This window comes from Flammeovirgaceae bacterium, assembly GCA_015180985.1.
Lineage (GTDB): Bacteria > Bacteroidota > Bacteroidia > Cytophagales > Cyclobacteriaceae > UBA2336.
On record CP054185.1, the window covers coordinates 1,410,344 to 1,468,014 of the forward strand.

Here is a 57,671-nt window from a genome sequence, read left to right on the forward strand (position 1 = left end):
CAACAAATTAATACGGCTACACTTTGGTGCCAGCCTTAACAATACACCCGTAATAACTGATTTGGGAAACCCCGGTAATTTGTTGAACGGGGTTTTTGACTTGCGCATGATACAGGAGGCGGGTCAATGGTATGCATTGGTGGTTAATACAGGAAGCAACAATCTGCTACGATTAAACTTTGGTTCCAACATTGAATCAACACCAACGGTACAAAACCTGGGTTCATTCGGAGTTCTGAATACACCCAACGGAATTTTTACACTTACTGAAAATAATTTACTTCGGGTATTTATCAGCAATGGCGGTTCGGCTGAGATTATCCGGATGGACTTTGGCAGTTCGGTGCTTAATACCCCGGCAGTCACCTCATTTCCAGTTCCCGGAGGTTCGGGCCTACGGGGCCTGGCGATTACGCGGGAGTGCGACCGATGGTTTGGGTTAGTTACCTCGTACAACAACAACAAAGTATTCTGGCTTGATTTCATGAATGGTCTTGACCAGCCCCCGACAACCGGAGAAATAACATTTTTCACTTCCTATAATTTTCCGGCCACTATTGCGATTGCTTCCGATGGCGGTAATTATTATGCCTTTATTCAGTCGGCCATTGGTTTTCAATACCGGCTTTCATTTGGCAGCAGCATTATCGATAAACTTGGTGCAGGCCAGAATTTTGGAAACTTCGGTATATCGAATGAGAACTTTGCCATTGAACTGGTAAAAGTTAATTCTGACTGGACTGGATTTACAGTTGATTTAACAAACAGGCGGCTTATCCGCCAGACCTTCCCGCTGGAATGTGATGCGACCCAGGCAACTTCTAACGCAGAAATACCTATTGTAAGCTACCAGCATAGTGGAACAAAGAAAATTACCTTATCAGCCTTTGGTGCGGAGAACGCTGTAAGCTCAGTAAGTAAAACAATGGTGGTATCGGGTAATGTTGCTCCTGACATTAGTTTTCTAAATCAAAATCAGTGTGCCGGCAATGATGTGCTGTTTACTTCAATTAATTCTTCGGGAAACATTATCGCATATGATTGGAATTTCGGTGACGGCAACACGTCAACCGATTCGAATCCGGTTCACATCTTTGCCATAGCCGGTGTGTATACTACGAAGTTGCAGGTTGCGGCATCCAACGGCTGCCAAAATGTAACCCGCAACGAGGTAACGGTATTTAATCCTCCGGTTGCTGACTTTCAGCTTCCTTCTGCATCACCTTTCTGTACCCATCAGGCTTATACATTTACAAATACTTCTTCTTATGATGCCGGAAGCGATATTTCCTGGAACTGGATGGTTAATTCAGTTGGCGTTTCAACAGACGAGGATTTGCAGTTGTCGTTCAGTAATTCTGTTCCGCACGAAGTAAAACTTATTGCCTCCATACCGGGGTGTTCAAGTGAGATGATAAAAAATATCTCAACAGTCGTTGGTGGCCCTTCTGTCAATTTCAACATAACGGGGCATTGCCAGCAGGCGCCTGTATCTTTCACCAATGCCACTTCCGGTAGTGTAACGGCATATACGTGGGACTTTGATGATGGCAATATATCTAATGAGGAGAACCCTGTTCATGTCTTTTCGGCTTCAGGAACCTTTAATGTTCAGCTAACCGCCACCAATGCAGCCGGCTGCATGAACTCCGTAACCCAGCCTATCATAATTTATTCTAAACCCCAAACCGATTTTTCGGTGGCCTTGCCGCCCTTTTCGTGCAGCGGCTCAGCCACCCAGTTTAATGATGCCACACCCAACCCGCCCGACAGCAACATTGCTTCCTGGTTATGGGATTTTGATGACGGAGGAAGTACATCAACCCTTAAAAATCCGCAGCATGTTTATACAATGCCGGCTACTTATCAGGTTACACTAACCACCACCACCAACTTCGGTTGTTCGGCAACCGTACAAAAACCTGCGCTCATCCTGCCATCACCAACCGTTGATTTCAGTAACTCGCCACCCTGCCGGAACATACCGGTAAGCTTTACCGATCAAACCCCCGGCAGCAACCAAGCATGGCTATGGCAGGTAGAGAGTTCATTTTATTCGGTTCAAAACCCCACGCATACGTTTACCACTACAGGCACCAAAAACGTTATGCTTGCTGTAACCGGTGCCAATGGATGTGTTGGAACCAGAACAAAGCAGGTTGTGGTACCCGTTCAACTCGTTCCTGATTTTACCGTTGAAAAAAACTGTGTCAATCAACAAACACATTTTAGCGATAACACCAACGATTTTGCCGATCCGATAACAGCCTGGCAATGGACATTTGGAGCTCTTGGCACCGGAACCGGCAGCACGGCCGAGTTCACCTTTCCATCCGTGGGCAGCGTAAATGTAAACCTTGTGGTAACCACACAAACCGGGTGTTCTTATTCGCGATTAAAAAGTGTAAGTATTGAGCCTGCACCAATGGCATCATTTACGGCTACGCCAACCGTGGGCGAACCGCCACTTCCGGTATCATTCACCAATACATCATCCGGAGCAACCTCCTATCTGTGGTACTTTGGCGATTCCGGGAACTCTTCCAGTACCATACCGTCTCCGCAATTTACATTTACCGAGTTGGGTCAATACACGGTAGAGCTAACCGCTTATAATCCACTCAGTTGTTCCCACAAAGCAACACGCACCATACACGTGGTTGTTCCGGCAATTAATGTGGAAGTGAGTTTACTTGAACTTCTCACTAACCAGGCTTCGCTCACTCCTGCGGTAACACTCATAAATCGCAGCAATGTTCCAATTCAAAATCCGGTTGTTCGTTTTGATTTAACGGGTACTGCAGCCATCAATGAAGTGATACCGGTTACTATTCCATCCAACAGCTCCTATCGGCATGTGGCAAGTTTTTTCATTCCGGTACGCGATGGGCTGGATTATGTTTGTGCCGAAGTGTTGCTGGATGATACCACACCGCATGACAACCGCCTTTGTTCAACGGTTGAAGCTGATTTTTTTGTTTTAGAACCTTACCCTAATCCCGTATTCGGAAAGCAGCCTGTAACCATCAGTTGGGTATCAGCTACCGAAAACTCGGCAATAATTTCTTTGCTCGGCAGTTCCGGTCAACAGGTTTTTTCATCAGTCCTATCAGCCAGCACCGGTTTCAACTCAGTTGAGATAACCACCGGGCAACTGCGGGCTGGTTTATACATTTTGCGGATAACGTCCGGTAACATGGTAAAAAATTTCCGGCTGGTGGTTGGCGAATAATGCAGCCGGCAATTAGGTATAAACCCTTTTTACTTTATTTTTACAGTCTTTAATTAAAGAGCCCTCTATGAAGAACATTAAACTCGATGCTACCGACCGGAAGATACTGGAATTGCTGCAACGGAACTCCAATATTACCAATGCCTTGCTGGCCAAGGAAATTGGCCTGTCTCCGGCACCGACATTAGAACGCGTAAATAAGCTGGAGAACAACAAAGTAATAAAAAGTTACCATGCCGTGATCGATCCGAATGCCGTTGGCCTTGGTGTAAGCACGTTTGTTATGGCTTCACTGAAGGGCCATAACAAAGAGAACATTGATAAATTTGTAAAGGCCATCGCTACCATTGACGAGGTAATTGAATGCCACCACATTACCGGTGCTGGTGATTTTATTTTACGGATTGTTTGTGCCGACATTGCCGCCTACCAGCAACTGATGCTGGAGAAAGTATCGAACATTGAAGTGGTTGACAGCCTGCAAACCATGGTTATTCTCTCCACATTTAAGAACAGCAAGGTTCTGCCCATACCTAACTGAGCATGACAGCCGAGAAGACCTTAATTCTGGATGCCCTGCAGGTAAAACAGAAAATCCGCAGGATGGCTTTTGAGATTTTCGAAAACAATTTCAAAGAGAAGGTTATTGTTATTGCCGGCATTGACGGCCAGGGTTATACGCTGGCGAAATTACTGGCTAAAGAAGTTGCAGCAATCTCTGAAACAGAAGTTAAACTGGTTAAGGTTACACTCGATAAGGAGGCTCCGCAGTTGAATGCGGTTGCGCTAGACTGTGACGTAAAAGATGCTAAGAAAAAAAGTATTGTCTTGGTAGATGATGTACTGAATACCGGCCGCACACTGGCCTATGCCATGAAGCCCTTTCTTGATGTTGAAATCAAAAAACTTGAAGTAGCCGTACTCATCAATCGGAGTCACTCTGCTTTCCCTATCGCTCCGCGTTACTCCGGATACGAACTGGCCACCACCATTACCGATCATGTTGAAGTTGTTCTTGGAAAAGATACCGCGGTGTACCTCAAGTAATCAGTTGCAGATTTCGTCATCAGGTTCTTTACCGAACCAAACTACCCCATACTCTTTATATAAACCGATACCAATGGCATTCCATTGCACCGGCTTCCAGATGCCTTCGTTTATAATTACCTGGTTATGGCCGGGGCTTCTTTTCCAGCCTTCCAGTCCCTCTTCTGCGTTGGCACCCGCGGTGCTGAAATAGGAAATCTCATAGCCGTTACCCGGGTAACCGGCAATTTCTTTCGGCTTGTCCCACATGCACCGGGCCTGTTTATGATCATCGGTGTAGCAGCAGGCTGTCCACTTTCCGTTTTTCGACCAACTGTGAAGATTACACCGCTGATTATTTGGGTCGTAGTGCTCGGCCAAATCCTTTGCATGGAGTTGAGCTACACGGGTAAGTTTAGGCGACAGCGGTATGGAATTCAGTCCTTTCGCAGCGCGGTATTCCATAATCATATCATAAAGCCGTTGTTCTTCATCGTTAAGACAGGTTTTCAATGAAATCGATTCAGGAGCAAAAGATTGCAGGCTAAGCAACAGGAGTATCAGCACGGAAGTTGGGATTGATTTCATAGTTCCAGAGAAAACGTTCGCTTACGCCTAAATTATTCATTATAGCTGTATTTTTTTAATTTCAGGGCTTTAACAAATACCATTTAAACCAAATTAAACATGAGCGATCAAAAGATTACTATCCATAACGGGATGCTGAATGTTCCGGATAACCCGACCATACCTTACATCGAAGGCGATGGAACCGGGGTGGATATATGGCCGGCCGCACAACTGGTTTTTGATAAAGCGGTAGAAAAAGCCTATGGGGGCAAACGCAAAATCAACTGGAAGGAAGTACTGGCGGGTGAAAAGTCGTTTAATAAAGTAGGCAACTGGCTGCCCGATGAAACCCTGGATGCCTTTAGGGATTACCTGGTGGGCATAAAAGGCCCACTTACCACACCGGTGGGTGGTGGCATCCGCTCCCTTAACGTTGCCCTACGGCAGATACTGGACTTGTATGTGTGCCTCAGGCCGGTGCGTTGGTACCAGGGTGTGCCATCGCCTGTAAAAAATCCGGGCGCGGTAAACATGGTCATCTTCCGCGAGAATACCGAAGATATTTATGCCGGTATTGAATTTGGTGCCGGCACACCCGAAGCTCAGAAAATATTGGATTTTCTGGCAAAAGAGTTCCCGAAGGAATACAACAAGATACGGTTCAATACGAAAGAAAAATCAGAGACCTTCTGGAAAATGGTGGGCGCCCCCAGTGTGAAGACAGACGTGAATGTGGGCATCGGTATTAAGCCGGTAAGCTGGAGCGGAAGCGTGCGGTTGATTCATAGCGCCATTGCGTATGCCGTTAAGTTTAACCGTAAATCGGTTACGCTGGTACACAAGGGCAACATTATGAAGTTTACCGAAGGTGCCTTTATGGAGTGGGGTTATGCCATTGCCGAAGAATACTTTGGCGATAAAGTGTACACCTGGAAACGGTGGGAAAAAACCAAAAAGGAAAAAGGAGAGGAAGCAGCCAATGCCGAGCAGAAGGCAGCCATCGCAGCCGGTAAAATCATCATCAAAGATTCCATTGCCGACATCACTTTGCAACAAGTGTTAACCCGCCCGGAAGATTTTGAAGTGATTGCTACCTTAAACCTGAACGGTGATTATCTCAGCGATGCATTAGCTGCGCAGGTAGGCGGTATTGGCATTGCGCCTGGAGCTAACATCAACTACATCACCGGTCATGCCATCTTTGAAGCTACGCATGGCACAGCGCCCAAATATGCCGGTCAGGATAAAGTAAACCCCGGCTCCGTGATTCTTTCAGGTGTGATGATGCTGGAGTACATGGGCTGGCAGGAAGCGGCCGACCTGATTAATAAAGGGCTCGAAAAAGCCATCTCCTCCAAGCGGGTAACCTACGATTTCCACCGGCTGATGGATGGCGCCACCCTGCTGAAGTGTTCGGAGTTTGCGCAGGAGGTAGTGAAGAACATGTGATTCATGTTAATATTTTAGATTTAATTTAGCCAGGGGCGGTGCGTACGCACCCGCCCCCGGCTGTTTTTCTTTGATATTTTTTTGACTTCCTATAGGTTACCTCCGGCCTTTTTATACACTAAGTCATGCAAACTAGCCAATTAGCCACAAGACCTATGAGCCTGACTTTTACCACTGCCGAGTTGCGCCTGCTGCGGTATGTAGCCGATGGCGCCAAACTGGAAGTCCTTGCCGCCCAGGAGGGCGTAACCCAGAAGGAAATTGAAACGAGATTAAAAAGCGTGTACAAGCGCCTGGAATCGCGTAATCCTGTTGAAGCCCTGCAAAAGCTGGCGCAATCAAGTTTTGAAGTGGTCGAACGTGGCTAATGGACCATTTTTAGTGCCGTAAGGGCGGCTTCTTCACCTTTGTTGCCGTATTTTCCTCCGGCCCGGTCGTAGGCCTGTTGTTTGTTCAGGGTTGTTAAAACCCCAAAAACAACCGGCTTCCGGGTTTTAAGGCTCACTTCGGTTAAACCATAGGCTACGGCCTGGCAGATATAATTAAAGTGTGGGGTTTCTCCTTGTATCACACAGCCCAGGCAAATCACGGCATGGATGTCTTTTCGCTCAGCCATCCGCAAGGCACCCAGCGATAATTCAAAACTACCCGGAACATTTTGCCTTACTATATTTTTTTGCTTCACGCCATGAGCTTGCAGACTGGCCGATGCAGCGGCATATAACGCCTCGGTAATTTCTTCATTCCATTCGCTTACAACAAGGGCGAATTTTTTACTTTTAATATCACGGTTGGTTAATACTTTACCGCTTCGTAAACTGCCGGCCATAGGTATGAAATTAAAAAGGATAGCTTGCGCTATCCCCTGCAAGGTAAATCAAATTTTATTTATGAGTTTGTCTCCAGTCGGGCTTTCAGTTTGCGCGCGTTTTGGTACTCGGCTGATTCCCAGTATTTGGTTATTACCTCATTATAGGCCTTAATGGCTTTTTCGCGCTGCTCCGATTTTTCAAAGGCCAGTGCTGCTTTCATCAGGTAGGCTGGCGTGAAATATTTATTCGGCCTGTAGCTGGCCGCTTTCTCATAATAGCGTGCAGCGTCCTTGTAGTTTTGCTCCTCCATGTACGCATCGCCAATCAGGCTGTAGGCCCGTGCCTGGATGAGCAAATCCTTTGAGCTGAAATCACTTAGGTACAGGCGTGCCGCTTCGAATTTCCCCTGCTTCAAAAAACTAACTCCGGCATAAAAATGGGCCAGGTTGGCGGCATCGGTAATGCCGTATTCATCAATTATATCAATAAAGCCCAGGTTATTGCCATCGCCATTCAGAGCCAGGTTCAGGCTGTCGGCCTCGAAGTAATAAATGGCCTGGAACATCTCCTTCTGTGCTTCGGCTTCAAGACTGTCTTTGTAGTAGGTAAAGCCAAAGTACCCTACAACCACCAAGGCTATAGCAAGGGCAATTCCACCCACCAGTTTGGGGTGGCGCTCCATCCAGGTTTCAGCGCTTTCCAATTTTTCGGCAAGTGCTTCAGGGTTCTCCAGTAATTCGTTTTGATTGGGTAATTTCTTGCTCATGGTAAAAAATTAGCCCCGCTCGGGGCGGGGCGCAAAACTACTAATAACCCGATATTTAACAAAAACAGGTTAGTCGGTAATGAAGGGATAACCGGGTTCGGCATAGATGTCAGTTAGCGCTTCGGCCGGATCAGGAAATTCTGATTCTTCTGCAAATCGAACACTTTCCTCAACCTGGGCATTTACACGGTTCTCGATTTCTTCGAGTTCTTTTTCGTTGGCCATTTTGTTAGCTAAAATGGTTTTCCTTACTACTTCAATGGGATCGCGCTGTTTGTATTGTTCCACTTCTTCTTTGGTACGGTACTTCTGTGGGTCCGACATGGAGTGGCCTTTATAGCGATAGGTTCTGAATTCAAGTAAGGTGGGTCCATCGCCTGTGCGTGCACGTATGGCGGCTTTCGCAACAGCGTGATGTACATCTTCAACCCGCATGGCATCCACCGGTTCAGAGGGCATGTCGTACGCTTCACCCAGTGTGTAAAGTTCATGTACGTTGGAGGTTCGCTTTACGGAAGTGCCCATGGCATAGCCGTTGTTTTCAATCACAAAAATTACCGGCAGTTTCCACAACATGGCCAGGTTAAGTGCTTCATGAAAAGCCCCTTGCCTTACTGCACCATCGCCCATATAGCAAATACATACATTACCCGTTTTGTTGTATTTCTCGGCCAAAGCTATTCCGGCACCCAGGGGTATTTGTCCCCCAACAATCCCGTGGCCTCCCATAAAGTTTACCGCTTTATCAAAAATATGCATGGAGCCGCCCTTACCTTTGGAACATCCCGTTGCTTTGCCATACAATTCGGCCATTACTGCATTGGGGCTTGTACCCAGTGCCAGCGGATGCGCGTGGTCGCGGTAGGCGGTAATCCACTTGTCGCCTTTCGTAAGAGCCGTGGCTGCTCCGGCTGCGCAGGCTTCCTGACCTATATATAGATGACAAAAGCCTTTTATCTTTTGCATACCATAAAGCTGGCCTGCCTTTTCTTCGAACCTGCGCATCAGCAACATGCTTTCAAACCAGAACAGGTAGGTTTCCTTTGAGAACTCCGTTTTACCGGTTTTGGAAGGCTCACTTTTGGTAGCTTTGGTTGTCGTTGCCATATCTCTATTTTTGATAGGAACTGCGAAAATAATCGCCCAAACGGCAAACGCCAAAGTAATTCAGTTAATCGTGCAACTTACCAACCTGCGGCTTAGTAATTTCAGAAACTATGAGGAGGCCAACCTGGAATTTCCATCAAAAATTACCTGCCTGGTTGGATTAAATGGTAGCGGAAAAACCAGCCTGCTGGAGGCTATTCATTATTTATCTTCCACCCGTAGTTTTCTGGGTGTTCCGGATAACCAACTTTTGCGTTACGGGGCCAGTTATTTTTCCGTTCAGGGTAGTTTTAGTATGACTGATAACTGCCATGAGGTGGCCTGTCAGGTGCAACCGGGCGTCAAAAAAATATTCAGCATTAACGGTAAGGAATATGAAAAACTGAGTGAACACGTTGGAAGATTTCCGGTAGTGGTGATAGCCCCCACGGATATTGACCTTGTTCGCGATGGAAGCGAAACGCGAAGGAAATTTTTTGACAGCATCATTTCGCAGGTTGATACGGCTTACCTGAATAGGCTGGTTACTTACAATAAAGTGTTGAAGCAACGCAACAGCCTTTTGACGCTCTTTGCAGAGCGAAAATTTCAGGATTTGCAGTTGTTGCAATCGTACGATGAGCAGTTGGTGAATACCGGTGTACCGATTGCAGACAGGCGAAAACAATTTATACAAGAGTTTAAACCGTTTTTTGATGCTGCTTACTCCTTTGTTGCCGGAGGTGAAGAGGGAGCAGCAGTGAATTATCACACAGCCGTTGCCAATGCAGATTATGTGCAGGCATTGGAAAGAAGCCTGCAGCGCGACCTGGCCCTGCAACGAACCCACGTGGGTATTCACCGCGATGATTTTGAATTTAAGTTCGCACATGGCGAGTTAAAGAAACTGGGTTCGCAGGGTCAGCAAAAGTCATTTTTGGTTGCTCTTAAACTGGCCCAGCTAGAGTGGCTCAACCGGTATAAAGGCTTTTATTCCATTCTGTTGGTGGATGATATTATGGATAAGCTGGATGATGTTCGTATGAAGCATGTATTGGAGCGGGTGTCGTCACACCAAACCGGTCAGCTTTTTATTACAGATGCTGCTGTCGATCGGGCATCAACCCTTTTTAAACATTTGCAATCAGAATATGATATCTTTAACGTAAACCGGGGAGTTATCAGCAGGTAAACATGGGTGATAAACGAAATAAAGGCAATACGCAGTCTATCGCTGAGGCTATCCGGGGCTTACTGAATTCCTATCGCCTGGAAACAAAATTTGATGAGGCCACCATTATTGCCTCCTGGCAAGACCTAGTCGGAACCCCTATCGCCAACCGTACCAAAAAAGTATTTATCCGAAACAGGATACTTTATGTTGAGTTCAATACACCCTCCATGAAAAACGATTTCATTCTTCATAAGGGCAAAATTCTGGCATTATTTCAGGAACGCTTTGGAAAGCAGGTCGTAAACGACATTGTTATACTGTAACGCACCTGTCCGTTCAGGAGCGTTCCTTAAAATGTTTGACGAAACCAAAAAACCGTATAATTTTGCACTCCTCATTTTAAAAAACCTGATTTCAGGTGCATAAAGCGAGGTTTTAAAAGGCGTTCATCGGCATACTTTGGGGATTGGCAAATGGCATGAGATGGCCCCGATTTCCAAACTGAAACTGGGGGAATACCAAAGCGGCCAACTGGGACAGACTGTAAATCTGTTGTCTTATGACTTCCTAGGTTCGAATCCTAGTTCCCCCACCCAATTGTGAGTGACGATTGTAGGCTTTGGAAAACTCTGAGTTCTGCAATCTAAAGCGTCAATTGAAACGCGGGAGTCCAGACGTTGCTGTGCAAGTCTGGATGCAGACAAGGCTTCGCCTTCGTCTGCATAGCTCAGTTAAAATGAGCCTCAAGATGGCAGAGAAGTTCTCTTAATAAATGAGGAGAAAACAGGCGGGAGTAGCTCAGTTGGTAGAGCGGCAGCCTTCCAAGCTGCAGGTCGCGGGTTCGAGCCTCGTCTCCCGCTCTGAGTTCAGTTGTTAGTTACCGGTTGTTGGTTGTTAGAGAACAAGCGATTAACAACCAACAACTAACGGCCAGTATGCTGTTGTAGCTCAGGGGTAGAGCACTTCCTTGGTAAGGAAGAGGTCGAGGGTTCAATTCCCTTCAACAGCTCAGGTATATGATGCATTCGGATGCCGAAGTGAATCAAGCCGTGATTCACGTAAAAATTATTGATTGATAGTAAAACCATGTTATTTCCGGGTGCGTAGCGAACACCGGTAACGGAAATGTTTGGTTTTCCGAATAAACCCTTATTCGACAGGCTTACCATGTTTAGGGTGTGTGCTTCTTAATAAGTTAAGAGGTAATATTGATTTGTAACAACTTAAATTGATTTATACACTTTAAACTGGATTTTCAACAATGGCTAAAGAAACATTTGATCGTTCGAAACCCCACGTAAACGTTGGTACCATCGGTCACGTTGACCACGGTAAAACAACCCTTACTGCGGCTATCACCAAAGTGCTCGCGAAGAAAGGTCTCGCTGCTGAGCGCGACTTCTCTTCTATTGACAACGCTCCCGAAGAAAAAGAGCGTGGAATTACCATCAACACCTCACACGTTGAGTATCAGACTGAAAAGCGTCACTACGCACACGTTGACTGTCCCGGTCACGCTGACTATGTAAAGAACATGGTTACCGGTGCCGCGCAGATGGACGGTGCCATTCTTGTAGTGGCCGCCACCGATGGTCCCATGCCTCAAACCCGCGAGCACATCCTGCTGGCCCGCCAGGTAGGTGTACCTGCCCTGGTAGTATTTATGAACAAGGTCGACCTTGTAGATGACCCTGAATTACTTGACCTGGTTGAAATGGAAGTACGCGAATTGCTTTCTTCCTATGATTTCCCTGGCGACAAAATTCCTGTAATCCGTGGTTCGGCCCTTGGCGGACTGAATGGCGAGCCGAAGTGGGTTGAAAAAATTGAAGAACTGATGAATGCGGTTGATGAGTACATCCCGCTGCCGGTTCGGTTGATTGACAAGGACTTCCTGATGCCGGTTGAAGACGTCTTCTCAATTACCGGTCGGGGTACGGTAGCCACCGGGCGTATTGAGCGCGGTGTTATCAAAACCGGTGATGCCGTTCAGATTCTCGGCATGGGTGCCGAAAACCTTTCGTCAGTTATTACCGGTGTGGAGATGTTCCGCAAGATTCTTGACAGAGGCGAAGCCGGTGACAACGTAGGGTTGTTGCTCCGTGGTATTGAAAAAGACCAAATCCGCAGGGGTATGGTTATTTGCAAACCCGGTTCCGTAACTCCGCACGCTAAATTTAAAGCCGAAGTTTACGTTCTGTCTAAAGAAGAAGGCGGCCGTCATACCCCGTTCTTTAACAAGTATCGTCCGCAGTTCTATTTCCGCACTACCGATGTTACCGGTGAGATTAAACTCCCTGCCGGTGTTGAAATGGTTATGCCTGGCGATAACATTTCCATTGAGGTTGAATTGATCAACAAAATCGCTATGGAAAAGGGACTCCGTTTCGCTATCCGCGAGGGTGGTCGTACGGTAGGTTCCGGTCAGGTAACTGAAATCCTCGACTAAACAGTAAATCAACAGGTTAGCCCAATTACCAAGGGGCATGGAAAGGCGTTTCTGAATTTTTAAGAAGCGCCTTTGTTTTATACATTACTCTTTCTACCTTTGCAGTCCTTTTGGGTTTCGCGAGGTTTGATGGTGTAATCTGGTGTTTCTCAAGAGGTTGTGAGTCTGCAAGCTCTGGGGTTAAAGCCGGTTTTTTTACGGGTGTAGCTCAATTGGCAGAGCAGCGGTCTCCAAAACCGCAGGCTGGGAGTTCGAGTCTCTCCACCCGTGCGAAGGTAATTCAGGTGGAAAGCCTGGGAGTCCTGACAAGCCGTTACAACGGTTGGTCAGGATGCTGATCGGAGCATCAGCATTCGAGTCTCTCCACCCGTGCAAAGTAAATTCCGGGTTAAACCCGGTCAGAACAATAAAACGCGAAAGGCCTTAGTCATGCAAAAACTTACCACCTATATCGCAGAGTCCTGGGATGAAATCAAAAACAAGGTTTCATGGTCAAGCTATAAGGAGTTGCAGGGCAGTGCCATCCTGGTGCTGGTTGCTTCCACCATTTTTGCGCTTGTAATTGGCGGTATTGATTGGGTTTTTAAAACGGGGTTAGAGTGGTTTTACCGTGAATTTTAAATGGCAGCGGTGATGGGCGAGTTAAAGTGGTATGTTCTTCGGGTAATCAGCGGCCAGGAAAAAAAGGTTAAGACCTACCTGGAAAACGAGATTGAACGGGAAAAACTAAGGGAGTATATCCCGCAGGTGTTAATCCCTTCGGAAAAAGTGTACGAAATGCGTGGCGGTAAAAAGCGCGTACGGGAGAGAAATTTCTTTCCGGGTTATGTGCTGATTTCAGCCGACTTGTCGCATGGAGAGGCATTTCACTCGGTAAACAACATCCCGGGTGTTATTGGTTTTTTAGGCAGCAATGGTACGGGGTCCTCAAAAGATCCGGTTCCGCTCCGGCAATCCGAAGTAAACCGCATTTTAGGAAAGGTTGACGAGATAGACACGTTTGATGAAAAACTGGAAACCCCGTTTATCAAAGGCGAGTCGGTTAAAGTAATGGATGGACCTTTCAGCGGGTTTACCGGCACAGTTGAAGAGATATTTGAAGAGAAAAAGAAACTGAATGTGATGGTAAAAATATTCGGCCGCAATACACCGGTGGAATTGAATTACATGCAGGTTGAGAAATTAGATTAAGAACACAGATATGGCAAAGGAAGTAACAGGGTATTTGAAATTACAGGTAAAAGGAGGCGCGGCCAATCCGTCACCACCAATCGGTCCGGCTTTGGGTAGCAAGGGTCTAAACATCATGGATTTTTGCAAACAGTTTAATGCGCGTACACAGGACAAACCCGGACAGTTATTGCCGGTGCTGATTACCATCTACAATGATAAGTCGTTTGACTTCGTCATCAAAACACCTCCGGCTGCTAACCTCATTCTGGAGGCCATGAAAAAGCAGAAAGGTTCCGCTGAACCAAACAGGAACAAAATCGGCTCCATTACCTGGGACCAGGTAAAAAAAATAGCCGAAACAAAAATGCCCGATCTGAACGCTTTTAAAATTGAATCGGCAATGAAAATGATTGCCGGTACGGCCCGCAGTATGGGTGTTACTGTATCAGGAACACCTCCGTGGAAAAACTAAAACTTGGTTGACGGTTACTTAAAAAGTCATGGCACGTATATCAAAAAACAGAAAAGCCGTAATTGGCAAGTATAACCTCGAAAAGGAATATTCGCTGGAGGATGCTTCAAAAATGCTGAAGGAAATTACCTTCACCAAGTTCGATGCCTCCGTTGATCTGGATGTTCGCCTGGGCGTGGATCCGAAAAAATCCGACCAGATGGTTCGCGGAGTAGTGTCACTGCCGCACGGCATCGGCAAGACCGTCCGCGTACTGGTACTTTGCACGCCTGATAAGGTTCAGGAAGCAAAAGATGCCGGGGCTGACCATGTTGGTCTTGACGATTACATCCAGAAAATTGAAGGCGGCTGGACGGATATCGATGTGATCATCTGTACTCCCACCGTAATGGCCAAGGTAGGTAAACTTGGCAAGGTGTTAGGCCCCCGCGGCTTAATGCCCAACCCCAAATCAGGAACTGTTACGCTCGAAGTCGGTAAAGCCGTCAAAGAAGTAAAGGCCGGTAAAATCGATTTCAAAATAGATAAGGCTGGAATCATTCACGTCAGCATCGGGAAAGCTTCCTTCCCGGCTGAAAAAATCAGGGATAACGCCCTGGAAATGATCCAGACGATTGCCAAACTGAAACCCGCATCCGCGAAAGGTGCCTACTTCAAAAGTATCAGCATCTCGTCAACGATGAGTCCGGGTATTCGGATTGACACGAGTACAATTGCTGGTATTTAAGAAAACTGTAACATGACCAGAGAAGAAAAAGCACAGATCATTGAGGAGCTTGAAAAGAAGTTTGCGGCCCACTCACACTTCTACCTTACCGATGCAGGCGGGTTAACCGTTGAGCAGGTAAACTTATTCCGTAGAATGTGTTTCAAGAGCGGCATTGAATATGGCGTGTATAAAAACACGCTTATTCGCAAGGCACTCGAAAGACGCGAAGGAGTGGATTACTCTCCGCTTTTTAAAGTGCTCCATGGTTTTTCGGGGGTCATCTTCTCCAAAGAAGCTGGCAACACCCCGGCAAAAGTCATTAAGGAGTTCAGAAAAAAGCTGGAAGGCAAACCGGTTTTAAAAGCGGCCTCCATCGACTCCGATTTTTTCATCGGGGATGAAAACCTGAATACGCTGGCTGAGCTCAAGAGTAAAAACGAGCTCATTGGCGAAATCATTTCATTGCTGCAATCTCCGGCTAAGAACGTTATCTCGGCTCTGTTAAGTGGCGAGCATAAGGTAGCCGGGCTGGTTAAAGCATTAGAAACACGTGGTAAATAATTGTTGAATCAAAAATTTTAAATCTAAAGTTAACATGGCGGACATTAAATCACTCGGAGATCAACTTGTTGAACTCACCGTAAAAGAAGTAAACGAACTGGCATCCTACCTGAAGGAAACCTATGGCATTGAACCGGCCGCTGCAGCGGTTGCAGTTGCAGGCCCTGCTGCCGGTGGTGGCGCTGGCGCTCCTGCTGCTGAAAAAACCAACTTCGATGTTGTGTTAAAAGCCCCCGGTGCCAACAAACTTCAAATCGTAAAGCTGGTGAAAGAACTTACCGGTCTTGGCCTGAAAGAAGCTAAAGATGTGGTAGACGGTGCACCGAAAACCATAAAAGAAGGATTACCGAAAGACGAAGCCGAAAACCTGAAGAAGCAACTCGTTGAGGCTGGTGCCGAAGTTGAGTTGAAGTAACTTCTTGAAGACGCTGGGTACCGTCTGAAAAGTAAGGTTCAGACCTCGCCCCGGTTGCAAGCCGGAGTGAGGTCTATTCCTGTTTATACGTGGCCTGTTACCCGCCACAAAACCGTCCGGGACTTGAACATTAAACGTTAACACCTTGGCAAAGAAAAATAGCAATGGTAGAATCGACTTTTCTAAAATTGAAAAGGTAATCGACTACCCTGATTTTCTGGATGTACAACTCCAGTCGTTTAAAGATTTTTTACAAATAGATACCCCTGCCGAAAAACGGCAGAACGAAGGCTTGTATAAAGTTTTTGCAGAAAACTTCCCCATATCCGATTCGCGCGAAAACTTTGTGCTCGAATTCGTTGACTACACCATCGATCCGCCAAAGTATAATGTGGATGAGTGTATAGACCGCGGATTAACTTTCTCGGTTCCGCTGAAAGCCAAACTGCGCCTCACCTGCAACGATGAGGATAATGAAGATTTTGAAACCATTGAACAGGAAGTGTTTCTGGGCAATATCCCTTACATGACGGAAAAGGGCTCATTTGTTATTAATGGTGCTGAGCGGGTAATCGTTTCGCAGTTGCACCGTTCACCGGGTGTGTTCTTTGCCATGAGCAAGCACACCAACGGTACCAAACTGTACTCCGCCCGGATTATCCCGTTCAAAGGATCGTGGATAGAGTTTGCTACCGATGTTAACGCGGTAATGTACGCTTATATCGACCGTAAGAAAAAGTTCCCCGTAACCACTTTGCTTCGCGCAATTGGTTATGGAACCGATAAAGATATTCTCGATTTGTTCGGCCTTTCCGAAGAAGTGGAGGCCAACAAAAACACCCTGAAGAAAGTAGCCGGCCGCAAACTGGCCGCCCGTGTTTTGCGCACCTGGACGGAAGACTTTGTTGACGAAGATACCGGTGAAGTGGTTTCCATCGACCGGAACGAAGTATTGCTTGAGCGCGACCATGTGCTTACACCGGAAGATATTGAAACCATTCTAGAATCCGGTGTGAAGTCCATCATCCTGCATCGCGATGATGTGAACGTGGCCGATTATACAATCATCTTCAATACGCTGGCTAAGGATAACTCCAACTCGGAGAAAGAAGCGGTGGAACAAATCTATCGCCAGCTCAGAAACACCGAGGCTCCTGATGAACAAACAGCCCGTGATATCATTAACAGTTTGTTCTTCAGCGAAAAGCGGTATGACCTTGGCGAAGTAGGCCGTTATCGAATCAACAAAAAATTGGGACTTGATTTGGGTTACGATCAGCGCGTACTCACCAAGGACGATATCATTCTGATTGTGAAGTACCTGATCGGGCTGATAAACTCAAAAGCTGTGGTTGATGATATCGACCACCTGAGTAACCGCAGGGTAAGAACAGTAGGCGAACAACTTTATTCACAGTTTGGTGTTGGTCTTGCCCGTATGGCCCGCACCATTAAAGAACGCATGAATGTGCGTGATAACGAAGACTTCAAGCCGGTTGACCTGATTAATGCACGCACGCTGTCGTCTGTTATCAATTCGTTTTTCGGTACGAACCAGCTTTCGCAATTTATGGATCAGACCAATCCGCTGGCGGAAATTACGCACAAGCGCAGAATGTCGGCTTTGGGGCCGGGTGGTCTTTCGCGCGAACGCGCAGGCTTCGAAGTCCGTGACGTACATTATACCCACTACGGCCGCTTGTGTACAATTGAAACACCCGAAGGTCCGAACATCGGTCTTATTTCATCCCTCTGCGTTCACGCTAAAGTGAACAAGATGGGCTTTATTGAAACTCCTTACCGGAAAGTTGAAAACGGTAAGGTAAAGACCAAAGAACTTGTGTTCTTGACTGCCGAAGAAGAGGATACGCACAACATTGCCCAGGCCAATGCAAAGCTGAAACAGAATGGTGAGTTTGTAGATGAAAAGGTAAAGGCCCGCTTTGAAGGCGATTTCCCTGTGGTTGAGCCGAAGGAAGTGAGGTTTATGGACATTGCCCCGAACCAGATTGTGTCGGTGGCTGCTTCCATGATTCCGTTCCTGGAACACGATGATGCCAACCGTGCACTCATGGGCTCAAACATGCAACGGCAGGCAGTTCCGCTCGTGCGGCCCGAAACACCCATTGTGGGTACCGGCCTGGAAGGTCGCATTGCCCTGGATTCGCGCGCATTGATTACAGCCGAAGGTGACGGTGTTGTTGAGTTTGTTGATGCCCGTAAAATTGTTATCCGCTACGACCTTACCGAAGAACAACGCCTCGTTAACTTCGATACCGAAGTTAAAACCTATAACCTGGTGAAATTCCGCAGAACCAACCAGGATACCTGCATCAATCATACCCCGCTTGTGAAGAAAGGCGAACGGGTTGCAAAAGGCCAGCCGCTCGTTGAAGGTTACGCTACCAGTGCGGGTGAACTTGCTCTGGGCCGGAACCTGTTGGTGGCCTACATGCCGTGGCAAGGTTACAACTTCGAAGATGCTATCGTTATCTCTGAAAAAGTGGTGCGCGATGACATCTACACTTCCATTCATATTGAAGAATTTGAATTGGAAGTTCGCGACACCAAGCGCGGTGAAGAAGAACTTACTTCTGAAATTCCGAACGTAAGCGAAGAGGCCGTTAAACACCTTGATGAAAACGGTATCATCCGGGTTGGTGCCGAAGTAAAAGAGGGTGACATCCTAATCGGAAAGATTACACCAAAAGGTGAAACAGACCCTACACCCGAAGAAAAACTGCTGCGCGCCATCTTTGGCGATAAGGCTGGCGATGTAAAAGATGCTTCGCTTAAGGCACCGCCATCACTTAAAGGTGTGGTTATTGACACCAAATTATTCTCTCGCCCCAAACGCGATAAAGATGTTCGCAATAAATCGAAGAAAGAACTGGATGCACTGAAATCACGGTACAGCAAACAGCTATCGGATTTGCGTGCTGAGGTTATTAAAAAACTGACTACCCTGTTAAGCGGTAAAACCAGCAACGGAGTACGTCATAAATTTGGCGATGAGTTGATTTCTAAAGGAGTAAAATTTACTACCAAAGTAATCGAGAGCAACCTCTTCCCCGATAAGAATATCTATCGTGACGAAAGTAATTATGCGGTTCCCGAAGAGGTTAACCTGATTAGCGATGTTTCGCTTGATAACTGGACCAGTGATGACCATACCAACGAATTGGTAGCCGAATTAGTTAAAAACTACCTGGTGAAGCGAAATACTTATGCCGGTGAATTTAAACGCGAGCGATTTACACTGGAAGTAGGAGATGAGTTGCCCACCGGCATCGTTCAGCTCGCAAAAGTTTACGTTGCCAAAAAGCGCAAACTTAAAGTGGGCGATAAAATGGCCGGTCGACACGGAAACAAAGGTGTTGTGGCAAAAATTGTTCGCGAAGAAGATATGCCATTTCTGGAAGACGGAACACCGGTTGATATTTGCCTGAATCCGCTGGGTGTACCTTCGCGTATGAACCTGGGACAACTTTACGAAGCCGTGCTGGGATGGGCCGGTCTTAAATTGGGCCGGAAGTATGCTACCCCGATTTTTGACGGTGCAACCCTTGAAGAAGTGCAGCATGAACTGAAAGAAGCCGGGTTGCCCGACTTTGGAAGAACCTACCTGTACGATGGATTGACCGGAGATAAGTTCGATCAGCCCGTTACCGTGGGTGTGGCCTATATGCTTAAACTCGGCCACCTGGTTGATGACAAGATGCACGCACGCTCCATTGGGCCCTACTCGCTTATTACGCAGCAACCGTTGGGTGGTAAAGCCCAGTTTGGCGGTCAGCGCTTTGGCGAAATGGAGGTGTGGGCTATTGAAGCATTTGGTGCCTCGCACATCCTTCAGGAGATACTCACCATTAAATCAGACGATGTGGTGGGTCGTGCCAAGGCGTACGAGTCGATTGTAAAAGGTGAACCCATGCGCAAACCGAATATCCCCGAGTCGTTTAACGTACTCGTGCACGAATTGCGCGGTCTTGCACTGGAGATCACCATGGATTAATGCCGGTTTTGAAAATGAACTTTTAACTGAAAACTACTTTTAGCATGTCTTTCAGAAAGAATAAAAAAATTAACAACGACTTCTCAAAGATTACCATCAGCCTGGCTTCCCCGGAATCGATTCTGGAAAGCTCACATGGTGAAGTTACCCAGCCGGAAACCATTAACTACCGGACCTACAAACCCGAAATGGGGGGGTTGTTCTGCGAACGGATTTTCGGCCCGGTAAAGGATTGGGAATGTCATTGCGGAAAATACAAGCGCATCCGGTATAAAGGCATCATTTGCGATCGGTGCGGTGTTGAGGTTACCGAAAAGAAGGTAAGGCGCGAACGCATGGGCCACATTGAACTGGTGGTGCCCGTAGCGCACATCTGGTATTTCCGTTCTTTACCAAACAAAATTGGTTACCTGCTCGGCCTGGCCACCAAGAAACTCGATCAGATTATTTACTACGAACGCTATGTGGTAATTCAGCCCGGTATTAAAGAGGAAGATGGCATAAACAAGATGGATTTCCTCACCGAAGAAGAGTACCTGGATATTGTTGACAAACTTCCACGCGAAAACCAACTGCTTGACGACAACGATCCAAAGAAATTCATCGCAAAAATGGGTGCCGAAGCGTTGGAAATGCTGCTTTCGCGCCTTGATTTGGATACGCTCTCGTATGACCTTCGCCACCAGGCAGCTACCGACACCTCGCAGCAACGTAAGGCTGAAGCATTGAAACGTTTGAAAGTGGTTGAAGCTTTCCGCGAAGCGAACACACGGGTTGAAAACAGGCCCGAGTGGATGGTAATTAAAATGGTGCCGGTCATTCCACCCGAACTTCGTCCGCTCGTACCGCTGGATGGCGGCCGCTTTGCCACCTCCGACCTGAACGATCTGTACAGGCGCGTAATCATCCGGAACAACCGCCTCAAACGACTGATTGACATCAAAGCCCCTGAAGTGATTCTGCGTAACGAAAAGCGGATGCTCCAGGAAGCGGTTGACTCCCTGTTTGATAATTCACGCAAAGTGAATGCGGTGCGTTCCGATGGAAACCGCGCATTAAAATCATTGAGCGATATGCTCAAAGGAAAGCAAGGACGGTTCCGCCAAAACCTGCTTGGTAAGCGTGTGGATTACTCCGGCCGATCGGTTATTGTGGTGGGCCCTGAGTTAAAACTCCATGAATGTGGTTTGCCTAAAGATATGGCAGCCGAACTGTTCAAGCCCTTTATCATCCGCAAGCTCATTGAACGAGGAATCGTTAAAACCGTTAAGTCGGCAAAGAAAATCGTTGATCGCAAGGACCCGGTTATTTGGGATATTCTCGAAAACGTACTGAAAGGACATCCGGTTCTGCTCAACCGCGCCCCTACGTTGCACCGGTTGGGTATCCAGGCGTTCCAGCCTAAATTAATCGAAGGAAAAGCAATCCAATTGCATCCACTGGTATGTACAGCTTTTAATGCCGACTTTGATGGTGATCAAATGGCTGTGCATGTGCCGCTTGGACATGAAGCTATTTTGGAGGCTTCTATTTTAATGTTATCCTCACACAACATCCTTAACCCGGCTAACGGTGCACCCATCACGGTACCCTCGCAGGACATGGTATTGGGACTGTATTACCTTACTAAAGGAAGAAAAGGTACACCCGAAAAACCTGTGTTAGGTGAAGGCAGAAAATTCTTTTCAGCCGAAGAGGTAATTATTGCGCACAACGAAGGCAAATTGTCTAAGCATGCTTTTATTAAAGTGCGTGTTAAGCTGCGCGATAAAGATACTGGCGAACTATCGTTTAAAACAATTGAAACCGTAGCCGGCAGAGTATTATTCAATCAATATGTTCCTGAAGAAGTTGGATTTGTTGATGAACTCCTGACAAAGAAAAAACTTCAGACTATTATAGCTGATGTGTACAAGGTTTCGGGTATGTCTAAAACAGCCAAATTCCTTGATGACATTAAAGATTTGGGCTTCCAAATGGCCTACAAAGGCGGGCTTTCCATGGGTCTTAACGATGTGAAGGTGCCGGCTGAGAAAGAAAAGTACGTTACCGAAGCGCAGAAGGAAGTTGATGCGGTATGGAATAATTACATGATGGGACTTATTACCGACAACGAGCGCTATAACCAGGTAATCGACATCTGGACCCGCACAAATACCATGCTCACCAACACGCTGATGCGCCAGTTGGAAGATGATCAGCAAGGGTTTAACCCGATTTACATGATGATGCACTCCGGAGCACGGGGTTCGCGCGAGCAGGTGCGCCAGCTTGGCGGCATGCGTGGGCTTATGGCCAAGCCGCAGAAAAACCTGGCTGGTTCGGTAGGTTCCATTATCGAGAACCCTATTCTCTCCAACTTTAAGGAAGGCCTTGATGTATTGGAATACTTTATTTCCACACACGGTGCCCGTAAAGGTTTGGCCGATACAGCATTGAAAACAGCCGATGCCGGATACCTTACCCGCAGGTTGGTGGATGTGGCGCATGACCTTGTCATCACCGAAGAGGATTGCGGAACCCTGCGAGGCCTGAAAGTTACTGCTCTTAAGGACAATGAGGATATTGTTGAGCCTTTGTCTGAACGCATTGTAGGCCGTGTTACCGTGCACGATATTTATGATCCGCTCACAGATGAGTTGATATGCCCTGCTAATGCCGAGATTACCGATGAAATTGCCAAACGCATTGAAGCAACCAGTCTTGAAGAAGTTGAAATACGCTCGCTGCTTACCTGCGAGTCGCGGCTGGGCGGATGTGCCAAATGCTATGGCCGTAACCTGGCTACCGGCAAGATGGTAGAAGTAGGAGAAGCCGTTGGCGTTATTGCTGCACAATCAATCGGTGAACCGGGTACACAACTTACCCTGCGTACCTTCCACGTGGGTGGTACGGCATCCAACATTGCTGTTGATGCCAACCTGAAAGCAAAATTCCCCGGTGTGGTTGAGTTTGAAGGTATTCGCACCATTGAAACAACCGATCGGGAAGGGAACAAAGTGCAGGTAGTAATGGCCCGCTCTGGCGAAATCCGGATTATGGATAAAGAACGGAAGCGCGTGCTTATTGCAAACCACGTTCCTTACGGTGCATTTCTTAAAGTAAAAGAAGCTCAGTCCGTGGAAAAAGGTGAGGAGTTATGCTATTGGGATCCGTACAATGCGGTTATTCTTTCAGAATTTGATGGTGAGATTGAGTACGAATCAATCATCGAAGGAGTAACGTACAAAGAAGAGTCGGACGAGCAAACCGGTCACCGCGAAAAGGTAATTACCGAGACCCGCGATAAGACCAAGAACCCCGCGGTGATTGTTAAAGGTAAAGCAGAGACTAAATCGTATAACATTCCGGTGGGTGCTCACCTCGCTGTAGAGCAAGGTGAAAAAATTAAAGCCGGCCAGGTATTGGCCAAGATTCCGCGCACCATCGGTAAATCTCGGGATATTACCGGAGGGCTTCCGCGTGTAACCGAATTGTTCGAGGCGCGAAATCCTTCCAACCCGGCTGTGGTTAGCGAAATTGACGGAGTAGTAACGTACGGAGGCATCAAGCGCGGTAATCGTGAAATCTTCATCGAATCACGTGACGGTGTACAGAAGCGTTATTTGGTGCCGCTTTCGAAGCATATTCTGGTTCAGGATAATGATTTTGTGAAAGCAGGGCAATCGTTATCCGATGGATCGATTTCACCCACGGATATCCTTGCTATTAAAGGCCCTACGGCTGTTCAGGAATATCTGGTAAACGAGATTCAGGAAGTCTATCGTTTGCAGGGTGTGAAAATCAACGACAAGCACATCGAAGCCATCGTTAGCCAGATGATGCAGAAGGTTGAGATACTTGATCCGGGCGACACGAACTTCCTGCCTGGTGAATACGTTGACAAATTCATCTTCCGCGAAGAGAACGATAAAATTCTTGATAAGAAGGTAGTAGTGGATGCAGGAGATTCTCAGCGTTTCAAGCCAGGACAAATTATTACGGCAAGGGATTTGCGTGATGAAAACTCCCAACTCAGGCGAAAAGACCAGAGGCTTGTTGAAGTACGCGATGCATTGGCGGCTGTATCGAGGCCAACTTTGCAGGGTATCACTCAAGCTTCGTTAAAAACCGAGAGCTGGCTTTCTGCGGCCTCCTTCCAGGAAACCACCAAAGTGCTCAGCGAAGCAGCTATTCGTGGTAAAGCTGATCAGTTGATGGGCATGAAGGAGAATGTGATTGTAGGTCACCTCATCCCGGCAGGAACGGGTCAGCGCAGGTTTAGCGATATGATTGTTACGCACAAGGACGAGTACGAAGCGTTTACCAAATCGATGGAAACCAAAGAGCGCGATCGGGAAAGGGAATTGCAGGATTAATTTTTAAAGATCATGGCTGAGGAAATGAAAGACAAGCAACCGCAGAACCAGATAAACATCGAGTTATCCGAAGAGGTGGCTGAAGGAGTTTATTCTAACCTGGCCATGATTGCCCACTCCAACAGCGAGTTTGTCATCGACTTTATCCGGTTAATGCCCGGTGTTCCGAAGGCCCGCGTAAAATCGCGGGTAATCATTACACCGGAACATGCCAAACGGCTGCTGGCCGCCTTAAGTGATAATATCGATAAGTACGAGCATACATTCGGGCCTATAAAACAAACCACGGAGATGCCCAAATTCCCCATGAATTTCGGAGGAGCAATAGGCGAGGCTTGAGAATAAAAGGGCCTAAATCAGTCCAAAAACGCATAAAAAGGATACGAAAATCTTTTACAGAGGTTTTTGTATCCTTTCTTTCTTTATAATACCTTTGCAGTCCAAATTTTTAAGGTAAAACGGAATAAAACCAAATGCCTACCATTCAACAACTTGTACGCAAGGGAAGAAAGCAGTTGACCTCAAAGTCAAAGTCGCCCGCGCTTGACTCATGTCCGCAGCGCAGGGGTGTGTGCACACGTGTGTACACCACAACGCCCAAGAAACCCAATTCCGCTATGCGCAAAGTGGCGCGTGTGCGGTTAACCAATCAGAAAGAAGTTAACGCCTATATACCTGGCGAAGGCCATAACCTGCAGGAGCACTCTATCGTGCTCATCCGGGGTGGCCGTGTAAAGGATTTGCCCGGAGTACGTTACCACATTATCCGCGGTGCGTTGGATACAGCCGGTGTTAATGGCCGCCTTCAAAGCCGGTCGAAGTATGGAGCTAAACGTCCTAAAGCGGGAGCTGCCGCTGCTAAAAAATAAGTACGCATGAGAAAATCAAAACCGAAAAAGAGATACCTCCTGCCTGATCCGAAATTTCAGGATACCCTGGTAACCAAATTTGTGAACTACCTGATGGAGCGGGGTAAGAAAAGTGTGGCGTATTCCATTTTCTACGATGCCATCGACATCGTGGAAAAGAAGACCAATGAAAGTGGCTTGGAAGTGTGGAAGCGGGCCATGAATAATGTAATGCCTTCGGTGGAAGTAAAAAGCCGCAGGGTTGGTGGGGCCACGTTTCAGGTGCCTGTTGAAATCCGGCCAGAGCGCAGAATTAACCTGAGCATTAAGTGGTTGATTGATTTTGCCCGCCTGCGCGGTGAAAAAACCATGATGGACAAACTGGCCGGTGAAATCATCGCTGCGTCAAAGGGTGAAGGCGCAGCCATAAAAAAGAAAGACGATACCCACCGCATGGCCGAAGCCAACAAGGCATTCTCACATTTCAGGTTTTAATAGCACGATTTCGCGAAAATGGCAAGGGATTTAAAATACACTCGGAATATTGGTATTGCTGCGCATATTGATGCCGGTAAAACAACCACAACAGAACGCATTCTCTATTATGCGGGCGTTAACTATAAGCTGGGCGAGGTACACGAAGGAACGGCCACCATGGACTGGATGGCCCAGGAGCAGGAGCGTGGTATTACCATTACTTCGGCAGCAACTACGGTTTATTGGAATTACCGCGGTAATAAGTACCACGTAAATATTATTGATACACCCGGGCACGTTGACTTTACCGTTGAGGTGAACCGCTCGCTGCGCGTGTTAGACGGCCTCGTTTTCTTGTTCAGTGCCGTTGATGGTGTTGAGCCCCAGTCGGAAACGAACTGGCGCCTGGCCGATAACTATAAGGTAGCCCGTATCGGGTTTGTGAACAAAATGGACCGTGCCGGAGCCGACTTCCTTAACGTGTGCAAGCAGGTTAAGGAAAAACTGGGCAGCAAAGCTGTGCCGCTGCAATTACCCATTGGTACAGAAGAAAACTTCCGGGGTGTAGTTGATCTTATCAATAACCGGGGTATCATTTGGAATGTGGAAGATAAAGGAATGACCTACGAAGTCGTTCCGATTCCGGATGACATGGTGGAAGAAGCCAAAGAGTACCGTGAGAAGCTGCTTGAAGCAGTTGCCGAGGTTGATGAAACGCTGATTGAAAAGTACTTCAACGATCCGAACTCCATTACCGAAGAAGAAATTTTAAAGGCTCTGCGTGAGGCCACCATCAGTATGAAAATTGTACCAATGGTGTGTGGTTCATCGTTCAAGAACAAAGGTGTTCAAACCATGCTGGATTATGTGATGGAATTATTGCCCTCACCGTTGGACAAAGACAATATTGTTGGTACCAATCCGGACACAAACGAAGAAGTATTGGTTAAGCCTGACGAGAAAGAACCCTTTGTAGCGCTTGCATTTAAAATTGCTACCGACCCGTTTGTAGGGCGTTTGTGCTTTATCCGGGCCTATTCCGGAGTGTTAGAGTCAGGCTCGTACATCTACAATACACGTTCCGAACAAAAAGAAAGGATTTCGCGCGTGTTCCAGATGCACGCCAACAAGCAGAACCAGATTGAACGGTTGGCAGCAGGGGATATCGGAGCAGTTGTGGGTTTTAAAGACATTAAAACAGGCGATACGCTTTGTGATGAAAAACGCAAAGTTGTTCTCGAATCCATGGTGTTCCCCGAGCCGGTTATCGGCTATGCCATTGAACCCAAAAAACAAGCCGATGTGGATCGGCTGGGTATGGCTATCTCTAAACTCGTTGAGGAAGACCCGACCCTGCGTGTGAATACCGATCAGGAAACCGGCCAGACAATTTTGCGCGGGATGGGCGAACTGCACCTGGAAATTATTATTGACCGGTTAAAGCGGGAGTTCAAGGTTGAAATTAACCAGGGGGCCCCGCAGGTGGCCTATAAAGAAGCGCTTACCACCACCGTTGAGCATAAAGAAGTGTACAAAAAGCAAACCGGTGGCCGCGGTAAATTTGCTGATATCGTGTTTGAAATCGGGCCACGCGATGATGGTAAGGAAGGATTGCTGTTTGAAAATGCCATTGTGGGCGGTGTTATTCCACGTGAATTTATTCCGGCTGTCGAAAAAGGCTTTGCCCAGGCTATGGTGAATGGTCCGCTGGCGGGTTACCCCATTGACGCCATGAAGGTGAAACTCTTCCACGGCTCCTACCATGATGTTGACTCTGATTCCCTTTCGTTTGAACTGGCCGCTCGCATCGGTTTTAAAGAAGCTGCCGCCAAGTGCAATCCGCAGTTGCTGGAGCCGATTATGAGTGTTGAAGTATTAACCCCCGATGAATTTACCGGATCGGTAACCGGTGATTTGAACAGGCGAAGGGGTTTAATGAAGGGCATGGACAGCCGGGCTGGTGCCCAGGTTATTAAGGCTGATGTTCCGTTAGCTGAACTATTTGGTTACGTAACCGATTTACGAACGATTACTTCGGGCAGGGCTTCAGCTACGCTCACGTTCTCGCACTATGCACCGGTACCGAAAAACCTCGCTGAAAAAGTAATTGATGAAGTAAAAGGCGCTGTTGCCGCAAAATAATATCTAAAAGACGTTTAGATTATGAACCAGAAAATCCGAATCAAATTAAAATCCTACGATCACAACCTCGTTGATAAGTCATCCGAGAAGATTGTTCGTGCGGTAAAAGCCACCGGGGCAGTTGTAAGCGGGCCTATTCCGTTGCCTACTGAGAGGGAAGTATTTACCGTATTGCGCTCACCCCACGTGAACAAAAAATCACGCGAACAGTTTCAGTTGTGCACCTTTAAGCGGTTGGTTGATATCTATTCCAACAGCGCTAAAACGGTTGATGCCCTGATGAAACTGGAATTGCCCAGCGGGGTGGATGTTGAGATTAAGGTGTAGTTTCCTTAGATAAATTTAAGGCCATTCTGATAGATTTTCGGAATGGCTTTTTTATTGAAGCTGAGCATGAAAATACAACTTATGATCGGGAAGTAGCTCCGGATGGGCAATCTTCACCAAATCTTTTAAAATAATATCCGGCCGCAGGTACCCCAATTCCAGAAATTCGCTCCCGCCTTTTGCCCCTTTGCGTGCATTGTATGTAAAAACCTTTCGGTTAATAAACGGGCTGAATTTAGTGTATCGGTTATCGGCTGCTGCCATTTCACTTAGCGCAGTAAACGAGGCAACGCCAATCCATAAATCGGCTTGCTGTGCCCGCGCATATACTGACTCAAAACTGAGCTCAAGAAAACCGTTTGACGAATCGGCTTCCCACAGATACCGGCACCCCGCATCCCGGAGCAACCGGGCTGCATAGTTCTGACCGCCCGGAAGAAACCACGCATCGCGGTAAAGAATGCCGCTGAGTACGGTAGGTTTCAGGGTTACGGTTTTAACCAAATCCTGTGTTATAAGATACTCTCGTTCGATAGCCCTGAAAACAGAATCGGCCAACTTTTCTTTATTAAAAAACAGGGCCATAAACTTAATCCACTCGGCCCGGCCCAGCGGATGTTTTTCCAGGTATTCGGCATTGATAACTACGGGTATACCCATTTCTTCAATTTTTTTAAACTGCCCGATATCGGCTGTCATGGTATACCCCATTACCATATCGGGTTTTAATAATGCCAACCGTTCAATATCCATGCCCTTATCGATACCGAGATCCAAAATCTTACCGTCATCAATTCGCTTTCGGGTCTTTTGTGAACTGATGTAGTCAAGTGTTGGAAATCCGGTAAGCGCATCCGTTTCTTCGAGATAATCCAATAACGGAATATGCGTTGTTGAAGTACATACAATCCGTTTAACCGGAACCCGGATAATACGCGCATTATAAGGGTTTGCAGGAACGGGCCTGTCGTGCTGAACCAGCAGATACCGGTAGCCTGATTTTGCCCCGGGATAAGGGTTCAGTACTTCAACGAGTTTGGCCTCATCAACATATTTTACCGTAAAACCGGAAGCATACTTAATTGAGTCTGATGACTGACCGGATGATGATTGGTTACCTGAAGGATTTTCGCAGCGGCAGAGAATAAGCAGGCAGCAGAGCAAAAAGCAAATGCGCATGATTTTAGCATTAAGTGGATAAAAGTTTGCGCCTGAATGCGGCAAGAAGTTTTTCGCCTGCCAGCACCGGCAACTGGTTATTTTGGACCACCTCAAGTTCCAACCTCCGTATGAGTTTACCGATACGGGGCGACTGTTGAATTTCTGCCATCAGCCCTTGCTGAACATACTCATGAAACCAGTTTACCGATTGTCTTTGCCGGTTGAGTTTCCAAAAATTGTTTTTTGATGTTTTTTCTTTATAAGACAGAATCATTTTCCAGATTTCTTCCATACCGGTGTGCTCCAGGGCTGAGCAAGTCAGTACTGGAGGTTCCCATCCGGATTCTTCGGTACGAAAAAGCTGAAGTGCCTGCTGGTATTCGGCCCTTGCTTCAGCCGATTTTTTTTTATTGTCGCCATCGGCTTTGGTAATCACCAGCCCATCGGCCATTTCCATGATACCCCGCTTAATTCCCTGCAGCGCATCACCTGCACCGGCCAGTATCAGCAACAGAAAAAAATCAACCATTCCCTTAACGGCAACTTCCGACTGTCCAACACCTACGGTTTCAACCAGGATGACATCAAACCCGGCTGCTTCGCAGAGCAATATTGATTCGCGTGTCCGTAGGGCTGTTCCGCCCAGTGCCCCACCGGAGGGAGAGGGACGAATGAATGCGGCTGGGTTTTTTGACAGAATTTCCATACGAGTTTTATCGCCAAGAATACTCCCCTTACTCAACTGGCTTGTCGGGTCAACGGTCAGCACCGCTACTTTTTTGTTATGCTTTGTCAGCATGCTCCCGAAGGATTCAATAAAACTGCTTTTACCGACACCGGGCACACCGGTAATTCCAATCCGAATGGTATCCTTTGCAGTCGGCTTCAGTTTGCCGAGTAGTTTTCCGGCTTCCTTGCGGTCGGAATCAAGCGTACTTTCAATTAGTGTGAGTGCTTTTGCCAGTATCAACCGGTCGCCCCGGTTGATTCCATCCAGGTATTCATTTACTCGCAGGCGTTGTTTCAACTTGTTGATTGTTAGGAATAGGAAACTAAATTTCTAAATTTACTAGATACATCCCGAATTATTATGAGAAAATTCTGGCTCGACTGTTTTGCCGGCTCGGCATTTGTTTTTATGGTATTGGGCGGATTGTACGGCATAACGCAACTTCGTGTGTTTGATGCGTTCGATCCGCTTGGGCAGGCATTGGGCGACATGGAATTGACAGACATTGCCTTTTCGCAAATCCGCGAAGACCCGCCCATGGATACCAACATTGTGATTGTTAACATCGGGTATCTGTCGCGAGCAGAAATCGGCCAACAAATTATTAACCTGAGTAAGCACAAACCGAAAGTAATTGGCCTTGATATTATTTTCAGTTGCGACTGGCTGCAGGATTCTACCATATGCCCCCAGGCGTACGATACCATGGGCAACATGTATTTCGCGTATGCCATACAGCAGGCAGGCAATGTGGTGATGGCACATAAGCTGCAACAGACCGCGAAACTGGTGAAAAAGTTTGGCGATATTGATGTGTACGATTCCATTGAGCATACGTATCCTACACTAATGCCCGGTGCTTACGAAGGATTTGTAAACCTTGAAACCGAAGCTGCGCACCAGGAAGATTTGAAGGCCTGCCGCAGGTTTAATCCGAAAATGATGGTAAACGGACAGCGCGAACTTGCCTTTTCGGTACGAATGGCCATGATTTATGATTCGGTAAAAACTAATCGCTTCCTGGCACGTGACAATGAACTTGAAGTGATCAACTACAAAGGCAATATTGTGGACTGGCATGGAGCCTCGAATTATGCAGGCCGGTACATCGTGCTCGACTGGGACCAGGCACTTGATACGACCCAGTTTGTTGGCGAAATGATTAAGGATAAAATTGTAATTATGGGTTTTCTGGGCGGAGACCTGACCGATACTTCATGGGACGACAAATTTTTTACGCCACTCAATAAAAAATATGCCGGCAAGGCCCGGCCCGATATGTATGGTGTGGTTGTTCATGCCAATATCGTTTCCATGATACTGGAGGAAGACTACATTGAAGTGTTAAAAACCTGGCAGGAAATAGCCATAGCGATTGTAGTATGTTTTTTAAATGTAGCCCTCTTCGTTTACATAATGGATAAAAATGAAAAATGGTTTGATGCCATAAGTGTGACGGTTCAGTTGTTTCAAATAGTGTTGTTCTCTTTTTTAATGATAGAATTCTTAAACTGGTTTAACTTCAAGTTTAATGTTACCTGGACCCTGGCTGTAGTGGCCGTGGTTGGCACAAGTTTTGAATTGTATAATGGGGTAATTAAGAGTTTGGCTGAGTACCTGAAAAACCGATTTTTACTATTTAAAAGTCGTTGGTTTACCAAAAAAGGTCAATGAGTATTAAGCCCTGAATACCGTTTTTTAGTTAAATTAGATCCCTAAATCAAAAGAAAAGACATGAAAATCAGTCGCTTATCAATGGTAATTTCTTTTGTGCTTATTGGCGCAGCAACCTTTGGCCAGGCACAAAGCTATGCGTTCAAAGTGGTTGCAAATAAAGGAAATAACGAGGTTAAATCGGGCGATTCATGGCAACCGGTTAAAACCGGGGCCACTCTAAAGCCCAATGATGAGATTAAAGTGGCCGATAACGCTTATATCGGGCTGTTTCATGCCAGCGGCAAACCCATGGAAATAAAAACCGCTGGCAGTTACAAGGTTTCAGCCCTTGAATCGCAGGTAAGTGCCGGTGGTTCGAGCGTACTCAATAAATACACCGACTTCATCCTGAGCAGTAATTCTGAAGAAAAAAAGAATAAACTCAGTGCTACCGGGGCTGTTCACCGCGGCACGGCTGATGACATTAGCGTAATGCTGCCCAGCAATCAGTATTCATCGGTATTTAACAATGTGGCTGTAATAAGATGGGAGAGCAATAAAACCAAAGGCCCTTTTGTGGTGAATATTGTAAACATGTTTGGCGATAATGTAGCCCGTATTGAAACAGCCGATACCCGTATTGAACTTAATCTTAACGATACCCGGTTTAGCGATTTAAGTGCGTTGCTTATAGAGGTGAGCGCCAAGAATGATGCAAAAATTGCTTCTGAGCAGTATCTGATTAAGAAACTTTCACCGGCTGACCAGGAGAAGATGAAAAAATCGCTTAACGAAATTTCATCAGAAGTGTCTGAGCCTACTGCCTTAAATAAATTCTTTCTGGCAGGCTTTTACGAAGAAAAGGGATTACTGATTGATGCAATAGCAGCGTATGAGGAGACCATCCGCCTAGCGCCCGATGTGCCTTTCTATGCCGAAGCGTATAACGATTTTCTGATTCGTCAGGGATTAAAAAAGAAATAATTATTCAGAATTAGTAATTCTGATTTTGGTTTATAGTGTTCTTGAAAGTGAGAAATAACTCAAAACCTATTTCTATGAAAAACTACCGTTGGACAATCGTATTGTTTTTTTTGATTACGACATCAGTTGCTTTTGCACAAACTTATGCTTTTAAAGTACTGGTTAGCAAAGGGAAGACCGAGGTTAAATCAGGCGAGGCCTGGTCGGCTATTAAAGTGGGTGCAAACCTGAATGCTTCTGATGAAGTTAAAGTGGCCGAAAACTCGTATTTGGGACTTATGCACGCCAGCGGCAAGCCGCTGGAAGTTAAAGAGGCCGGCAATTACAACCTGGCCGATTTGGCGGCCCGGTTAAGCAAAGGTTCTACCGTACTAAACAAGTACACCGATTTTATTCTTAGCAGTGAAGAAGATAAAAAGAACAAACTCGCTGCAACCGGGGCCGTACACCGCGATGTGAAAATGGCGCTCACCGTTTTTCTTCCACAAACTTCCGAACATTTTGGCGACAAGCTGGCAGTAAGCTGGCAAAACCCCGGTGCGTCAACTCAGGCTGACGTTATTGTTATGGATTTGGGTGAGGATGAATTAGCCCGCTACAAAGTGGACGGCAACAGCCTGTTGATTGACCTGAACGACCCGAAACTGAAAGGAACGCAGCACTACCTCATTCGGGTTGTTTCAAAAGACGGCAACGAATCGGCCCGGTGTGGCATCAAACGGCTGAGGGGAAATCGTAAAACTGAAGTTGAAACAGCATGGAATGAAGTGAATACTTCTTTTGGTGAGCAAACCGCCCTTGAACTGTATGTTCAGGCCGGATTTTTTGAGCAAAACCTGTTGCTTACCGATGCGTTAACGGCTTACAAGCAGGCAGCCGACATGGCGCCCGAAGTGGACATGTACCGCGAGTCGTATGAAGCATTCCTGCAACGCCTGGGTTTCAAAAAGTAAGTTGTAATACGGCTAACTTAGAGGGCAGCCCTCCGCTAACGCGGAGGGCTGTTTTGTTTTTGATGGTTTGGCTGAACGGCAGATTATCCTATTTTTGTAAACACCAAATCCTATCACATGAGTGTACTAGTCAATAAAAATTCGCGGGTAATTGTACAGGGGTTTACCGGCTCGGAAGGGACCTTTCATGCCGGCCAGATGATTGAGTATGGCACCAATGTGGTTGGCGGGGTAACTCCCGGTAAGGGCGGAACCGAGCATTTGGGCCGTCCTGTATTCGATACCGTTAAGGAAGCTGTGGATAAAACCGGTGCTGATGTATCCATCATTTTTGTTCCTCCGGCTTTTGCAGCCGATGCCATTATGGAAGCGGCTGATGGCGGCATTAAGGTAGTCATTACCATAACGGAGGGCATCCCGGTAAAGGATATGATGATTGCCAAAAAGTACATCCAAAGCAAAAACGTGCGGCTGATTGGACCTAACTGTCCGGGTGTAATAACTCCGGGTGAAGCTAAAGTAGGTATTATGCCGGGTTTTGTTTTTAAAAAAGGCAGAGTAGGCGTGGTTTCAAAATCAGGAACGTTAACCTATGAAGCGGCCGACCAGATTGTAAAAGCCGGCTTGGGTGTTTCAACGGCAATTGGTATAGGTGGCGATCCGATTATCGGTACCCCAACCAAGGATGCTGTTGAGTTGCTTATGAACGACCCGGAAACTGATGCTGTTGTGATGATTGGCGAAATTGGCGGTAACTACGAACCCGTGGCAGCACGCTGGATAAAGGAGAATGGAAACAAAAAACCCGTTGTAGGTTTTATTGCCGGACAAACAGCACCCCCGGGAAGAAGAATGGGCCATGCCGGAGCCATCATTGGTGGGGCCGAAGATACCGCTGCGGCCAAAATGAAAATCATGCGCGAATGCGGAATTCATGTAGTAGAATCACCGGCCGATATTGGCGAAACGGTTGCCCGGCTGTTGAAAAAGTAATTCAGAAAGTTGAACGAAACTCGCGTTCCAGGTAGCTGTTAAATTCCTTCACGTTTGCAAATGTGGTAATCTGTTCTGCTGTAAGTTCAGCATTGTCTTTCTGATAGATTACTTCGGCACAGAAATCTTTAATAATGTACAAATAGGCTTTGCGCCCGTTTTTTAGTCGCGTGCCCAGAATAGTACCCTCATTACGGAGGTAGTCAATCTTCTTCCGGAATGTCATCAGTTTAAAAATCAAACGGTCAATCATTTCTTTTGTAGTGTTTATGCCCAATGGCACGACAAAGAAACGGGTTTGTTTTGAGTCTTGCTTTTTGCTGTTATTTCAGGGTGCTAAGGTTTGGTTATACAATCTAATGGATGAAGGATTTATTGACCGGAAGGCCCGAATTCTTACGCCTTTTAAACACCGAAAAATTGTTAAAAGCCTGATTTTGACGGGTTAGCAGGCTTTTTTTACGCAAGAATTACGAAACTCTTGCACTAAGCAGAATGCCCTACAACAGGTCGTTTGCCAGGTTGGCTAACTCCGACCGCTCGCCTTTTTCCAGGGTAATGTGTGCATATAACTCCTGGTCTTTAAGCCGGTCAATCAGGTACGACAGGCCGTTGCTTTGCGAGTCGAGGTAGGGTGTGTCAATCTGGTGGATATCGCCTGTAAAGATGATTTTTGTGTTCTCCCCGGCCCGGGTAATAATGGTTTTAACTTCGTGGGGAGTCAGGTTCTGGGCTTCGTCCACAATAAAACAAATGTTGGACAGGCTGCGCCCGCGGATGTATGCAAGCGGGGTTATCACCAGTTTTTCCTGGTTTACCATTTCGGTGATTTTGGCATACTCTTTATCGGTTTCGCTGTATTGATTTTGAATGAATTTCAGGTTGTCCCACAAGGGCTCCATGTAGGGGTTGAGTTTTGATTTGATGTCGCCCGGCAGGTAGCCGATGTCTTTGTTACTAAGCGGCACAATAGGGCGTGCCAGATAAATTTGCTTGAATTCACGCTTTTGTTCTAAAGCAGCGGCTAAGGCTATCAGCGTTTTTCCGGTACCGGCAATACCCTGTAGTGAAACCAACCGGATGTCGGGTTTAAGCACAGCATGGATGGCAAAGGCCTGCTCGGCATTTCGTGGTTTTATTCCATACACAGCCCGTTTCTCCACGTGTTCAACCATCCCGTTAAACGGATTGTAATAGGCAAGCACGGACTTCTTTCCGCTGCGCAGGATGTAGTAATGGTTTTTCTCAGGAGTAATGTTTCCAAGTACATCTTCGGGGGGGCAATAGCCTTTTTCGTAAATCAGGTTAATGGCATCGGCATTTACGTCTTCCAGAATGGTGCGGCCAATGTACAACGATGAGATGTTTTTGATTTTACCGGTAGTATAATCCTCAGCCTGCAGGCCCAGGGCCTTTGCCTTGAGCCGCAGGTTCACGTCTTTTGATACAAGGATTACTTTACGCGACTTCTCTTCTTTTTGCAACAGCAAAGCCGAGTTGAGTATGCGGTGGTCGGGCTTGTCTTCGTTAAACACCTTGTTGGCATCCACCGAGCCGTTGCCCCCGGTGTCCATCAGTACTTTAAAATCGCCTTTACCCTTGCCGTTAATCGGGTTCCAGTGGTGCAGCATCTGGTCTTTGGCCAGTTTGTCGATCAGGCGGATGAATTCGCGGGCCTCGAAGTTTTTGGTGTCGTTTCCTTTTTTGAAGTTATCGAGTTCTTCCAGCACGGTTATCGGTATGCCGATGTCGTGTTCATCAAAATTGAGGATGGAATTGTGTTCATAGATGATGACAGAAGTATCCAGTACGAAGATCTTCTTCTCCTTTTTGGGTTTCGGCATACTGCGCAAAGAACTTGGTTTGTGAAAGGAACAAAATCCTTTGCAAAATTGATAGTCCCCAAAATGATTATTTTTTTAATAAATTTACCTCCCTGCCTTTGCTGGATTTTATCAGCAACTAATTAATGAGAATTGATCGCCACGCTGGGTGGGTGTAATTTTCAGCACATTTGCCAAAACTAATCGTACGAGTTTGCGCGATGCTTTAAACCGGTTAAGGCCGGTTATTATTGAAAATTCTTTAACGGTTATGAATGGATTTATGACAAGGTAAGCAAACAAAAGTTGCTCATGCTCACCATATGTAAACCAGTTATCGCGTTTGCTGCTTCTCTTTTTTAATATTTCGCGCATCTCAGGGCTGGTTTTTATTGTTTTGTCTCCCACACGGATAAAACTTTCTTTCCTTCCGCTAAACCTTAAAATGTAAGGTTTCTTTGGTCCAGAACGTATATCGTACCGAATAACAAACCGGTTGGAAGCAACTTGAATAAGTGCTTCACTAAAAGGAATACCCGGACGACAACACGAGGAAATCATTTTTTTAATAACGAATGAATCTTCTTCCGGGAACTTGAGCCCCGGTATTGTTCTGTCATCCGAAACGCCCAGCAACAACGTACCGCCATTCGTATTAGCAAAGGCAATCATTTCGCGCACAATTTTTTCCGGGTAAGCTGCCTTGCGTTTAAATTCCAGCGTCTGACTCTCACCCTGGCTAACTAATTTTTTGAGTTTGGCGACTTGCTGAGTATTGGCTGTTATCTTTTCAGATGCTGTTTTTACCAAACCGGTATGGGGGGGCTGTTGCATGGGTGCCGGTATTGTTCTGTAAAAGGTATGAGGAAATAAAGAAACAAAAAACCCTGACGGGATTCGCCAGGGTATGGATTTATGCGGTTTGCGTCTTTGGCTCTTTTTCCCTCATCGTACCATAGATATAGTCCCACAGGGGTGAAGAAACGCCAAAAACAATCTCTCCGTTTTTGTAGTGGTGTACTCCGTGGTTAATCCATAACGCTTTAAGAAAGTTTTTAGGCGGCTGGTAGGCGTGTACCATATAATGTACGCCCAGGTAGGAGGCATAGCCTACCAGGAATCCCGGCAGGAAGGCAAACACGAAATCGCCCATGATTAACCTGAACAACAAAAGTAAAATAGTACCCAGGGTTACGCTTAACAGGGGCGGCATAGCCAGCCGGTCTTTGTCTTTCGGAAATTCGTGATGCACCCCGTGCATAGTGTACTGAAACTTCTCACGCCACTTCGTGTAGGTGGCCATGTGAAATACGTGTCGATGCACCATGTATTCAACCCAGCTAAAAGCCAGCCAGCCTAGGAAAAACAAAAGAGTGGTTAAACCGGCCGTCAGCGTGGTGTGGGTAACACTCCAGTAAAGCAGGCCTCCGGCATAGGAGAAGAAGATAATCAGCGGCACAGCTATATGAGTTCGTGATAATTTCTCAAGAACGGGGTTCTTAAAAAGCTGCCGGGTTCCCTTATTCTGCGGTTTAATTTCAGCCATAACAAACGTTCGAGTTGCAAAAATAAACGATTACAAATATTTGAAAAAGATTAAGCGACCACCTTCCGGTGAGCCCGCTCAATGGCTTTTTCGTAATGCTTTTCATACACCGGTAAAACACGGGTAATGTCAAATTCGTACGCCCGCTTTAAAGCAGCCGCCTTAAATCGCGGAAGGTTATCCTTATCTAAAATAACCAGCGCTTTCCTGCTCATGTCCTCTACATCGCCCACGTTACTGAGGTAGCCTGTTTCTCCCTGTACATTCAATTCAGGTATACCGCCTGCATTGGAGGATACCACCGGCACTTCGCAGGCCATGGCTTCCAGGGCAGCCAATCCGAAACTCTCTTTTTCAGAGGGCATCAGGAACAAGTCAGCTACAGAGAGCACTTCTTCAACAGCCTCTAACTTGCCGAGGAAGCGGGTATCTTCACAGATATTCATTTCGCGGCACAGGGCTTCGGCCTGGATGCGCTCAGGCCCATCGCCAATCATCAGCAGTTTGGCCGGCATTTCTTTGCGGATGTTGTAAAATACCGTAATCACATCGCCAATGCGTTTCACTTTTCTGAAATTCGAGGTATGTACTATTAATGCTTCACCGTTGGGGCAGATGGCTTTTTTAAAGTGATCCTTCTTTTGCTTTTTAAACTTGGCCAGATCAATAAAGTTTGGAATCACCTCAATTTCGCGTGTAACCCTAAAGTGCTCCAGGGTTTCGCGTTTCAAATCGTTGGATACAGCTGTTACACCATCGGACTGGTTGATGCTGAAGGTAACCACGGGTTCGTATGAGGGATCTTTTCCCACCAGTGTTATATCCGTGCCATGTAACGTTGTTACAACTGGCATAACAATACCTTGTGTTTTTAAAATCTGTTTGGCCATGTAAGCAGCCGAAGCATGCGGAATGGCATAGTGTACGTGCAGCAAATCAAGTTTTTCATTTAGTGCCACGTTTACCATTTTGCTGGCCAGGGCCAGTTCATAAGGCGGGTACTCAAACAGCGGGTAGGTTCGAAAATCTACCTCGTGATAGAACAGATTTTCATTCAGAAAATCCAGGCGGCTGGGTTGCGAGTAGGTTATAAAATGCACCTTATGCCCCTCCTGCGCCAGGGCCTTACCCAGTTCGGTGGCCACCACACCGCTACCGCCAAATGTGGGATAACAAACAATGCCTATTTTAATCTGGTCCATTCAGCCGGTTTATTTACAATATTCAAAAATTGACTGGTAAATAACATCCTGTATCCGTGAACGGATATTGGCACTAATTAGTTTATTGTTCCGGTCAGGATAAACTCGGTTTGACAGGAAAACATATACTAAATCGAACTCAGGGTCAATCCACAGGCAGGTGCCCGTAAAGCCGGTATGGCCATACGTTTTTGTTGATGCCCACCACGAGGTTGGACTGGCAAAATCGTTCAACAAGGGTTTGTCCCAACCAAGGCCCCTGCGGCTGGTATCAAATTGTTTGTTGGTGAACAACGTAATGGTTTCGGGTTTATAGTATTGATAGCGGCCATACGTGCCCAGTTGCAGGTGCATTTGCCCGAGTTTGGCAAGGTCGAGGGCATTGCCAAACAGGCCGGCATGGCCGGAGTTGCCCCCCAGCATGGCGGCACGCTCATCGTGCACGGTGCCAACAATCATGGATTTCCGGAAAATTTTATCGTACTCTGTGGGGGTAATCTCCGATGGCGAAAATCGCTGAAGCGGTGAATAGCCGAGTGTATAGGCGCCAAGTGGTTCATAAAAATTCTGGCGAAGAAAATCATCCAATGGCTGGTTCAGCATTTTTTCGGCAAGCCTGTGTAGGATAATGAAACTTAAATCGCTGTAGCGGAAAGGATACGGGGTACGGTTGGGTTTGGTGATTAGTTTTGATTTTAACGTCCAGTTCCAGATGGAGTCTTTAATGTGTTCTGCAGCGTACAGGTTTGGTGCAACCTGCAACGGGTATTTATCGCTTTTTGCACGGCTGTAATAATGAGAAAGCAAGGTGGTGTCCTTCATGGTGAGGGGGTACCACGGTTCAAACGGTACCAGTCCGGCCTGGTGCGTAAGGATATCCTTTATGATGATGTCTTTTTTATTTGAGTTTTGCATCTCCGGCAGGTACACCGATGCTTTCTTATAAATGTCGATGATGCCTTTTTCGTGCAGAAACATAATGGCCTGCAGCGTAGCCGATACCTTTGTTAGGGAAGCGAGATCATAGATAGTTTGATTGGTAACTGCAGTTTGGTTGTCGTATGTAAACCACCCGTATGATTGCTGAAATACTACTTTACCTCTTCGTACTACAACCACCTGGCATCCGGGCGTTGCTTTGGTGTCAATCGCCTCGCGGGCTATACCGTTTATTTTTTCCAAAACCCTGCTGCTCATCCCTGCTTCTTCGGGTTGACCGAACTGAAGTATACGTAACGGAGGGAGTTCAATGCCGGAGCCTGCGGGTATAGCGGGGCTGATGGTTACCGGCATAAAGCCCCCCACCGGCCGGGCGCCAAAAATTGCTTGCGGTATTAATTTGCGAAGGAATTCCTCATCGGAATAAACCTGAAAAATTGCAGGGGCGGCATCGAATAATTTTATTTTGGAGGGTGAGGTGAAATTACAAACAACCAGGTTGGTGCTTTGATTTAACTTATTGAGCAACTGGGCATACTCGTTTTCAATTTGTGTAGCGTAGGGAAATACTCCGGCAATAACCACGTTAAATTTTTTCAGTTCATCCGGCAGTCCTGTGGTATCTTCCGGTTGTTGCAATGAAAACGTCTTGATGGGCACATATTTACTGAGGTACTCTGTAAAGGGCTGGTTTGCCCGCTCACCAATTGATAAAGCGGCCACGGTAAGTTGGTCGGGGTTGGCAAGGGGTAATAAGCTGTTATCATTCTTGACCAGGGCAACCGAGTTAATGGCCAGCTTATGTTGCAACAGGTTGGTTTCAGGGATGTTCAGTTGGCTGATGAGGCTTTCTTTTTCTGCAGGTAAATCAGGTTGATGCTTAAATTCATACTTTAAGGAAAGTACTTTTTTTACACTTGCATCCAGTTGAGCTGAAAGTGCCGGTGTTCGCTTTACGGCTTTTCGAATTCTTCTGATGGTGGCGGGTATATTTTCCGGAAACAGCAATACATCATTACCGGCCTGCAAGGCATACAGTTCCGAGTCGCCCGGGCGGTACTTGTTCAGCACCTGCTTTACATCGGGTATGTAGCTAAAGAACAAGCCCTGAAAGTTGGTTTTCTTCTTCAGGTAGTCGGCCGTGTATAACATGGGCAATGCTTTTGAAACCACTTTGTTTTTAGGGGTAAATGGTTTTCTGCGTTCAGGGAAAATCGGATTGTGCTGGTACGCGGTAAGTATGGCCGGGCACTGGCTTTGGATTAATCGTTCAAGTACAAACAAATCATCTTCATTTATTGAACCGGAAGTAACAACAGGTACACCTTTATCGAACCGTTCAACTACCAACCCGTATTTCGGGTAATGCTTGACTACGGCAATAACACCTCCATCGGTTAATCCGCGCATATAGGCAGAGGCCTTAGCGCTTACGTTGTTTTTATCTTCGCCAAAGGTGTGGTAAATCAAGTCATCGGTTTGAAAGGCTGTACTCAAATCGGCCGTGGGGGCGAAGTTGAGATTAACACCGAGTAAGCGGAGTTGCCGGGCAATTTCTTTACCGAAAGCATAGATTAGTGAATCGTTACGGATGCCGCCCAGCATAAGTGTGTACGGAAAGACCACGGTACTGTCCAACACATTACCGGGGCCCTCTTCGGCATTCATGCCGATAAACAGGGGCAGTTTTGATTTTCGCCTGAGTGTTTCAGCCAGACCCGCCACACCAACCGGGCCACCCTGGGTGAAAACCACGCCACCAATGCCATAGTTTTCGATAAGTTTAACAGTGCGTTCAGCCTGTTCAAAATCTTTTGCGTTTACGGGAACAATGAATAACTGGCCGATTTTTTCAGTTACCGAAAGGGTTTGAAATACGCTGTCAACCCATAGCTTTTTTGTGGTCTGCGCGAATACCGGGTTTGTAAGCACCGTACAGAGTGCCAGTATAGCCCAAACTTTTTTGCCGGGCGTACCGTTACAAGTTTTGTAATTCAACCCTAATAAGTTCATTTTTGTAACGCCCAAATTATACAAATCGGCCCAGTTTTCTGATTTCCATGAAAATTCCATCGCTCTTCATTAAAACACCGAAGCACCGCAGGTTTAATTTTATTCCGCGGCATTACGATCCGATGGAGGAAGAACGCAAGCAACGGGAAGAACGTATCCGCACAGAATTGGGGATGAATAAAAGTGCTGATGAAGAAACCGAGACGCAGGGTTATCGACAGCGTATAACCGGCTCGTTTCGCGGGGCAAAAAAAACATCCTCTGCCCAGGCCGATCCTTCGGCAAGTTTACTTCGCCTTATTGTTCTTACTTTTTTAGCTGTTTGGCTGATTGCTTATTTGCACTATGGATCATCCGCGATATACGGCTTGTTGCTGATCGTTCCGTTTTATCTTTACTTAAAATTCCGGAAACGGTAACTGCACATTCATGCCGGATGTTATTCAGTTATTACCCGATTCCATTGCCAACCAGATTGCTGCCGGTGAGGTGGTGCAGCGGCCTGCTTCGGCTGTAAAGGAGTTGCTTGAAAATTCTATTGATGCAGGCTGTACATCAGTAAAGCTTATTGTTAAAGATGCCGGTAAAACATTAATCCAGGTTATTGATGATGGCAGCGGCATGAGCGAAACCGATGCCCGCATGAGTTTGGAGCGACATGCTACCTCCAAGATTAGAAGGGCAGAAGATCTGTTCACGCTTCGCACGATGGGCTTCCGGGGTGAGGCGCTGGCCTCTATTGCGGCTGTGTCGCAACTTGAGATGCGCACCCGCCTTGCCGATAAAGAACTGGGCACGTTACTGGTGGTAGAGGCTTCGGAAGTAAAAAAGCAAGAGCCTGTTGCCTGCGATAAAGGAACAAGCATCAGCGTAAAAAATTTGTTTTTCAACATCCCGGCCAGACGGAATTTTCTGAAATCCAACCCGGTAGAATTGCGGCACGTGGTGGATGAGTTTCAACGACTGGCTCTGGCAAATCCTTCGGTTGCTTTTTTGATGATTCAGGGCGATGAACTGATTTATGATTTACCTGCCGGAAAGATCAGCCAACGCATTGTTAACCTGTTTGGTCGTGCGTACCAAGAGCAGCTTGCGGCATGCCGGGAGGAAACGGAGTTTGTAAAGGTAGCCGGTTACGTGGGTAAACCTGAATTTGCGCGCAAAACCCGCGGAGAGCAGTTTTTGTTTGTCAACAACCGGTTTATCCGCAGCAATTACCTGAACCATGCGGTAATGAATGCGTTCGAGGGCCTGCTACCAGAAAATTCGTTTCCGTTTTATGTGTTATTTATTGAAATTGATCCGAAGCACATTGACGTTAATGTGCACCCGACAAAAACCGAAATCAAATTTGATGATGAACGTGCAGTTTACGCGGTAATCCGTGCGGCCGTCCGGCAGGCGCTGGGCACTCACAGCCTGGCTCCTTCTATCGATTTTTCGGAAGATGTGAACATCATCGCTAAACTGAGCCAAAGCAGCCAGCCTAAGGAAGTGTATTTTGAAGAACGGTTTCAGCCGTCAACCATGCGTTCTTCCGCAGATTGGCAAAAGTTATTTGAAACCGGGTTGCCGAACAGCCGGTTGCTCGGTACAGATGAAAAAAGTGAATTGTTTGATGAGATGCCCCAGGTTGAACCGGAATTAACTGGTGAATTATTTCAATTGTTTAATCAATACCTTATTCAGCCGGTAGTTCGCGGGCTTTTGATTATTGATCAGCAAGCTGCACATGAACGTATTTTGTATGAGCAGTTTTTGAACAGGCTCCATTCCAAATCAGGTGAAAGCCAGCAATGCCTGTTTCCGCAGGCAGTTACATTTTTGCCGGCCGACTATGCCCTGCTTACCGAAATGACACCCGAAATTCTCGCGCTCGGATTTCGGTTTGAGCCGTTTGGAAAGAATACCGTACAAATACGGGGCATACCTGCCGGGTTGCCCCCGGGCCGGGAAAAGGAATTGCTCGAAGGCTTAATCGAGCAATTCAAAGGCAACCAGGCCGAACTGGCATTGCCGCTTAACGAAAACCTGGCCCGCTCGCTCGCCATGCGCGCAGCTGTTAAAGCGGGCGATAAGCTTGAGCCTGAAATAATGAAGACTATAGCTAAACAGTTATTTAAGTGCGCGGTATCAAATTATAATCTGGATGGCCGACTAACATTTTTTATTCTTGATTTACCCAAAATTCAAACGTACTTTAACCGATAATCACCTTCATGTTTAACCTTACACCCACCGTTAAAAACCTGCTCATCATTAATGTAATCGTATTCATCCTTCAGGCAATTATGCCTCAGGTTACTGCTTATTTGTCATTGTACAATGTACGCAGCGCGTACTTTCAGCCCTACCAGTTGTTTACCTATATGTTTGCACACGGTGGGTTCATGCACATCTTCTTTAATATGCTCATGCTTGCCTTTACCGGTCCGATACTGGAAACCTTCTGGGGTTCAAAACGGTTTTTGCTTTTCTACCTGGTAACCGGAGTAGGTGCTGCGCTGTTCAGTGTGGGGATTGATTTGATTTTTGGCGGTGGCGCAGGTGCCATGTTGGGGGCTTCGGGCGCCATTTACGGAGTGCTGATGGGTTTTGGAATGCTCTTCCCCAATATGGAAGTGATGCTGCTGATACCGCCCATTCCGGTTAAGGCAAAATATTTGGTTTTTATAATGGGGGGGTTAACTTTTTTAATGGACCGCAGTGGCAGTGTTGCTCATTTTGCACACCTTGGCGGTATTGTTGTGGCTTATATTTTAATTAAATTCTGGCGCAGTCAGGGCGGCACCTACTATTAACAGCCATGTTCGAAGAATTTAAAAACGCGTTTAACCGGTATAACAATGCCCACGTTCAGTTGATCATCATCAACGTAACCGTGTTTTTATTTCTGGTAAGTATTGACATTGTTACCTGGATTACTGGTACTGAAAATTTTTTCCAACTGGTTTACCGCCAGTTCAGCATTCCTTCGGGGTACAGTGAGTTTTTCTCCCGTCCATGGACGCTCATAACCTACATGTTTTCGCACAGCGTGTGGGATATTTTCCATATTCTGTTCAACATGCTGGTATTGTATTGGTTTGGGCGTGTGTTTGTAGAGTACCTGGGCAGCGATAAGCTGGTGGCCTTATATATTCTTGGCGGATTAACGGGGGGCATCAGTTACCTGTTGCTCTATAACCTGAATCCGGAATTTTTTGGTAAGGCCGAAATGGTGGGCGCTTCCGGTGCTATTTATGCCATTGTGGTGGGTACGGCAACCTTACTACCCAATTATACTTTCTATCTGTTGTTTTTCGGACCGGTGCGCATCAAATACATAGCCATCTTCTATGTTGTGCTTTCGGTATTGTATGTTCGCCAGGGTGTAAACCTTGGCGGCAACATTGCCCACCTGGGTGGGGCGCTGATCGGTTTTATTTACATGAAGCAACTTCAGGCCGGTGTAAACTGGGGCGGTTGGATTACAACCACCATTTATTGGTTTAAGGACCTGTTTAAAAACAAACCGAAAGTAAAAGTTACCTACCGCAGTGATGATGCCCGGCCATCAAAGAAACAAACCACCAGTAAGGTGCCCCAGGAAGAAATTGATGCCATCCTGGATAAGATAAGCGACCGGGGCTACGAAAGCCTGACCAAGGAAGAGAAAGAGAAACTATTTAACGCGAGCCGGAAATAGTCGCCTCAGTCTCAGACGGCAATCAGCGAAGCTATCCCGAATGCTGCAGCAGCAGCAACAGCCCCTACCAGGGCAACGCGCAGGGCGCCTTTAAACAGAGGCTGACCGGTTAGTTTACTCTTTACCAGTCCGAAAACCACCAGGCATATCAGCGTAATGATGCTGGAGTACACCAATCCTTGTTTGGTGGTATCGGTAAAAAAGTAAGCGGTTAGTGGAATTAAGCCACCAATAACGTAAGAGATGCCGATGATGAACGCGCTTTGATGAGCCCGGTTTTTATCGGGTTTATCTAACCCCAACTCAAAGCGCATCATAAAGTCAACCCACTTCTTTTTATCCTTGGCAATGGCGTGTGCTACTTTGTCCTGCAACTCATCGTCCAGCCCGTACTCTGCAAAAATGTCTTTCGTTTCCTGAATTTCTACATGGTGCAGGTTTTCAATCTCATCATATTCCCTGCGTTCCTCTGATTCGTAGTGTTCAATTTCGGTGCGGCCGGCCAGGTAGCCGCCCAGGCCCATGGCGATGGAGCCCGCAGCAATTTCAGCCAGCCCGGCTGTAATAACAATGGCATTGCTATCCACTGCGCCACTCAACCCTGCGGCCAGCGCAAATGGTACGGTAAGTCCGTCACTCATGCCGATAACGAAATCGCGTACTTTTTCTGACGACTGAAAATGTTGTTCCTGGTTCATAGACTAAAGGTAAAACGAAACCGCCTACCGGGTTGATCGATAGAAGAAATTTTTAATGGCCTCAATGATTTGCCGGCTGTCGGTGGAGTACACCAGGTTGCCACTTTGTTTGTTGAACTCAGCCAGCATTGCATAAAACTCAGGTTCAGTAAGATTGAATTCGTCCATTAACCGTTCGCGCACTTCCGGATCGTTCACTACCTGCACGTACACGAAAGTACGGTTGTTTTCATCCACCACTTTTAGGAGTTTTCGTTTTTCACGTTGCCACTTTGAGAAGTAATCAAAAGGGTTGCCTAGTGCGGAAACCTCAAGGGGTTTTGGCGGGGCTCGGTACGTTCGGGTGATTTCAGTAATGCGCGAAGCAGTAACCGTTACTTCATTGAGTATGTTTACTTTTTCAGTTAAGCGAATGAGAATACCTGATTCTTCGAACAGCAACGAAAGCTCCAGCGGGTTGTATCCAATCATGGAGATGACCAGCGTGTCGGCCGGTTTAGCAACAATCGAAAACACACCCTTGTCGTTGGTGCGTGTTCCGGTTTCCGAATTTTTTATGCGGATGTGTGCCCCCGGCAAAGCGGCAAGTGTAACCGAATCAACCACAATACCCCGGTAAAGCAACTGTGCCCGGCTGCCCGTAACCACGAGCAGGCTCACCAGCCATATGATACAGATGCGCGTCAACCGTGTTGCAAAAAGTATTGGATTAGGATGAATTATAAGAGAATTAAGTTTTATTGGCCAGTTGCCCGCACGCGGCATCAATATCTTTTCCGCGGCTTTTGCGGATGCGGGCCACAATGCCGTTTTTGGATAGCAGGGTTTGATACATGGCTACGGCTTCGGGCGATGCCTGCTGAAAATGTCCGTCATCAATGGGGTTATATTCAATCAGGTTTACTTTTGAAGGAATAATCTTACAGAATTTTACCAGTGCGCTGGCATGTTCCGGTGAATCGTTCACGCCTTTCCACACCACGTATTCATATGTCACTTTTTGTTTGGTTTTTTTGTACCAGTAGGTCAGTGCTTCCGCCAAATCTTCGAGCGGGTTGGTTTCGTTAATAGGCATAATCGATGAGCGCGTTTTGTTTATGGCATCGTGTAGTGAAACAGCCAGATTAAACTTCACGTCATCATCCGCCATTTTCTTGATCATCTTAGCAATGCCAACCGTAGAAAGTGTAATCCGCCTGGAGGCCATGTTTAGTCCTTCGGGCGAAGTTATTTTGTCAATGGCTGCAATCACATTTGTATAATTGAGCAGTGGTTCGCCCATGCCCATAAACACAATGTTGGTGAGTGGCCGGTTAAAAAACAATTCGGCCTGCTGGCGGATGGCCACCACCTGGTCATAAATTTCATCGGCCGACAGGTTGCGCATTCGTTTCAGCCGGGCGGTGGCACAGAATTTACAATCGAGGCTGCAGCCCACCTGCGAGGATACACAGGCAGTGATGCGCTCTTTGGTGGGAATAAGCACCGATTCCACCACCAGGCCATCGTGCAGGGTAACAGCATTTTTTATGGTGCCGTCTTCACTGCGTTGCATGGTGTCTACCCGGATGTGGTTGATTGTAAAATGTTGTTTCATTTTTTCGCGCAAGGCCAGCGACACGTTGGTCATCTGGTCAAAATCTTTGGCTGATTTTTTCCACAGCCATTCGTACACCTGGTTGGCCCGAAAGGGTTTTTCGTTTTGTTCAACAAAAAACGCTTTTAACTCAGCCAGCGTGAGTTTCCGGATATCTTTTTTTTCGGTAGCAGCAATCATGGCTGTTTAACACGCACAAGTTCTATTCGTTCGCAGGGCCGGCTTTTATTAACCAGCACCAGGCTTTCGGCTGTAAGTACCTGGATAATGTAGGTATCAGTAATCAGCCTGGATTTTTTATCCAGCAGGTACACTGTGTCATCGGCAACTTTGTAAAGAAATTTATCCCGTACGGCAGCCTTCTTTTTGCCAACCGATTTCCAGTTATGCTCCCCCGTGTTGTCGGTATTAAATTGAATGACCCTGGGCGTGGGGCCTGCAAGCGCGGCCATCTGCTGTGATAATTCTTCTTCAGTTTCGGATGTAGGTACCATTTCGTTTCCCAGGCAGATGCTTTGTTTTATGACCTGCCAGTAACCAACTACCGACTGGCCGTAACCACCTGTGGCAAATACAATCATCACAAGTAAAACTGCCGGACGCATACAACCTCTTTTTTCAGCCAAAGTTAGCTAATTACCAGGCAGGGCGGGAGGTAAAATTCAACGGCAGGCTTCCATATCACGACAAAAAACCGTATTTTTCGCGCTTATTTTTCGGTTTTCATTATGGACAATGCAATTATCATTACCGGAGGCTACCTTGATACAATTAATGCAAAAACCGCCCATGGCCTGCTTCGCGGAACTGAACGGTTCAATATCATCGGAGTAATTGATCACAAGCTTGCCGGCAAAGATGCCGGTGAGGTGCTGGATGGTAAAAAAAGGAACATACCCGTTTATGCAACCATTACTGACTTTGTAAAGACCACTAAAGACAAGGCCCGGTACTGTATTATAGGGGTGGCCACCAAAGGCGGAGTAATACCCGAGTCGCTGCAGGTAATGCTGAAAGAAGCCCTCGAAAACAACCTGAGCATTGTGAACGGCCTGCACGATTACGTGTCGGATCATGAAGACCTCGCAACGTTGGCAAGAAGCAAAGGTCTTGAGCTGATAGATGTACGGAAACCCAAAAAGTTTAAAGACCTGCACTTCTGGAACGGGAAAATTAAAGAAGTAAAATGTGTAAAGGTGGCCGTGCTGGGTACGGATTGCGCTTTAGGAAAACGTACCACCACGCGCTTCTTAATGCAGGCCATGCGTAAGGCCGGTTTTAAGGCCGAGATGATCTACACCGGCCAGACCGGCTGGATGCAGGGTGCCAGGTATGGTTTTATTTTTGATTCGACATTAAACGATTTCATTTCCGGAGAGATGGAGCACGCCATTTGGGAATGTTATCAAAATGAAAAGCCTGATATTATCTTTATTGAAGGACAATCTTCCCTGCGCAATCCCAGTGGCCCGGCCGGAGCCGAGTGGATTGTTTCGGCCGATGCCGATGCCGTGGTGCTCCAGCACAACCCATCGCGCAAGCAATACAAAGACATGGAGTACTACCCGGCTTACATCCCGGCCGTAAAAGATGAAATTGGCCTGATAAAAATTTATGGGGCGCCTACTGTGGCTATTACAGTTAATACCATGAAGATGACCGAGCCTGATGCCCGGCAATGGGCCAAACAAACGGAAGCCGAACTGAATATACCGGTTGTGCTGCCGCTGGAAGAAGGAGTAGAACGACTGGTGCCTCTTTTTGAAAAGATGATTAAGAAATATTCAAACGAATGAAAATAAAGGACATTAAAATCTGGAGTGCCGACCTGGGCAATACCAAGCCATACACGATTGCGTTTAAAACCGTTGATGAGGTGCGCAATGCATTTGTTGAAATAATTCTGACCAATGGTATTACGGGCATCGGCTCAGGCAACCCCAGCGAATACGTAGTGGGCGAAAATCTAAATCAAACGCTGGAAGCATTACAGGAAAAGAATGTTGAGTTTCTGATAGGCCGCGATATCAGGGAGTTTGGCCAGCTAACGTACGAGGTATGGAAAAAATTTCCGAAGCATCCTGCTGCCCGTGCTGCGCTGGATATAGCCCTGCATGATGCGTTAACAAAATTTTTGGGCGTACCCTTGGTAAAATTCCTTGGGCAGAAGATTCAATCCATGCCTACGTCCAACACCATTGGTATTAAAAATGTTGAAGAAACGCTGAAAGAAGCTGAGGATTATAAGCAAAAAGGTTTCAAAATCCTTAAAGTAAAACTGGGAAAGGATTTGAATGAAGATATCGAGCGGCTTGTAAAACTAAGAGAGCGATTCGGTAACTACTTTGTTATTCGCATTGATGCCAACCAGGGTTATACAACCCGGCAAACCATTGAGTTTTACAACAAAACAAAACACCTGGAAATAGAATTGATTGAACAGCCGTTGCCGGCCAAGGCCGTTGCTGAGATGAAGCAATTACCGGAAGACATCAGGCAAAAAATTGCAGCCGATGAGTCGCTCATTTCACCGGTTGATGCCCTTGAACTGGTCAAGCCTCCGCGTGCGGCCGGTATTTTCAATATTAAATTAATGAAGTGTGGCGGGGTGAGCCAGGCGTTAAAGATTGCCGATATTGCCCGGCATGATGGCATTGATTTGTTTTGGGGTTGCAACGATGAAAGTTCGGTAAGTATTACGGCAGCGTTGCACGCAGCTTTTGCTTGTGCCAACACCAGGTACATTGACCTGGACGGCAGTCTTGACCTGGCCAAAGATGAAGTTACCGGAGGTTTTATTCTGAAAGATGGAATAATGTATTGTTCAGACAAACCCGGTCTCGGATTGGAACGCATAGCCTGATTGCCACTTAGGTTACAGAATTATCTTTAGTAATTTGAAAGCAACTCGCTTTTCCATTGTTCTTGTTTTACTACTGGTGGCTACATCAGTAAACGGTCAGGATTTGGGAAGTTGGAACATTCTGAATCTCAAACACAGCCTGAACAAACAGTGGAGCCTGACTGCTGAAGGTCAGCTTCGCTCTTTGAAGTTTTATAACAATTTTCACTATTACGAGGTAACCGGAACGGTGAGCTACCAGCCCACCTCTTCTTTGCGATGGACGTTGGGTGGCGGCAGCTACCAAACCTATGGCGAAGGGGGCAATTTTGTACGCCCAAAAAACCAGGAAGAATGGCGCCTGTGGCCACAGGTAACCTTACTGCAACCGTTGCGTAAAGTAAACCTGGAGCATCGGTACCGGTGGGAACTGCGTTTTACCAACAAAGGATACCGTAACCGGTACCGGTACCGCTTCGGCATGTCGGTGCCGGTAGGCCATACTCAAAAAGACCACAAGCCGTTACAGCTGGTAAGCAGCAGTGAAATCTTTTTTACTGATAATGAGCCTTATTTTGAACGGATACGGGTGATTGCCGGGGTGAATTACCGGTTTTCGCGCACCACATCAGTAATTACCGGCTACCTGTACCAGTTTGATTACAAACTAACCGATGAAATAGGCCGCGAGTTTTTGATTATGGGCCTATACTATGAGTTTTTGCGCAACAATTCGGGGCATTCACAAACCCACCCCAGTAATTAAGCAAAATGCCTCGTCCCGAGCGGGAGCGAGGCATTCGCATAAAGCCCCTCCAACCAAACCCTCATCCCCCGGACAGAACCCAGGGGCTTCTCCGCGAGGGGCCCTCCGATTTTGCCTTCTGTTGGCTGAGTAAGCAAAACCGGAAACGGAGATTAACCAATCCTTAAACCTAATCAAGTAACAACTTCTGCGTTCGCAAGGTTCTCGAAAACAAACTCAACTTCATTTTTTATATCCACAAGAATTACCGAATCCTTATGAACTTTCCCGGCCAGTATTTGTTTGGAGAGTTCGTTTAAAATCTCCCGTTGCAGCACCCGCTTTAGCGGCCGGGCACCAAATTGCGGGTCGTAACCCAGTTTGGCCAGCCGGTTGCGGGCTGCATCCGTCACATCCAGTCGTACACCGCCTTCCTCCAGCCGCTTGCACACCAGGTTAATCTGGATGTCCACGATTTGCCGGATGTCCTTCCGGCTGAGCGGCCTGAACATAATGATCTCGTCAATGCGGTTTACAAATTCGGGCCGAACCGACTTCTTCAATAACGCCACAACTTCATCTTTTGTTGTCTCCAGGATGTCGAAATAATTTTCATCGGTAATTTTTTCGAAATTTTCCTGGATGATGTGCGAGCCGATGTTGGTCGTCATAATAATAATGGTGTTTTTGAAATTAGCCACACGGCCCTTGTTGTCGGTTAACCGGCCGTCATCCAGCACCTGTAGCAAAATGTTAAACACATCGGGATGCGCCTTTTCGATTTCATCCAGCAGAATTACCGAATAGGGTTTTCTGCGGATGGCTTCTGTTAGCTGCCCGCCTTCATCGTAGCCTACATAGCCCGGAGGGGCGCCTATCAGGCGGCTTACACTGTGGCGCTCCTGGTACTCGCTCATATCAATGCGTACCATGGCGTGTTCGTCATTAAACAGGTATTCGGCTAAGGCTTTTGAAAGTTCGGTTTTACCTACACCGGTGGTGCCCATAAAGATAAACGAACCGATGGGCCGTTTCGGGTCCTGCAGCCCGGCCCTACTTCTGCGCACGGCATCGCTGAGGGCGCGGATGGCTTCTTCCTGTCCGGCAACGCGTTTGCTCAGTTCCTCTTCAAGGTGCAGCAATTTTTCGCGTTCGCTTTGCAGCATTTTCGATACGGGTATGCCCGTCCAGCGGGCTACTACTTCAGCAATATCTTCACTGTCAACCTCTTCTTTGAGTAAGGATTTCTCCCCCTGCATCTCCTTCATTTTCGCTTGCAGGTTATTTAGTTTCTTTTCGGCTTCGGTAATTTTTCCGTAGCGGATTTCGGCCACCTTACCATAATCACCGGCTTTTTCAGCCTGCTCGGCTTCGAACTTCAGCCGGTCAATGCTTTCTTTTATCTGTTGAATGCCGTGCACGACTTCCTTTTCGCTATCCCACTTGGCCTTGAGGGAGTTGCGTTCGGCCGAAAGCTCGGCAATTTCTTTGGAGAGCTGGGCTTCTTTCTCTTTATCTTTTTCCCTGCGGATAGCCTCACGCTCGATCTCCAATTGCATGATTTTGCGATTCAGTTCATCAAGTTCTTCGGGTAGCGAATCCATTTCCAGGCGCAGTTTAGAGGCAGCCTCATCCATCAGGTCGATGGCCTTATCGGGCAGAAACCGATCGCTGATGTAGCGGCTGGAGAGTTCAACAGCTGAAATCACCGCGTCATCTTTAATCCGCACACCGTGGTGCAGTTCGTATTTATCCTTAATCCCGCGAAGGATTGAAATGGAGTCTTCTACCGAAGGTTCATCAACCATTACAGCCTGGAACCTGCGCTCCAGTGCTTTGTCTTTTTCGATGTACTTCTGGTATTCTTTAAGCGTAGTTGCACCGATGGCATGCAGTTCACCTCTTGCCAGGGCAGGCTTCAGCAGGTTGGCGGCATCCATGGCGCCTTCGCCTCCGCCACCGGCTCCAATCAACGTATGTATTTCGTCTATGAAGAGAATAATCTGTCCGTTAGAGTCAGTTACTTCTTTTATTACAGCCTTCAGGCGTTCTTCAAATTCGCCTTTGTACTTGGCACCGGCTACCAGCAAGCCCATGTCGAGCGACACAATGATTTTGTCTTTCAGGTTTTCGGGTACATCGCCATTAACGATGCGCTGGGCCATGCCTTCCACGATGGCGGTTTTACCAACACCGGGTTCGCCCAGCAGGATAGGGTTATTTTTGGTTCTTCGCGAAAGAATCTGCAGTACCCTGCGGATTTCTTCATCACGACCGATAACCGGATCGATTTTACCCTGTTTTGCAAGGTCGTTCAGGTTTTTCGAGTAACGCTCCAGCGACTTGTATTTTGCTTCGGCATTCTGGTCGGTAACTTTTGTTCCGCCTCGCAATTCTTTTATGGCTTTTATTAGAGTTGCACGCTCAAAACCGGCATCGCGCAGAAGGGTGGCAGCTTTATCTTTTGTTGAAAGAATGGCCAGTAGCAGGTGCTCAACTGCGATGTACTCATCCTTGAATTCGCGCAACTCCTTTTCGGCCTGTTGAAGCACCGCATTGGTTGCAGTGGATAAATAGGGTTGTTGCCCGGATACCCGCGGGTAGGAATTGAGCAGGTCTTCCAGTTTTGTGTCCAGTAAATTTCGGTTTATAGCCAGCTTCTTTACCAGGTAGCCCGTTACATTCTCATCGGTTTCGAGAATAGCCTTCAGCACATGCCCGGGCTCAATGGCCTGCTGCTGCATGCCCATAGCAATCTCAGCCGATTTCTGAAGGGCCTCCTGCGATTTAATGGTGAATTTTTCGAAGTTCATGGTCTTTTACTTTCCGGAACTTCTCACCTCAAAACATAATCCATTGACTAAATCAGAATTTTTGTCATTTAATTAATAGATTTAAAAACCGATTTACGCCATTTTGACTTTGTTTATGCCAAAGAAGATTAAGCCAGCAAACCCCAATCAATTTCCACCGGCAACGCTGATTGAAGTAGCCTGGGAAGTTTGTAACCAGGTTGGCGGCATATACACGGTAATCCGTTCGAAAGTTCCGGCTGTGATGGCCAACAAATCGGGAGCGTATTGCATGGTTGGGCCCTTTTTGTCGCAGAATGTGTTAGCTGAAATTGAGCCCCTTGATGATGCCAGCGATGCGTTTGGGCTGGCTGTACAACATTTGCGCGACCAGGGCATTGAAGCCTACTATGCCGAGTGGCTCATTACCGGCCGCCCGCGTGTCGTGTTATTGAATCCAAAAAGTATTAGTGCTGAACAGCTCCGCACCATCAAGTACCTGCTGTGGAAAGAATCCGGTATCGGCACACCGGAAGACCACGCCCTGGTGAACCAGGTTGTTGCCTTTGCGTACCTCACCAGTTTGTTTTTGGAAACCTATTCAACATTTGCTGGTGATGAGCAGCCGTTGATTGCTCATTTTCACGAATGGATGGCGGGGTTGCCAATTCTGGACATCAAAAAGAAAAAGCTGCCGATTAAAACGATTTTTACAACACACGCCACCCAATTAGGCAGGCACCTGGCCATTAATTCACCGCAGTTTTATGCTCACCTGCCGTTTTTTAACTGGGAAGAAGAGGCTAAAAAATTCTGGATTGAACCGGAGGCCCGGATTGAGTTTGCCTGTGCCAACTCGGCTGATATTTTAAGCACGGTAAGTGAAGTGACTGCGCGCGAATGCAAGCACCTGCTTAAGCGTAAGCCCGAAATGATTTTACCGAATGGTTTGAACATCGAGCGTTTTGTGGCGCTGCATGAGTTTCAAAACCTGCATGCTATTTACAAGGAAGAAATCCACCAGTTTGTGATGGGGCATTTCTTCCAGTCGTATGCGTTTGATTTGGACAAAACAATCTACCTTTTTACATCCGGCCGGTATGAATACCGGAACAAAGGTTTCGACCTGACACTTGAAGCGTTATACCGATTGAACCGCCAATTAAAAAAAGAAAATGCCGACCTCACTGTGGTGATGTTTTTTGTTACTAAACGCGATTACTACAGCATTAAGCCGGAGGTACTGCAGTCGAGGGCGGTAATGGAAGAAATCCGCCAAACCTGCGAAGCCATTCAAAAGCAGGTGGGCAAGCGGTTGTTTTATGCAGGAACTACCAGCCAGGATCACCGCCTGCCCGATTTGAATAAGTTTGTGGATGAGTATTGGAAACTTCGTTACCGCAGAACAATCCAGTCGTGGAAGAGTAAAAACCCGCCACTGGTATTTACCCATAAACTGGTTGACGAACAGAATGATGATATTCTGAAATTTCTGTACACCAAAAATTTACTCAATCATCCAACCGATAAGGTTAAGGTGGTATATCATCCTGATTTCATAACTACAACAAACCCATTATTTGGCATTGAATACAGCCAGTTTGTACGCGGTTGCCACCTCGGCATTTTTCCCAGTTACTACGAGCCATGGGGTTACACACCGTTGGAGTGCATGGCCAGTGGTGTGCCCGCCATTACAAGCGACCTGAGCGGGTTTGGCGATTACCTGTTGCATAACCTGCCCAACCATGAGCAATCGGGGTTATATGTCATTGAGCGCGGCAAGCGATCGTTCGACTGGTCGGCTAACCAGTTGGCCACGGTGATCTATAATTTTTTGAAACAAACCAGGCGCGAGCGTATTATGCAGCGAAATAATGTGGAGAATAATTCGGCTGTTTTCGACTGGCAAAATTTAATCAAACACTATAAAGAAGCGTATGAGATGGTGTTGGGATTGGAGCGCAAACCAAAGAAGAACGGGTCACATCAGTCGCCAACAACCTGATTTGATTTAAACAACCATGGCGAGTAGGCCAACAACGGGAGCGCATATACGGCAATCAGGCCATAGGCCAGCAGGGTGTACCCTTTTGCCACTAAATCAATAATACCAACCTGTGAAAGAAATAAGGCGGCAATCAGTGCGGTAAGTGAAATCAGCGCCTTATGACCTTTCTTTAATTGCCTCCCCTTGCTTTGAGCTTCTGCATCAATTCGGCCGATAAAACCATGGATAACACCGGTTGCTGTTTCAATCAATGTCCATCCCACAACAATACTGAACAGGATTATGTAAGCCGGAGGAAAGTTTTGAAGCATGGCCAGCCAGGGTACAGCAGACTGCAAAATTTCAGGCTCAGCATAAAATGCCATCATGGCGAAGTAGGTCAAAAACCACGGGGTCGTCATCAGTAGTCCGGAAAGCAGCCCGGCTGCCACACTTTGCCTCCGGGTTTCAATTGCCCGATACGTGAAGAACGATGCTGGGTAAACTCCCAGGTTATAACCGACATATAAAATGCCGGTAGTCAAAACAACTCCGACAGAGGCTGTTGTTCCAGTAAATGAAGTGTTCCACTGCCTGAAGGTTTCGGCAATCGCCTCACCTCGTGTGTTGAAAATACTTGCTGCAAAAAGAAAGTATGTAATGAACAAGGCTATCGTTCCTAAAGTTTCAAGTTTCGCAATCGTTTCATCGCCTTTGTAATTGAGAAAGCCCACGGTAATTATAATGATGCTGATACCAAACCAGTTATTAATTCCCAGCGTGTTGTGCAGCAATTCTCCGGCTGCAGCGGCCATTACGGCAATAATAAGAATGGAGCCCGACAGGTATACGGCTTCGTATACAATCCAGCCTCTGCCGATCATTTTCTTCAATAGCGATTTATAGTCGTAAACTTTCCATTGCCGGCAGGCTTCCATTGACAGAATGGACATGATGGAGAATCCGGCAAAAATTGCCAGGCCGCTTAACCAGCCGTTGGCGCCAAACTTTCCGCCATACTCCACAATTTCGCGGCCGGTGGCGTACCCGCCACCAATCAATACCGATTGGAGAATGATGCCGGGCAAGAAGATACGTTTGAGGGTGTTAAGTGAAGTTGATTTCAACAGCAGTAAGGGTTGCCCCGAAAATAGGATTATTTGGTGAGAGTCAAAAAATCTAAGAAAGAGATGCTTCGCCACGTTTAGGCGTGGCTCAGCATGGCAGAAACAATGGTTGTCTTGAGTTGGGCGAAGGA

At 46.8% G+C, this 57,671-nt stretch carries 51 protein-coding genes and 4 tRNA genes (1 of these 55 cut by a window edge); 37 read left to right on the forward strand and 18 right to left on the reverse strand.

Annotation, left to right across the window (positions count from 1 at the left end):
• From HRU69_06675 to HRU69_06685, 3 genes are all read left to right on the forward strand, one after another.
• A protein-coding gene (locus HRU69_06675) for a PKD domain-containing protein (protein ID QOI97194.1) crosses the window boundary here: on the forward strand, nt 1–3,232 show its 3' portion. Its footprint begins 293 nt before the window's first position; 3,232 of the gene's 3,525 nt are visible here — the last part of the coding sequence; the start codon falls outside the window, past its left edge; its stop codon occupies nt 3,230–3,232.
• Between the two features lie 67 nt (nt 3,233–3,299).
• The gene (locus HRU69_06680) at nt 3,300–3,773 is read left to right on the forward strand and encodes an Lrp/AsnC family transcriptional regulator (protein QOI97195.1); all 474 of its coding nucleotides are present in this window, start codon (nt 3,300–3,302) and stop codon (nt 3,771–3,773) included.
• A 2-nt stretch (nt 3,774–3,775) separates the two neighbouring features.
• Nucleotides 3,776–4,279 (forward strand): phosphoribosyltransferase, encoded by a 504-nt coding sequence (locus tag HRU69_06685; GenBank protein ID QOI97196.1) that lies wholly within the window; start codon nt 3,776–3,778, stop codon nt 4,277–4,279.
• Here the strand turns inward: HRU69_06685 and HRU69_06690 are convergent, their stop codons facing one another.
• Nucleotides 4,280–4,846 carry a CAP domain-containing protein gene (locus HRU69_06690; protein QOI97197.1) on the reverse strand — a complete coding sequence of 189 codons (567 nt, stop codon included), beginning with the start codon at nt 4,844–4,846 and terminating at the stop codon, nt 4,280–4,282.
• A gap of 99 nt (nt 4,847–4,945) precedes the next feature.
• On the opposite strand from HRU69_06690, the gene icd reads away from it, so the two are divergent.
• Both icd and HRU69_06700 read left to right on the forward strand, forming a co-directional pair.
• The gene (gene icd, locus HRU69_06695; GenBank protein QOI97198.1) at nt 4,946–6,277 is read left to right on the forward strand and encodes an NADP-dependent isocitrate dehydrogenase; all 1,332 of its coding nucleotides are present in this window, start codon (nt 4,946–4,948) and stop codon (nt 6,275–6,277) included.
• A gap of 155 nt (nt 6,278–6,432) precedes the next feature.
• Entirely contained in the window at nt 6,433–6,645 is a 213-nt protein-coding gene (locus tag HRU69_06700) for a hypothetical protein (protein ID QOI97199.1), read from the forward strand.
• Here the strand turns inward: HRU69_06700 and HRU69_06705 are convergent.
• The 3 genes from HRU69_06705 to pdhA form a co-directional block, all read right to left on the reverse strand.
• Nucleotides 6,642–7,106 carry a 6,7-dimethyl-8-ribityllumazine synthase gene (locus HRU69_06705; protein ID QOI97200.1) on the reverse strand — a complete coding sequence of 155 codons (465 nt, stop codon included), beginning with the start codon at nt 7,104–7,106 and terminating at the stop codon, nt 6,642–6,644. The two genes, HRU69_06700 and HRU69_06705, sit on opposite strands and share 4 nt — an antisense overlap.
• Before the next feature lie 59 nt (nt 7,107–7,165).
• Entirely contained in the window at nt 7,166–7,855 is a 690-nt protein-coding gene (locus HRU69_06710; protein QOI97201.1) for a tetratricopeptide repeat protein, read from the reverse strand.
• A 69-nt stretch (nt 7,856–7,924) separates the two neighbouring features.
• A complete protein-coding gene (pdhA, locus tag HRU69_06715; protein QOI97202.1) occupies nt 7,925–8,962 on the reverse strand; it encodes a pyruvate dehydrogenase (acetyl-transferring) E1 component subunit alpha in 1,038 nt (345 codons plus the stop codon).
• Nucleotides 8,963–8,972: 10 nt separating this feature from the next.
• On the opposite strand from pdhA, the gene HRU69_06720 reads away from it, so the two are divergent.
• The 20 genes from HRU69_06720 to rpsJ all read left to right on the forward strand — a co-directional run bounded on the left by HRU69_06720 (nt 8,973) and on the right by rpsJ (nt 28,061).
• Complete coding sequence (locus HRU69_06720) at nt 8,973–10,133, forward strand: DNA replication/repair protein RecF (protein ID QOI97203.1); 1,161 nt, start codon at nt 8,973–8,975, stop codon at nt 10,131–10,133.
• A 2-nt stretch (nt 10,134–10,135) separates the two neighbouring features.
• Entirely contained in the window at nt 10,136–10,438 is a 303-nt protein-coding gene (locus tag HRU69_06725; protein ID QOI97204.1) for a DUF721 domain-containing protein, read from the forward strand.
• A gap of 186 nt (nt 10,439–10,624) precedes the next feature.
• Nucleotides 10,625–10,707 (forward strand) — tRNA-Tyr (locus HRU69_06730).
• 195 nt (nt 10,708–10,902) lie between these two features.
• Nucleotides 10,903–10,975 (forward strand) — tRNA-Gly (locus HRU69_06735).
• 77 nt (nt 10,976–11,052) lie between these two features.
• A tRNA-Thr gene (locus HRU69_06740) sits at nt 11,053–11,124 on the forward strand.
• A 252-nt stretch (nt 11,125–11,376) separates the two neighbouring features.
• Nucleotides 11,377–12,564, forward strand: coding sequence for an elongation factor Tu (gene tuf / locus HRU69_06745; protein ID QOI97205.1), 1,188 nt, complete (start codon nt 11,377–11,379; stop codon nt 12,562–12,564).
• 197 nt (nt 12,565–12,761) lie between these two features.
• Nucleotides 12,762–12,834, forward strand: a tRNA-Trp gene (locus HRU69_06750).
• Nucleotides 12,835–12,993: 159 nt separating this feature from the next.
• The gene (secE, locus tag HRU69_06755) at nt 12,994–13,185 is read left to right on the forward strand and encodes a preprotein translocase subunit SecE (GenBank protein ID QOI97206.1); all 192 of its coding nucleotides are present in this window, start codon (nt 12,994–12,996) and stop codon (nt 13,183–13,185) included.
• 12 nt (nt 13,186–13,197) lie between these two features.
• Entirely contained in the window at nt 13,198–13,755 is a 558-nt protein-coding gene (gene nusG / locus HRU69_06760) for a transcription termination/antitermination factor NusG (GenBank protein QOI98848.1), read from the forward strand.
• A gap of 10 nt (nt 13,756–13,765) precedes the next feature.
• Nucleotides 13,766–14,209, forward strand: coding sequence for a 50S ribosomal protein L11 (gene rplK / locus HRU69_06765; protein QOI97207.1), 444 nt, complete (start codon nt 13,766–13,768; stop codon nt 14,207–14,209).
• Between the two features lie 28 nt (nt 14,210–14,237).
• A complete protein-coding gene (locus HRU69_06770; GenBank protein ID QOI97208.1) occupies nt 14,238–14,936 on the forward strand; it encodes a 50S ribosomal protein L1 in 699 nt (232 codons plus the stop codon).
• Between the two features lie 12 nt (nt 14,937–14,948).
• The gene (locus HRU69_06775) at nt 14,949–15,479 is read left to right on the forward strand and encodes a 50S ribosomal protein L10 (protein QOI97209.1); all 531 of its coding nucleotides are present in this window, start codon (nt 14,949–14,951) and stop codon (nt 15,477–15,479) included.
• Nucleotides 15,480–15,513: 34 nt separating this feature from the next.
• On the forward strand, nt 15,514–15,894 hold the full coding sequence (gene rplL / locus HRU69_06780) for a 50S ribosomal protein L7/L12 (GenBank protein ID QOI97210.1): 381 nt from the start codon (nt 15,514–15,516) through the stop codon (nt 15,892–15,894).
• Between the two features lie 145 nt (nt 15,895–16,039).
• Entirely contained in the window at nt 16,040–19,909 is a 3,870-nt protein-coding gene (gene rpoB / locus HRU69_06785; GenBank protein QOI97211.1) for a DNA-directed RNA polymerase subunit beta, read from the forward strand.
• 44 nt (nt 19,910–19,953) lie between these two features.
• Complete coding sequence (rpoC, locus tag HRU69_06790; protein QOI97212.1) at nt 19,954–24,267, forward strand: DNA-directed RNA polymerase subunit beta'; 4,314 nt, start codon at nt 19,954–19,956, stop codon at nt 24,265–24,267.
• A gap of 12 nt (nt 24,268–24,279) precedes the next feature.
• Complete coding sequence (locus HRU69_06795; protein QOI97213.1) at nt 24,280–24,606, forward strand: DUF3467 domain-containing protein; 327 nt, start codon at nt 24,280–24,282, stop codon at nt 24,604–24,606.
• Nucleotides 24,607–24,740: 134 nt separating this feature from the next.
• On the forward strand, nt 24,741–25,136 hold the full coding sequence (locus HRU69_06800; protein ID QOI97214.1) for a 30S ribosomal protein S12: 396 nt from the start codon (nt 24,741–24,743) through the stop codon (nt 25,134–25,136).
• A gap of 6 nt (nt 25,137–25,142) precedes the next feature.
• Nucleotides 25,143–25,610 (forward strand): 30S ribosomal protein S7, encoded by a 468-nt coding sequence (gene rpsG, locus HRU69_06805; protein QOI97215.1) that lies wholly within the window; start codon nt 25,143–25,145, stop codon nt 25,608–25,610.
• Between the two features lie 18 nt (nt 25,611–25,628).
• The gene (fusA, locus tag HRU69_06810) at nt 25,629–27,734 is read left to right on the forward strand and encodes an elongation factor G (protein ID QOI97216.1); all 2,106 of its coding nucleotides are present in this window, start codon (nt 25,629–25,631) and stop codon (nt 27,732–27,734) included.
• A gap of 21 nt (nt 27,735–27,755) precedes the next feature.
• The gene (gene rpsJ / locus HRU69_06815) at nt 27,756–28,061 is read left to right on the forward strand and encodes a 30S ribosomal protein S10 (GenBank protein QOI97217.1); all 306 of its coding nucleotides are present in this window, start codon (nt 27,756–27,758) and stop codon (nt 28,059–28,061) included.
• A gap of 51 nt (nt 28,062–28,112) precedes the next feature.
• On the opposite strand, the gene HRU69_06820 is transcribed toward rpsJ, so the two are convergent.
• Nucleotides 28,113–29,240 carry an ABC transporter substrate-binding protein gene (locus tag HRU69_06820; protein ID QOI97218.1) on the reverse strand — a complete coding sequence of 376 codons (1,128 nt, stop codon included), beginning with the start codon at nt 29,238–29,240 and terminating at the stop codon, nt 28,113–28,115.
• 10 nt (nt 29,241–29,250) lie between these two features.
• On the reverse strand, nt 29,251–30,249 hold the full coding sequence (meaB, locus tag HRU69_06825) for a methylmalonyl Co-A mutase-associated GTPase MeaB (protein ID QOI97219.1): 999 nt from the start codon (nt 30,247–30,249) through the stop codon (nt 29,251–29,253).
• 63 nt (nt 30,250–30,312) lie between these two features.
• On the opposite strand from meaB, the gene HRU69_06830 reads away from it, so the two are divergent.
• The 4 genes from HRU69_06830 to sucD all read left to right on the forward strand — a co-directional run bounded on the left by HRU69_06830 (nt 30,313) and on the right by sucD (nt 34,538).
• A complete protein-coding gene (locus HRU69_06830; GenBank protein ID QOI97220.1) occupies nt 30,313–31,626 on the forward strand; it encodes a CHASE2 domain-containing protein in 1,314 nt (437 codons plus the stop codon).
• Between the two features lie 60 nt (nt 31,627–31,686).
• Nucleotides 31,687–32,592, forward strand: coding sequence for a hypothetical protein (locus tag HRU69_06835; protein ID QOI97221.1), 906 nt, complete (start codon nt 31,687–31,689; stop codon nt 32,590–32,592).
• Nucleotides 32,593–32,666: 74 nt separating this feature from the next.
• Nucleotides 32,667–33,545: a hypothetical protein gene (locus tag HRU69_06840; GenBank protein QOI97222.1), complete on the forward strand. Its 879-nt coding sequence runs from the start codon at nt 32,667–32,669 to the stop codon at nt 33,543–33,545.
• Between the two features lie 117 nt (nt 33,546–33,662).
• Nucleotides 33,663–34,538, forward strand: a complete 876-nt coding sequence (gene sucD / locus HRU69_06845; GenBank protein ID QOI97223.1) for a succinate--CoA ligase subunit alpha — start codon at nt 33,663–33,665, stop codon at nt 34,536–34,538.
• A gap of 1 nt (nt 34,539) precedes the next feature.
• On the opposite strand, the gene HRU69_06850 is transcribed toward sucD, so the two are convergent.
• From HRU69_06850 to HRU69_06875, 6 genes are all read right to left on the reverse strand, one after another.
• A complete protein-coding gene (locus HRU69_06850) occupies nt 34,540–34,791 on the reverse strand; it encodes a hypothetical protein (GenBank protein QOI97224.1) in 252 nt (83 codons plus the stop codon).
• 247 nt (nt 34,792–35,038) lie between these two features.
• Nucleotides 35,039–36,382, reverse strand: coding sequence for a PhoH family protein (locus HRU69_06855; GenBank protein QOI97225.1), 1,344 nt, complete (start codon nt 36,380–36,382; stop codon nt 35,039–35,041).
• A 111-nt stretch (nt 36,383–36,493) separates the two neighbouring features.
• Nucleotides 36,494–37,195, reverse strand: coding sequence for an ATP-binding protein (locus HRU69_06860; GenBank protein ID QOI97226.1), 702 nt, complete (start codon nt 37,193–37,195; stop codon nt 36,494–36,496).
• Nucleotides 37,196–37,274: 79 nt separating this feature from the next.
• Nucleotides 37,275–37,907, reverse strand: a complete 633-nt coding sequence (locus tag HRU69_06865) for a sterol desaturase family protein (protein ID QOI97227.1) — start codon at nt 37,905–37,907, stop codon at nt 37,275–37,277.
• A gap of 50 nt (nt 37,908–37,957) precedes the next feature.
• Nucleotides 37,958–39,100 carry an N-acetyl-alpha-D-glucosaminyl L-malate synthase BshA gene (gene bshA / locus HRU69_06870; protein ID QOI98849.1) on the reverse strand — a complete coding sequence of 381 codons (1,143 nt, stop codon included), beginning with the start codon at nt 39,098–39,100 and terminating at the stop codon, nt 37,958–37,960.
• A gap of 18 nt (nt 39,101–39,118) precedes the next feature.
• Nucleotides 39,119–42,121: a serine hydrolase gene (locus HRU69_06875; GenBank protein ID QOI97228.1), complete on the reverse strand. Its 3,003-nt coding sequence runs from the start codon at nt 42,119–42,121 to the stop codon at nt 39,119–39,121.
• Here HRU69_06875 and HRU69_06880 point away from each other — a divergent pair.
• The 4 genes from HRU69_06880 to HRU69_06895 are packed head-to-tail and all read left to right on the forward strand — an operon-like array spanning nt 42,109 to nt 45,749.
• Nucleotides 42,109–42,480, forward strand: a complete 372-nt coding sequence (locus tag HRU69_06880; protein QOI97229.1) for a hypothetical protein — start codon at nt 42,109–42,111, stop codon at nt 42,478–42,480. The two genes, HRU69_06875 and HRU69_06880, sit on opposite strands and share 13 nt — an antisense overlap.
• Before the next feature lie 10 nt (nt 42,481–42,490).
• Complete coding sequence (gene mutL, locus HRU69_06885; GenBank protein ID QOI97230.1) at nt 42,491–44,272, forward strand: DNA mismatch repair endonuclease MutL; 1,782 nt, start codon at nt 42,491–42,493, stop codon at nt 44,270–44,272.
• A gap of 8 nt (nt 44,273–44,280) precedes the next feature.
• Nucleotides 44,281–44,862, forward strand: coding sequence for a rhomboid family intramembrane serine protease (locus HRU69_06890; GenBank protein ID QOI97231.1), 582 nt, complete (start codon nt 44,281–44,283; stop codon nt 44,860–44,862).
• Between the two features lie 5 nt (nt 44,863–44,867).
• Entirely contained in the window at nt 44,868–45,749 is an 882-nt protein-coding gene (locus HRU69_06895; protein QOI97232.1) for a rhomboid family intramembrane serine protease, read from the forward strand.
• Between the two features lie 11 nt (nt 45,750–45,760).
• Here the strand turns inward: HRU69_06895 and HRU69_06900 are convergent, their stop codons facing one another.
• From HRU69_06900 to HRU69_06915, 4 genes are all read right to left on the reverse strand, one after another.
• Nucleotides 45,761–46,447: a VIT1/CCC1 transporter family protein gene (locus tag HRU69_06900; GenBank protein QOI97233.1), complete on the reverse strand. Its 687-nt coding sequence runs from the start codon at nt 46,445–46,447 to the stop codon at nt 45,761–45,763.
• Between the two features lie 24 nt (nt 46,448–46,471).
• Nucleotides 46,472–47,107, reverse strand: a complete 636-nt coding sequence (locus HRU69_06905) for a carboxypeptidase-like regulatory domain-containing protein (protein QOI97234.1) — start codon at nt 47,105–47,107, stop codon at nt 46,472–46,474.
• A 70-nt stretch (nt 47,108–47,177) separates the two neighbouring features.
• Nucleotides 47,178–48,221: a 23S rRNA (adenine(2503)-C(2))-methyltransferase RlmN gene (gene rlmN, locus HRU69_06910; GenBank protein ID QOI98850.1), complete on the reverse strand. Its 1,044-nt coding sequence runs from the start codon at nt 48,219–48,221 to the stop codon at nt 47,178–47,180.
• Entirely contained in the window at nt 48,221–48,649 is a 429-nt protein-coding gene (locus HRU69_06915; protein ID QOI97235.1) for a hypothetical protein, read from the reverse strand. The genes rlmN and HRU69_06915 overlap by 1 nt, the downstream gene beginning before the upstream one ends.
• Before the next feature lie 123 nt (nt 48,650–48,772).
• Between HRU69_06915 and HRU69_06920 the strand changes: the two genes are divergently transcribed.
• Genes HRU69_06920 through HRU69_06930 form a run of 3 tightly spaced genes read left to right on the forward strand, consistent with a single transcriptional unit; the run spans nt 48,773 to nt 51,652 of the window.
• Nucleotides 48,773–49,840 carry a DUF1611 domain-containing protein gene (locus HRU69_06920; GenBank protein QOI97236.1) on the forward strand — a complete coding sequence of 356 codons (1,068 nt, stop codon included), beginning with the start codon at nt 48,773–48,775 and terminating at the stop codon, nt 49,838–49,840.
• Nucleotides 49,837–50,907 (forward strand): dipeptide epimerase, encoded by a 1,071-nt coding sequence (locus HRU69_06925; protein QOI97237.1) that lies wholly within the window; start codon nt 49,837–49,839, stop codon nt 50,905–50,907. The genes HRU69_06920 and HRU69_06925 overlap by 4 nt, the downstream gene beginning before the upstream one ends.
• Before the next feature lie 34 nt (nt 50,908–50,941).
• Nucleotides 50,942–51,652, forward strand: a complete 711-nt coding sequence (locus tag HRU69_06930; protein ID QOI97238.1) for a DUF2490 domain-containing protein — start codon at nt 50,942–50,944, stop codon at nt 51,650–51,652.
• Nucleotides 51,653–51,825: 173 nt separating this feature from the next.
• On the opposite strand, the gene clpB is transcribed toward HRU69_06930, so the two are convergent.
• Entirely contained in the window at nt 51,826–54,444 is a 2,619-nt protein-coding gene (gene clpB, locus HRU69_06935) for an ATP-dependent chaperone ClpB (GenBank protein ID QOI97239.1), read from the reverse strand.
• Between the two features lie 115 nt (nt 54,445–54,559).
• Between clpB and HRU69_06940 the strand changes: the two genes are divergently transcribed.
• Nucleotides 54,560–56,431 carry a glycosyltransferase gene (locus HRU69_06940; protein ID QOI97240.1) on the forward strand — a complete coding sequence of 624 codons (1,872 nt, stop codon included), beginning with the start codon at nt 54,560–54,562 and terminating at the stop codon, nt 56,429–56,431.
• Here the strand turns inward: HRU69_06940 and HRU69_06945 are convergent.
• On the reverse strand, nt 56,413–57,540 hold the full coding sequence (locus HRU69_06945) for a hypothetical protein (GenBank protein ID QOI97241.1): 1,128 nt from the start codon (nt 57,538–57,540) through the stop codon (nt 56,413–56,415). The genes HRU69_06940 and HRU69_06945 overlap by 19 nt on opposite strands.
• Between the last annotated feature and the right edge of the window lie 131 nt (nt 57,541–57,671).

What these genes read in the sequence shown, in the direction of transcription:
- HRU69_06685 (QOI97196.1), top strand. Translation starts at nt 3,776, where the DNA reads ATGACAGCCGAGAAGACCTTAATTCTGGATGCCCTGCAGGTAAAACAG.
- HRU69_06880 (QOI97229.1), top strand. Translation starts at nt 42,109, where the DNA reads ATGAAAATTCCATCGCTCTTCATTAAAACACCGAAGCACCGCAGGTTT.
- secE (QOI97206.1), top strand. Translation starts at nt 12,994, where the DNA reads ATGCAAAAACTTACCACCTATATCGCAGAGTCCTGGGATGAAATCAAA.
- rpsG (QOI97215.1), top strand. Translation starts at nt 25,143, where the DNA reads ATGAGAAAATCAAAACCGAAAAAGAGATACCTCCTGCCTGATCCGAAA.
- HRU69_06800 (QOI97214.1), top strand. Translation starts at nt 24,741, where the DNA reads ATGCCTACCATTCAACAACTTGTACGCAAGGGAAGAAAGCAGTTGACC.
- clpB (QOI97239.1), bottom strand. Translation starts at nt 54,444, where the DNA reads ATGAACTTCGAAAAATTCACCATTAAATCGCAGGAGGCCCTTCAGAAA.
- rplK (QOI97207.1), top strand. Translation starts at nt 13,766, where the DNA reads ATGGCAAAGGAAGTAACAGGGTATTTGAAATTACAGGTAAAAGGAGGC.
- HRU69_06855 (QOI97225.1), bottom strand. Translation starts at nt 36,382, where the DNA reads ATGCCGAAACCCAAAAAGGAGAAGAAGATCTTCGTACTGGATACTTCT.
- fusA (QOI97216.1), top strand. Translation starts at nt 25,629, where the DNA reads ATGGCAAGGGATTTAAAATACACTCGGAATATTGGTATTGCTGCGCAT.
- HRU69_06775 (QOI97209.1), top strand. Translation starts at nt 14,949, where the DNA reads ATGACCAGAGAAGAAAAAGCACAGATCATTGAGGAGCTTGAAAAGAAG.
- rplL (QOI97210.1), top strand. Translation starts at nt 15,514, where the DNA reads ATGGCGGACATTAAATCACTCGGAGATCAACTTGTTGAACTCACCGTA.
- sucD (QOI97223.1), top strand. Translation starts at nt 33,663, where the DNA reads ATGAGTGTACTAGTCAATAAAAATTCGCGGGTAATTGTACAGGGGTTT.
- HRU69_06840 (QOI97222.1), top strand. Translation starts at nt 32,667, where the DNA reads ATGAAAAACTACCGTTGGACAATCGTATTGTTTTTTTTGATTACGACA.
- HRU69_06705 (QOI97200.1), bottom strand. Translation starts at nt 7,106, where the DNA reads ATGGCCGGCAGTTTACGAAGCGGTAAAGTATTAACCAACCGTGATATT.
- HRU69_06865 (QOI97227.1), bottom strand. Translation starts at nt 37,907, where the DNA reads ATGGCTGAAATTAAACCGCAGAATAAGGGAACCCGGCAGCTTTTTAAG.
- HRU69_06770 (QOI97208.1), top strand. Translation starts at nt 14,238, where the DNA reads ATGGCACGTATATCAAAAAACAGAAAAGCCGTAATTGGCAAGTATAAC.
- HRU69_06680 (QOI97195.1), top strand. Translation starts at nt 3,300, where the DNA reads ATGAAGAACATTAAACTCGATGCTACCGACCGGAAGATACTGGAATTG.
- HRU69_06835 (QOI97221.1), top strand. Translation starts at nt 31,687, where the DNA reads ATGAAAATCAGTCGCTTATCAATGGTAATTTCTTTTGTGCTTATTGGC.
- HRU69_06725 (QOI97204.1), top strand. Translation starts at nt 10,136, where the DNA reads ATGGGTGATAAACGAAATAAAGGCAATACGCAGTCTATCGCTGAGGCT.
- HRU69_06915 (QOI97235.1), bottom strand. Translation starts at nt 48,649, where the DNA reads ATGCGTCCGGCAGTTTTACTTGTGATGATTGTATTTGCCACAGGTGGT.
- HRU69_06925 (QOI97237.1), top strand. Translation starts at nt 49,837, where the DNA reads ATGAAAATAAAGGACATTAAAATCTGGAGTGCCGACCTGGGCAATACC.
- rpsJ (QOI97217.1), top strand. Translation starts at nt 27,756, where the DNA reads ATGAACCAGAAAATCCGAATCAAATTAAAATCCTACGATCACAACCTC.
- icd (QOI97198.1), top strand. Translation starts at nt 4,946, where the DNA reads ATGAGCGATCAAAAGATTACTATCCATAACGGGATGCTGAATGTTCCG.
- HRU69_06920 (QOI97236.1), top strand. Translation starts at nt 48,773, where the DNA reads ATGGACAATGCAATTATCATTACCGGAGGCTACCTTGATACAATTAAT.
- HRU69_06850 (QOI97224.1), bottom strand. Translation starts at nt 34,791, where the DNA reads ATGATTGACCGTTTGATTTTTAAACTGATGACATTCCGGAAGAAGATT.
- HRU69_06690 (QOI97197.1), bottom strand. Translation starts at nt 4,846, where the DNA reads ATGAAATCAATCCCAACTTCCGTGCTGATACTCCTGTTGCTTAGCCTG.
- rpoC (QOI97212.1), top strand. Translation starts at nt 19,954, where the DNA reads ATGTCTTTCAGAAAGAATAAAAAAATTAACAACGACTTCTCAAAGATT.
- HRU69_06830 (QOI97220.1), top strand. Translation starts at nt 30,313, where the DNA reads ATGAGAAAATTCTGGCTCGACTGTTTTGCCGGCTCGGCATTTGTTTTT.
- HRU69_06700 (QOI97199.1), top strand. Translation starts at nt 6,433, where the DNA reads ATGAGCCTGACTTTTACCACTGCCGAGTTGCGCCTGCTGCGGTATGTA.
- HRU69_06895 (QOI97232.1), top strand. Translation starts at nt 44,868, where the DNA reads ATGTTCGAAGAATTTAAAAACGCGTTTAACCGGTATAACAATGCCCAC.
- pdhA (QOI97202.1), bottom strand. Translation starts at nt 8,962, where the DNA reads ATGGCAACGACAACCAAAGCTACCAAAAGTGAGCCTTCCAAAACCGGT.
- HRU69_06875 (QOI97228.1), bottom strand. Translation starts at nt 42,121, where the DNA reads ATGGAATTTTCATGGAAATCAGAAAACTGGGCCGATTTGTATAATTTG.
- nusG (QOI98848.1), top strand. Translation starts at nt 13,198, where the DNA reads ATGGGCGAGTTAAAGTGGTATGTTCTTCGGGTAATCAGCGGCCAGGAA.
- HRU69_06900 (QOI97233.1), bottom strand. Translation starts at nt 46,447, where the DNA reads ATGAACCAGGAACAACATTTTCAGTCGTCAGAAAAAGTACGCGATTTC.
- HRU69_06710 (QOI97201.1), bottom strand. Translation starts at nt 7,855, where the DNA reads ATGAGCAAGAAATTACCCAATCAAAACGAATTACTGGAGAACCCTGAA.
- HRU69_06795 (QOI97213.1), top strand. Translation starts at nt 24,280, where the DNA reads ATGGCTGAGGAAATGAAAGACAAGCAACCGCAGAACCAGATAAACATC.
- mutL (QOI97230.1), top strand. Translation starts at nt 42,491, where the DNA reads ATGCCGGATGTTATTCAGTTATTACCCGATTCCATTGCCAACCAGATT.
- HRU69_06820 (QOI97218.1), bottom strand. Translation starts at nt 29,240, where the DNA reads ATGCGCATTTGCTTTTTGCTCTGCTGCCTGCTTATTCTCTGCCGCTGC.
- HRU69_06860 (QOI97226.1), bottom strand. Translation starts at nt 37,195, where the DNA reads ATGCAACAGCCCCCCCATACCGGTTTGGTAAAAACAGCATCTGAAAAG.
- tuf (QOI97205.1), top strand. Translation starts at nt 11,377, where the DNA reads ATGGCTAAAGAAACATTTGATCGTTCGAAACCCCACGTAAACGTTGGT.
- HRU69_06940 (QOI97240.1), top strand. Translation starts at nt 54,560, where the DNA reads ATGCCAAAGAAGATTAAGCCAGCAAACCCCAATCAATTTCCACCGGCA.
- HRU69_06890 (QOI97231.1), top strand. Translation starts at nt 44,281, where the DNA reads ATGTTTAACCTTACACCCACCGTTAAAAACCTGCTCATCATTAATGTA.